At 62.7% G+C, this 56,145-nt stretch carries 57 protein-coding genes and 1 tRNA gene (2 of these 58 running past the window's edge); 36 read left to right on the top strand and 22 right to left on the bottom strand.

What is annotated here, in order from left to right:
• Both LB568_RS23140 and LB568_RS23135 read left to right on the top strand, forming a co-directional pair.
• Nucleotides 1-1,099, top strand: partial view of an NAD(P)/FAD-dependent oxidoreductase gene (locus LB568_RS23140; protein ID WP_224731325.1) — the 3' portion only. Its footprint begins 167 nt before the window's first position; 1,099 of the gene's 1,266 nt are visible here — the last part of the coding sequence; its start codon lies beyond the left edge, outside the window; the stop codon is at nucleotides 1,097-1,099.
• 143 nt (nucleotides 1,100-1,242) lie between these two features.
• Nucleotides 1,243-3,222, top strand: coding sequence for a bifunctional 2',3'-cyclic-nucleotide 2'-phosphodiesterase/3'-nucleotidase (locus LB568_RS23135; RefSeq protein WP_224731324.1), 1,980 nt, complete (start codon nucleotides 1,243-1,245; stop codon nucleotides 3,220-3,222).
• Between the two features lie 53 nt (nucleotides 3,223-3,275).
• Here LB568_RS23135 and LB568_RS23130 read toward each other — a convergent pair whose 3' ends face one another.
• From LB568_RS23130 to LB568_RS23115, 4 genes are all read right to left on the bottom strand, one after another.
• Nucleotides 3,276-4,262: a glycerophosphodiester phosphodiesterase family protein gene (locus tag LB568_RS23130; RefSeq protein ID WP_224731323.1), complete on the bottom strand. Its 987-nt coding sequence runs from the start codon at nucleotides 4,260-4,262 to the stop codon at nucleotides 3,276-3,278.
• 37 nt (nucleotides 4,263-4,299) lie between these two features.
• The gene (locus LB568_RS23125) at nucleotides 4,300-5,130 is read right to left on the bottom strand and encodes an NmrA family NAD(P)-binding protein (protein WP_224731322.1); all 831 of its coding nucleotides are present in this window, start codon (nucleotides 5,128-5,130) and stop codon (nucleotides 4,300-4,302) included.
• Nucleotides 5,131-5,453: 323 nt separating this feature from the next.
• Entirely contained in the window at nucleotides 5,454-6,710 is a 1,257-nt protein-coding gene (locus LB568_RS23120; protein ID WP_224731321.1) for an SAM-dependent methyltransferase, read from the bottom strand.
• 94 nt (nucleotides 6,711-6,804) lie between these two features.
• Nucleotides 6,805-6,990, bottom strand: a complete 186-nt coding sequence (locus LB568_RS23115; RefSeq protein WP_140576914.1) for a DUF1365 family protein — start codon at nucleotides 6,988-6,990, stop codon at nucleotides 6,805-6,807.
• 24 nt (nucleotides 6,991-7,014) lie between these two features.
• Here LB568_RS23115 and LB568_RS33555 point away from each other — a divergent pair, with 24 nt between their 5' ends.
• Both LB568_RS33555 and LB568_RS23110 read left to right on the top strand, forming a co-directional pair.
• A complete protein-coding gene (locus LB568_RS33555; RefSeq protein WP_013895655.1) occupies nucleotides 7,015-7,149 on the top strand; it encodes a hypothetical protein in 135 nt (44 codons plus the stop codon).
• A gap of 141 nt (nucleotides 7,150-7,290) precedes the next feature.
• Nucleotides 7,291-7,581, top strand: a complete 291-nt coding sequence (locus LB568_RS23110; protein ID WP_140576925.1) for a Dabb family protein — start codon at nucleotides 7,291-7,293, stop codon at nucleotides 7,579-7,581.
• Here the strand turns inward: LB568_RS23110 and LB568_RS23105 are convergent.
• The 4 genes from LB568_RS23105 to LB568_RS23090 are packed head-to-tail and all read right to left on the bottom strand — an operon-like array spanning nucleotide 7,551 to nucleotide 11,977.
• Nucleotides 7,551-8,519, bottom strand: a complete 969-nt coding sequence (locus LB568_RS23105) for a glycosyltransferase family 2 protein (RefSeq protein WP_224731320.1) — start codon at nucleotides 8,517-8,519, stop codon at nucleotides 7,551-7,553. The two genes, LB568_RS23110 and LB568_RS23105, sit on opposite strands and share 31 nt — an antisense overlap.
• On the bottom strand, nucleotides 8,516-9,517 hold the full coding sequence (locus LB568_RS33710; protein WP_224731319.1) for a GNAT family N-acetyltransferase: 1,002 nt from the start codon (nucleotides 9,515-9,517) through the stop codon (nucleotides 8,516-8,518). The genes LB568_RS23105 and LB568_RS33710 overlap by 4 nt, the downstream gene beginning before the upstream one ends.
• Nucleotides 9,510-10,487 carry a hypothetical protein gene (locus tag LB568_RS23095; RefSeq protein ID WP_224731318.1) on the bottom strand — a complete coding sequence of 326 codons (978 nt, stop codon included), beginning with the start codon at nucleotides 10,485-10,487 and terminating at the stop codon, nucleotides 9,510-9,512. Before LB568_RS23095 ends, LB568_RS33710 begins: the two co-directional genes overlap by 8 nt.
• Nucleotides 10,484-11,977 (bottom strand): glycosyltransferase family 4 protein, encoded by a 1,494-nt coding sequence (locus tag LB568_RS23090; RefSeq protein ID WP_224731317.1) that lies wholly within the window; start codon nucleotides 11,975-11,977, stop codon nucleotides 10,484-10,486. The genes LB568_RS23095 and LB568_RS23090 overlap by 4 nt, the downstream gene beginning before the upstream one ends.
• A 44-nt stretch (nucleotides 11,978-12,021) precedes the next feature.
• Here LB568_RS23090 and LB568_RS23085 point away from each other — a divergent pair, with 44 nt between their 5' ends.
• From LB568_RS23085 to LB568_RS23075, 3 genes are all read left to right on the top strand, one after another.
• The gene (locus tag LB568_RS23085; protein ID WP_224731316.1) at nucleotides 12,022-12,912 is read left to right on the top strand and encodes a VOC family protein; all 891 of its coding nucleotides are present in this window, start codon (nucleotides 12,022-12,024) and stop codon (nucleotides 12,910-12,912) included.
• On the top strand, nucleotides 12,909-13,769 hold the full coding sequence (gene kdsA, locus LB568_RS23080; protein ID WP_224731315.1) for a 3-deoxy-8-phosphooctulonate synthase: 861 nt from the start codon (nucleotides 12,909-12,911) through the stop codon (nucleotides 13,767-13,769). Before LB568_RS23085 ends, kdsA begins: the two co-directional genes overlap by 4 nt.
• Before the next feature lie 159 nt (nucleotides 13,770-13,928).
• A complete protein-coding gene (locus LB568_RS23075) occupies nucleotides 13,929-14,294 on the top strand; it encodes a PRC-barrel domain-containing protein (RefSeq protein WP_013895647.1) in 366 nt (121 codons plus the stop codon).
• 80 nt (nucleotides 14,295-14,374) lie between these two features.
• Here the strand turns inward: LB568_RS23075 and LB568_RS33545 are convergent, their stop codons facing one another.
• Nucleotides 14,375-14,500, bottom strand: coding sequence for a hypothetical protein (locus tag LB568_RS33545; protein WP_140569867.1), 126 nt, complete (start codon nucleotides 14,498-14,500; stop codon nucleotides 14,375-14,377).
• A gap of 198 nt (nucleotides 14,501-14,698) precedes the next feature.
• Between LB568_RS33545 and eno the strand changes: the two genes are divergently transcribed.
• From eno to LB568_RS23020, 11 genes are all read left to right on the top strand, one after another.
• Entirely contained in the window at nucleotides 14,699-15,973 is a 1,275-nt protein-coding gene (gene eno, locus LB568_RS23070; RefSeq protein ID WP_013895645.1) for a phosphopyruvate hydratase, read from the top strand.
• Between the two features lie 159 nt (nucleotides 15,974-16,132).
• Nucleotides 16,133-16,456 (top strand): FtsB family cell division protein, encoded by a 324-nt coding sequence (locus LB568_RS23065; RefSeq protein WP_023768858.1) that lies wholly within the window; start codon nucleotides 16,133-16,135, stop codon nucleotides 16,454-16,456.
• A 193-nt stretch (nucleotides 16,457-16,649) separates the two neighbouring features.
• Nucleotides 16,650-17,687 (top strand): pyruvate dehydrogenase (acetyl-transferring) E1 component subunit alpha, encoded by a 1,038-nt coding sequence (gene pdhA / locus LB568_RS23060; RefSeq protein ID WP_224731314.1) that lies wholly within the window; start codon nucleotides 16,650-16,652, stop codon nucleotides 17,685-17,687.
• A gap of 15 nt (nucleotides 17,688-17,702) precedes the next feature.
• Nucleotides 17,703-19,100 (top strand): pyruvate dehydrogenase complex E1 component subunit beta, encoded by a 1,398-nt coding sequence (locus LB568_RS23055; protein WP_224731313.1) that lies wholly within the window; start codon nucleotides 17,703-17,705, stop codon nucleotides 19,098-19,100.
• Between the two features lie 18 nt (nucleotides 19,101-19,118).
• A complete protein-coding gene (locus LB568_RS23050) occupies nucleotides 19,119-20,525 on the top strand; it encodes a pyruvate dehydrogenase complex dihydrolipoamide acetyltransferase (protein WP_224731312.1) in 1,407 nt (468 codons plus the stop codon).
• Between the two features lie 14 nt (nucleotides 20,526-20,539).
• Complete coding sequence (locus LB568_RS23045; protein WP_013895640.1) at nucleotides 20,540-20,953, top strand: hypothetical protein; 414 nt, start codon at nucleotides 20,540-20,542, stop codon at nucleotides 20,951-20,953.
• 3 nt (nucleotides 20,954-20,956) lie between these two features.
• On the top strand, nucleotides 20,957-21,592 hold the full coding sequence (locus tag LB568_RS23040) for an SGNH/GDSL hydrolase family protein (protein ID WP_140569854.1): 636 nt from the start codon (nucleotides 20,957-20,959) through the stop codon (nucleotides 21,590-21,592).
• A gap of 15 nt (nucleotides 21,593-21,607) precedes the next feature.
• Nucleotides 21,608-23,053, top strand: coding sequence for a dihydrolipoyl dehydrogenase (gene lpdA / locus LB568_RS23035; RefSeq protein ID WP_224731311.1), 1,446 nt, complete (start codon nucleotides 21,608-21,610; stop codon nucleotides 23,051-23,053).
• Between the two features lie 99 nt (nucleotides 23,054-23,152).
• Entirely contained in the window at nucleotides 23,153-23,410 is a 258-nt protein-coding gene (locus LB568_RS23030) for a GlsB/YeaQ/YmgE family stress response membrane protein (protein WP_013895637.1), read from the top strand.
• Nucleotides 23,411-23,546: 136 nt separating this feature from the next.
• The gene (gene lipA, locus LB568_RS23025) at nucleotides 23,547-24,512 is read left to right on the top strand and encodes a lipoyl synthase (RefSeq protein WP_013895636.1); all 966 of its coding nucleotides are present in this window, start codon (nucleotides 23,547-23,549) and stop codon (nucleotides 24,510-24,512) included.
• A gap of 8 nt (nucleotides 24,513-24,520) precedes the next feature.
• Nucleotides 24,521-24,979 (top strand): type II toxin-antitoxin system RatA family toxin, encoded by a 459-nt coding sequence (locus LB568_RS23020; protein ID WP_013895635.1) that lies wholly within the window; start codon nucleotides 24,521-24,523, stop codon nucleotides 24,977-24,979.
• Here the strand turns inward: LB568_RS23020 and LB568_RS23015 are convergent.
• Both LB568_RS23015 and LB568_RS23010 read right to left on the bottom strand, forming a co-directional pair.
• Nucleotides 24,976-25,464: a CinA family protein gene (locus tag LB568_RS23015; RefSeq protein WP_140569848.1), complete on the bottom strand. Its 489-nt coding sequence runs from the start codon at nucleotides 25,462-25,464 to the stop codon at nucleotides 24,976-24,978. The two genes, LB568_RS23020 and LB568_RS23015, sit on opposite strands and share 4 nt — an antisense overlap.
• Nucleotides 25,461-26,684 carry a bifunctional 2-C-methyl-D-erythritol 4-phosphate cytidylyltransferase/2-C-methyl-D-erythritol 2,4-cyclodiphosphate synthase gene (locus LB568_RS23010; RefSeq protein ID WP_224731310.1) on the bottom strand — a complete coding sequence of 408 codons (1,224 nt, stop codon included), beginning with the start codon at nucleotides 26,682-26,684 and terminating at the stop codon, nucleotides 25,461-25,463. The genes LB568_RS23015 and LB568_RS23010 overlap by 4 nt, the downstream gene beginning before the upstream one ends.
• Nucleotides 26,685-26,927: 243 nt before the next feature.
• Here LB568_RS23010 and dusB point away from each other — a divergent pair, with 243 nt between their 5' ends.
• From dusB to hflX, 8 genes are all read left to right on the top strand, one after another.
• Nucleotides 26,928-27,950: a tRNA dihydrouridine synthase DusB gene (gene dusB / locus LB568_RS23005; protein WP_224731309.1), complete on the top strand. Its 1,023-nt coding sequence runs from the start codon at nucleotides 26,928-26,930 to the stop codon at nucleotides 27,948-27,950.
• A complete protein-coding gene (locus LB568_RS23000; protein ID WP_224731308.1) occupies nucleotides 27,947-29,089 on the top strand; it encodes a two-component system sensor histidine kinase NtrB in 1,143 nt (380 codons plus the stop codon). The genes dusB and LB568_RS23000 overlap by 4 nt, the downstream gene beginning before the upstream one ends.
• Nucleotides 29,086-30,546, top strand: coding sequence for a nitrogen regulation protein NR(I) (gene ntrC, locus LB568_RS22995; protein ID WP_013895630.1), 1,461 nt, complete (start codon nucleotides 29,086-29,088; stop codon nucleotides 30,544-30,546). The genes LB568_RS23000 and ntrC overlap by 4 nt, the downstream gene beginning before the upstream one ends.
• A gap of 127 nt (nucleotides 30,547-30,673) precedes the next feature.
• Complete coding sequence (locus tag LB568_RS22990) at nucleotides 30,674-32,959, top strand: sensor histidine kinase NtrY-like (RefSeq protein ID WP_224731307.1); 2,286 nt, start codon at nucleotides 30,674-30,676, stop codon at nucleotides 32,957-32,959.
• Nucleotides 32,949-34,310 carry a sigma-54-dependent transcriptional regulator gene (locus LB568_RS22985; protein ID WP_013895628.1) on the top strand — a complete coding sequence of 454 codons (1,362 nt, stop codon included), beginning with the start codon at nucleotides 32,949-32,951 and terminating at the stop codon, nucleotides 34,308-34,310. The genes LB568_RS22990 and LB568_RS22985 overlap by 11 nt, the downstream gene beginning before the upstream one ends.
• A 168-nt stretch (nucleotides 34,311-34,478) precedes the next feature.
• On the top strand, nucleotides 34,479-35,342 hold the full coding sequence (locus tag LB568_RS22980) for a D-amino-acid transaminase (RefSeq protein WP_224731306.1): 864 nt from the start codon (nucleotides 34,479-34,481) through the stop codon (nucleotides 35,340-35,342).
• Nucleotides 35,343-35,486: 144 nt separating this feature from the next.
• The gene (hfq, locus tag LB568_RS22975; protein ID WP_006202172.1) at nucleotides 35,487-35,732 is read left to right on the top strand and encodes an RNA chaperone Hfq; all 246 of its coding nucleotides are present in this window, start codon (nucleotides 35,487-35,489) and stop codon (nucleotides 35,730-35,732) included.
• Nucleotides 35,733-37,139: a GTPase HflX gene (gene hflX, locus LB568_RS22970; RefSeq protein WP_224731305.1), complete on the top strand. Its 1,407-nt coding sequence runs from the start codon at nucleotides 35,733-35,735 to the stop codon at nucleotides 37,137-37,139.
• A 60-nt stretch (nucleotides 37,140-37,199) separates the two neighbouring features.
• Here hflX and mazG read toward each other — a convergent pair whose 3' ends face one another.
• Nucleotides 37,200-38,024, bottom strand: coding sequence for a nucleoside triphosphate pyrophosphohydrolase (mazG, locus tag LB568_RS22965; RefSeq protein ID WP_224731304.1), 825 nt, complete (start codon nucleotides 38,022-38,024; stop codon nucleotides 37,200-37,202).
• Between the two features lie 182 nt (nucleotides 38,025-38,206).
• Entirely contained in the window at nucleotides 38,207-39,391 is a 1,185-nt protein-coding gene (locus LB568_RS22960) for an aromatic amino acid transaminase (protein ID WP_224731303.1), read from the bottom strand.
• Between the two features lie 255 nt (nucleotides 39,392-39,646).
• Between LB568_RS22960 and LB568_RS22955 the strand changes: the two genes are divergently transcribed.
• From LB568_RS22955 to LB568_RS22925, 7 genes are all read left to right on the top strand, one after another.
• On the top strand, nucleotides 39,647-40,180 hold the full coding sequence (locus LB568_RS22955; RefSeq protein ID WP_041164234.1) for a sigma-70 family RNA polymerase sigma factor: 534 nt from the start codon (nucleotides 39,647-39,649) through the stop codon (nucleotides 40,178-40,180).
• Nucleotides 40,177-40,953 carry an anti-sigma factor family protein gene (locus LB568_RS22950; protein ID WP_224731302.1) on the top strand — a complete coding sequence of 259 codons (777 nt, stop codon included), beginning with the start codon at nucleotides 40,177-40,179 and terminating at the stop codon, nucleotides 40,951-40,953. The genes LB568_RS22955 and LB568_RS22950 overlap by 4 nt, the downstream gene beginning before the upstream one ends.
• A gap of 23 nt (nucleotides 40,954-40,976) precedes the next feature.
• Nucleotides 40,977-41,693 carry a Bax inhibitor-1/YccA family protein gene (locus tag LB568_RS22945; RefSeq protein WP_013895621.1) on the top strand — a complete coding sequence of 239 codons (717 nt, stop codon included), beginning with the start codon at nucleotides 40,977-40,979 and terminating at the stop codon, nucleotides 41,691-41,693.
• A 156-nt stretch (nucleotides 41,694-41,849) separates the two neighbouring features.
• Nucleotides 41,850-42,731 carry an aldose 1-epimerase family protein gene (locus LB568_RS22940; RefSeq protein WP_224731301.1) on the top strand — a complete coding sequence of 294 codons (882 nt, stop codon included), beginning with the start codon at nucleotides 41,850-41,852 and terminating at the stop codon, nucleotides 42,729-42,731.
• Between the two features lie 43 nt (nucleotides 42,732-42,774).
• Nucleotides 42,775-43,548, top strand: a complete 774-nt coding sequence (locus LB568_RS22935) for a pyrroline-5-carboxylate reductase (RefSeq protein ID WP_224731300.1) — start codon at nucleotides 42,775-42,777, stop codon at nucleotides 43,546-43,548.
• Between the two features lie 172 nt (nucleotides 43,549-43,720).
• The gene (locus LB568_RS22930) at nucleotides 43,721-44,683 is read left to right on the top strand and encodes a PLP-dependent cysteine synthase family protein (RefSeq protein WP_224731299.1); all 963 of its coding nucleotides are present in this window, start codon (nucleotides 43,721-43,723) and stop codon (nucleotides 44,681-44,683) included.
• A gap of 208 nt (nucleotides 44,684-44,891) precedes the next feature.
• Nucleotides 44,892-45,653, top strand: a complete 762-nt coding sequence (locus LB568_RS22925; protein WP_224731298.1) for a GNAT family N-acetyltransferase — start codon at nucleotides 44,892-44,894, stop codon at nucleotides 45,651-45,653.
• 13 nt (nucleotides 45,654-45,666) lie between these two features.
• Here the strand turns inward: LB568_RS22925 and LB568_RS22920 are convergent, their stop codons facing one another.
• The 7 genes from LB568_RS22920 to LB568_RS22890 form a co-directional block, all read right to left on the bottom strand.
• A complete protein-coding gene (locus LB568_RS22920; RefSeq protein WP_224731297.1) occupies nucleotides 45,667-46,485 on the bottom strand; it encodes an MBL fold metallo-hydrolase in 819 nt (272 codons plus the stop codon).
• Nucleotides 46,486-46,488: 3 nt separating this feature from the next.
• Nucleotides 46,489-47,283 (bottom strand): TatD family hydrolase, encoded by a 795-nt coding sequence (locus tag LB568_RS22915; RefSeq protein WP_224731296.1) that lies wholly within the window; start codon nucleotides 47,281-47,283, stop codon nucleotides 46,489-46,491.
• Nucleotides 47,283-48,836 (bottom strand): methionine--tRNA ligase, encoded by a 1,554-nt coding sequence (gene metG, locus LB568_RS22910; protein ID WP_224731295.1) that lies wholly within the window; start codon nucleotides 48,834-48,836, stop codon nucleotides 47,283-47,285. Before metG ends, LB568_RS22915 begins: the two co-directional genes overlap by 1 nt.
• An 83-nt stretch (nucleotides 48,837-48,919) precedes the next feature.
• A complete protein-coding gene (locus LB568_RS22905; protein WP_013895613.1) occupies nucleotides 48,920-49,975 on the bottom strand; it encodes a DNA polymerase III subunit delta' in 1,056 nt (351 codons plus the stop codon).
• Nucleotides 49,972-50,646 (bottom strand): dTMP kinase, encoded by a 675-nt coding sequence (gene tmk / locus LB568_RS22900; RefSeq protein ID WP_224731294.1) that lies wholly within the window; start codon nucleotides 50,644-50,646, stop codon nucleotides 49,972-49,974. The genes LB568_RS22905 and tmk overlap by 4 nt, the downstream gene beginning before the upstream one ends.
• Before the next feature lie 82 nt (nucleotides 50,647-50,728).
• Nucleotides 50,729-51,892 (bottom strand): D-alanyl-D-alanine carboxypeptidase family protein, encoded by a 1,164-nt coding sequence (locus tag LB568_RS22895; RefSeq protein ID WP_224731293.1) that lies wholly within the window; start codon nucleotides 51,890-51,892, stop codon nucleotides 50,729-50,731.
• Nucleotides 51,893-52,021: 129 nt separating this feature from the next.
• Entirely contained in the window at nucleotides 52,022-53,248 is a 1,227-nt protein-coding gene (locus tag LB568_RS22890; RefSeq protein ID WP_224731292.1) for a septal ring lytic transglycosylase RlpA family protein, read from the bottom strand.
• 396 nt (nucleotides 53,249-53,644) lie between these two features.
• Between LB568_RS22890 and LB568_RS22885 the strand changes: the two genes are divergently transcribed.
• Nucleotides 53,645-54,145 carry a hypothetical protein gene (locus LB568_RS22885; protein WP_140569814.1) on the top strand — a complete coding sequence of 167 codons (501 nt, stop codon included), beginning with the start codon at nucleotides 53,645-53,647 and terminating at the stop codon, nucleotides 54,143-54,145.
• A 463-nt stretch (nucleotides 54,146-54,608) separates the two neighbouring features.
• Here LB568_RS22885 and LB568_RS22880 read toward each other — a convergent pair whose 3' ends face one another.
• Nucleotides 54,609-54,854, bottom strand: coding sequence for a hypothetical protein (locus LB568_RS22880; RefSeq protein ID WP_140569812.1), 246 nt, complete (start codon nucleotides 54,852-54,854; stop codon nucleotides 54,609-54,611).
• Between the two features lie 84 nt (nucleotides 54,855-54,938).
• The gene (locus LB568_RS22875; RefSeq protein ID WP_140569810.1) at nucleotides 54,939-55,199 is read right to left on the bottom strand and encodes a PilZ domain-containing protein; all 261 of its coding nucleotides are present in this window, start codon (nucleotides 55,197-55,199) and stop codon (nucleotides 54,939-54,941) included.
• A gap of 362 nt (nucleotides 55,200-55,561) precedes the next feature.
• Between LB568_RS22875 and LB568_RS22870 the strand changes: the two genes are divergently transcribed.
• Nucleotides 55,562-55,651 (top strand) — tRNA-Ser (locus LB568_RS22870).
• Nucleotides 55,652-55,825: 174 nt separating this feature from the next.
• Nucleotides 55,826-56,145 carry the 5' portion of a DnaJ domain-containing protein gene (locus tag LB568_RS22865; protein WP_140569793.1) on the top strand. It continues 220 nt past the right edge of the window, so the window shows 320 of its 540 coding nt (coding positions 1-320); its start codon is at nucleotides 55,826-55,828; its stop codon lies off the right edge, out of view.

Raw genomic sequence — 56,145 nt, 5'->3', positions numbered from 1 at the left:
CTCCGAGGTTGCCTGGCCGATCCGCCATCTCCTGCGCAAGCGCAAGGACGTGACGACGCTGCTCGCCAATGTCACTGGTGTCGACCGCGCCGGCAAGCGCGTGCTGCTCGATGACGGCAGCGCCATCGCCTACGAGACGCTGGTGCTCGCCACCGGTGCCCGCCACGCCTATTTCGGCCACGATGAATGGGAGCCGTTCGCTCCAGGCCTGAAGACGCTGGAGGACGCCACCACCATTCGGCGGCGCATTCTCCTGGCCTTCGAACAGGCCGAGCGGGAGACCGATCCCGCCAAACGCCAGGCGCTGCTGACCATCGCGATCGTTGGCGGTGGGCCGACCGGCGTGGAGCTGGCCGGCACCATCGTCGAATTGGCGCACGACACGCTGCGCGGCGAGTTCCGCAACATCGATACGCGGCAAACGCGCGTGGTGCTGATCGAGGCCGGTGACCGCATCCTGGCCAATTTCGCACCAAAACTCTCCGATTACGCCAGCAAGGCGCTCGAACGGCTTGGCGTGACCGTCGAGCTTGGCCGGGCCGTGACGCGCTGCGACGCCGAAGGTGTTGTGTTTGGCGACAAGCAACTGGCGGCCCGAACGATCCTATGGGCAGCCGGTGTTGCCGCCTCGCCAGCCGCCGAATGGCTGGGAGCGAAGGCGGACCGCGCGGGCAGGGTGCTCGTCGAGCCTGACCTCAGCGTGCCCGGCAGCCCGGAGATTTTCGTCATCGGCGATGCCGCCCTTGTGCTGCGGCCCAATGGGCGGCCGGTACCCGGCGTGGCGCCTTCCGCCAAGCAGGAGGGCCGACATGTTGCGGCCACCATCAAAGCCAGGCTCGATGGTGACACGACGGCGCGTCCTTTCCACTACAAGCATGCCGGCGATCTGGCGACGATCGGCAAACGCGCCGCCGCGATCGATTTCGGCTGGATCAAGCTCACGGGCTGGCTCGCCTGGTGGCTGTGGGGAATTGCGCACATCTATTTTCTGATCGGTTTCCGCAATCGGCTTGCGGTTTCCCTGAGCTGGCTATGGATCTACGCCACAGGCCAGCGCAGCGCCCGGCTGATCACCCAGGGCGACGACGACAAGACCTGATTTTCTTCACTGCTCCCTTCATCCGCGCGTCATCTGTTGCTGATTGGCTGGCGCTCCATTGCGCGCGACTTCTTGAATGGACTTGAGCCGATTTCGGCGCGAAGTTCGCTTCGGGGCAGGGCGTTGTCGATGAGGAGAAAAACATGTCGCAGCTGCTCCATCCCGTCTCTCGTCGTGGTCTTCTCGCGGGCGCCGCCGCCACAGGGGCGCTGATCATGCTTCATCCCTTCTCCGCCCGCGCTCAAGCCAACCAGGCGCATCTTAGGATCATGGAAACCACCGATATCCATGTGAATGTGCTGCCCTATGATTACTATGCCGACAAAGCAAACGACACGATGGGCCTGTCGCGCACGGCGTCGCTGATCGACGCGGTGCGCAAGGAAGCCGTCAATTCGATGCTGATCGACAATGGCGACCTGCTGCAGGGCAACCCGATGGGCGACTACATCGCCTATGAGAAGGGCCTGAAAGACGGCGATCTGCATCCGATCATGAAGGGAATGAACCTGCTCGGCTACGAGTGTTCGACGCTCGGCAACCACGAGTTCAACTATGGCCTGTCGTTCCTGGACAAGGTGCTGGCCGGCGCCAATTTTCCCTTCGTCTGCGCGAACCTGATCCGGGGCACCGAGCTTGCCGCGAACCCGCGCGACGACAAGCTCTACCTCAAGCCCTATGTGATCCTCGACAGGAAGATCAAGGACGGTTCGGGCGCTGAGCAGCCGATCAGGATAGGCATCATCGGTTTCGTGCCGCCGCAGATCATGGTCTGGGATCTCAAGAATCTCGAAGGCAACGTCAAGACCCGCGACATCGTCGAGGCGGCCAAGGCCTGGGTGCCGCAAATGATGGAGGAAGGCGCCGACATCGTCATCGCGCTCTCGCATTCCGGCATCGATGTGCAGCACGGCGACATGATGGAGAACGCCTCGTTCTTCGTCGCCGGCGTCGCCGGCATCGACGCGGTGTTCACCGGTCACCAGCACCTGGTGTTCCCCGGCAAGAAGGATTTCCAGTCGCTCGAAGGCGTCGACACGCAAAAAGGCACGCTGCAGGGCAAGCCCGCCGTCATGGGTGGTTTCTGGGGCTCGCATATGGGGCTGATCGATCTGATGCTGGAGCGTGACGGATCGAAATGGAAAGTTGTTTCGGCGACGTCCGAGGCGCGGCCGATCTTCGAGCGCGTCGACAACAAGAACAAGCCGACGGTGCCGGACGACAAGCGCGTCATCGCCGCACTCGAACAGGACCATCAGGCGACCTTAGCCTATGTGCGCCGTCCCGTCGGCAAGACGTCCGCTCCGCTCTATTCCTATTTCGCGCTGGTCGCCGACGATCCGTCGGTGCAGGTCGTCAGCCAGGCGCAGACTTGGTACCTCAAGGATATTCTCAAGAGCACGCAGTGGAAGGATGTGCCGCTGCTGTCGGCCGCCGCACCCTTCAAGGCCGGCGGGCGCAACGGCGCCGACTACTATACCGACGTGCCGGCCGGCGATATCGCCATCAAGAACGTCGCCGACCTCTATCTCTACCCCAACACCGTGCGGGCTGTCGAAATTACTGGCGCCGAGGTCAAGGAATGGCTGGAGATGTCGGCCGGCATCTTCAACAGGATCGAGCCGGGCAAGGCCGACCAGGCGCTCATCAACACCGACTTCCCATCCTACAATTTCGATGTCATCGACGGTGTCACCTACAAGATCGACCTGTCGCAGCCGCCGAAATACGACGCCAAGGGCGGCGTCGCGAATGCCGGTGCCAATCGCATCGCCGACTTGATGGTCGATGGAAAACCAGTTGATCTCAATCAAAAATTCGTCGTCGCCACCAACAACTACCGCGCCGGCGGCGGCGGCAATTTTCCCGATATCAACGCCTCGAAGATCATCTACGAGGCGCCGGACACCAATCGCGATGTCATCGTCCGCTATATCGTGAGCGAGGGAACGATCAACCCGTCGGCCGACGGCAACTGGTCGTTCGCGCCGCTGCCCGGAACCAGCGTCGTCTTCGAGACCGGCGTCAAGGCCAAGGATTTCATCGCCGATGTGAAATCGCTGAAGATCGAACCGGCTGGCGAGGGCGAAGCCGGATTTGCCAGATATCGAATCCTGCTCTGATACGGCCATTTGAGGCGTTCCAGGCCACGCCGCCATGTGCGGCGTGGAGCCTGTCACGGCCGCCCGAAGCGCGCTTTGATCACGGGCATGACGAGATCCAGCGCATCCGTGGAAATGCCGCCGGAATAGCCGTCCGGCAGCTGGTCGATCAGCTTCGGGTCGTCCAGTCCTTCCGAAAAGCCGCCGCCCGAATAAGGGCCGAGCAGGTAGACCTGTGTATCGACAGCCTGCATGCGGTCGAGGAACCGGTTGGGCCAGCCCCACATCCATTTGGCGATGTTGATCGGGATGAGCAATGTGCCGTGGCGGCAGGCATCCGGAACATAACCGCTCCAGCCCAACGCGGCGTATCGTGCGATGCACTGCGTGAGCGACGCGCGGCTCAGCGTATGCATATCCGGCAGCGCCGCCTTGACCGCGGCAATCGGCTTGTCGCCGCCATAGACCGAGAGATAGCCGCGTTCGGCAGGCGTCAGCCTGGAGAGCCAGGCAGCCAGCGCCTCGCCTTCGCGGGGATCGTTGCTCTTGACGTTGATGTTGAAGCGGCGGGCGGGGAAGTGCGCCAGCACCTCGTCGAGGGATGGCATCATGCCGATCCCCTTGCCGCGAAAGGGGAAGGTCTTGCCGCCATCCGCCGTGTAGCCGTAGCCGATGTCGAGCGTTTTCAACTGAGCCATGGAATGGCCGCGGGTCTCTCCCTTGCCTTCGGTCCGGCAGTCCACCGTCCAGTCGTGGAAGACTGCGAATTTGCCATCCGTCGTCGGGTGGACATCGAGTTCGAGGGCGTCCGCGCCGAACGCGAAAGCGGCGTCCATCGAGGCAATGGTATTTTCAAGATAGGCATGGCGCGGCGGCAGCATGCGGCTGGCCGTGCACGTATCGGAACCAAGATTTGTGCGGTCGAAATCCTGGGCAAGACCGCGATGGGCAAGCACGACCGGGCCGCCGGCAGGACGGCCGGACAGCAAGGAGCTGTTGTTGAGCCAGATGCCTGCCGCGACGACAATGACGCCCGCAGAGAAGATTGTCCGTTTGCGCATGATTTCGATTCGCTTGTCCCGGGCCTCGCGTCGGGCGTTATCGAGCACCCGCAGCGAGTTCCTCGAAAAAGACCTTTAGCGAACGCGGTTCACGCCCAAGTATCGCGCGTAGAGTCAGCGGATTACCGAGCAGGTTGTAATGGTCGTAATGCTCGAACATAGTCCTTTGTCCTGGCCCAACTTCGCCGAGCACACCTGGATCGCGGCGCTCCCTGATCTCTCGCCCGAGCACCTCACCCAACAGAGTGACCACATCGTGACGATTGTGCCACCCGGGCGCGCATAGCTCGAATGTGCCGTAAAGCAGACGATCCTCGGTTAGGGCAATGGCGGCGACCTCCGCGATGTCACGATAGTCTACAAGAGAGAATCGGGTCTCGGCCGACCAGGGCTCGGCCAGCACGCCGGTTTCGATGACCTTCGGCCAGAATGCCTCATAATTCTGATAAAAGCGGGATGGGTGAAGGAAGGTGTATTCCAGCTTCGAAGTCAGAATCGCTTCCTCGACCGGGGCTTTCGCTATGTGGTTGCCCAGCACGGAAAGTACCGGATGGATGACAGACGAGAATACAAGCCGACGGACACCTGCGCGGATCGCGGCGTTGACCAAGCCTTTGCCGACTTCGGCTTCCTCGGCCATGAACGCAGGCGCGATGTAGAACACAGCTTCGATATCTTGCAGAGCTGCGTCCAAGCTGGCCCGGTCCCGAAGGTCGCCGACAACCGTTTCCGCGGCACCATGCTCTCGTACTTGAGCAATTTCTTCCGGCTTTCGCACAAGGCCGCGCACACGGGCGTTACGCTGGGCGAGAGCCGGGATGACATTGCCGGCAAATCGGCCGGCAGCGCCAACAGCAAGAATCGTCATCGTTATCTCCTGTGTTTTTTCTCGTCTCCTGAGGTTTCGCGTTCCCTGGTCCAGGGTCACCTGCTCCAATAGATTGTTGTGCATCCCAAGCGGTCAAGACGATCGCTGCCGCAGCAGATCGAGCACGGTGGGTCGAGAGCTTAGCGTGGTCGCAAGTGACCCATCGCAACAGCTTTTGCGGGCCTCGGATGGGGCGTGGCGGCTTTTGGAGCCCAGCGACGGAAGTTTCAAAGCGCTTCGCCGGAAAAGCGCATGGCGCTTTTCCTTGGGAATTACGTAAAACAAAGAGATAGGTCTCCGTTTCCGTGAAACGGTGAAATGCTCTAAGCCTTGTAGACCACCTGGCGCACGTCGATGTAGCTGGCACGAAAGCCGGCTTCGCAATAATGCAGGTAGAACTCCCATAGTTTCTTGAAGCGATCGTCGAAGCCGAGCGGCACGATCTTCTCCCACGATACCCAGAAGCGCTGCCGCCATTCGGCGAGCGTGCGTGCATAGTCATCGGGAAACACGCGTTCGCGCAGATGCGCAAGGCCATGATCCTTGCCGAGCGCTTTCAGGATCGACGGCGTCGGCAGCATGCCGCCCGGAAACACATAGCGCTGGATGAAATCCGGCCTGGCACGATAGGTGTCGTAGGCGGATTCGTTGATGGTGATGATCTGCAGCCCCGCAGTACCGCCGGGCTTCAGGCAGGCCTTCATCTTGCCGAAGAACACCGGCCAATATTTCTCGCCGACCGCCTCGAACATCTCGATGGACGCAATGCGATCGTAAGTGCCTGTTTCGTCGCGGTAATCCTGCAATTTGATGTCGACCTTGTCGGCAAGTCCAGCTTTGGCGATCCGCGCCTTGGCGAAGTCGTGCTGCTCGCGGCTGATGGTCAGCCCGGTAACCCGGCAACCGATCTCGCGCGCGGCGAATTCGGCAAAGCCGCCCCAGCCGCAGCCGATCTCCAGCACGTGATCCTTGCGGCCGATGCCGATATCCTTGGCCAGCGCCCGATATTTGGCGGCCTGCGCGCTCTCCAGGTCGTTGGCGCCGTTGGCATAGAGCCCCGAGGAATAGGTCATGCTCGGGTCGAGCCACTCCTTATAGAAGGCGTTGCCGAGGTCGTAATGCGCCGAGATATTGCGTTTCGAACCGGTGCGTGTGTTCTCATTGAACCAGTGGCGGATGCGCTGGATCGTATTGATCAGCCAGCTCGCGCCGCCGGCGACCTTCTCGCCAAGGGCCGAGTTGACCACGAACAGTTCGAGGAAACTGGTCACATCAGGGCTTTCCCAGTCGCCGTCCATGTAGGATTCGGCAACGCCGATCGTGCCGCCGGAAAAGGCGCGGCCCGGCAGGCGCCAGTTCTTGAGCACCAGTTCGGCGTCGGGACCTGGTCCCTTGCCTCCGACCAGGACGGAGCGCCCATCCGGCATCCTGACTTTCAGCGAACCGCGCGGCAGGTTCATCGCCGCCGACAGCACCACGCGCGCCTTGGCCGGCAGGCCCTTGACGATCTCGGCGAAATTGAACTCGTCGAGCCTGACCGCTTCGGCAGGCATCGTGCCAGACTGTTCCTTGTGACCCATGTCCCGCCCCTGGACTTCCGCGATGCCGGCTGACAGTCGCCGGTTCCGTTTCTTGCGGTTCATCGCCGGGTTCGGACGTTGCCTGATCCCCGGATCAGCCACGTACGGATCCGAACAAAAGCGCATCCCTCGACCAGAGCTTCAGCGCTTCCCAGTGAATCCCTGCGACAATCTTCCACGTCATCGCCGGGAACTTCAAGAGGCAAGCCGCGAGCTGGGCTGTGCCACGTGCGCACTCGTCTGGTGGAGTCGAACATATCAAAACGCCTATGGCCCCCACCGCGCTTGTGCGATAGCTTTAGCCATGCGTTATGTAATCGTCATTGCCGCCATCGCATTCTTCCTGATCTGGGACGGCCTGTACAATCAGGGCCGCTACCTCGACCTGTCGGTCAGGGAGCTCAATCATGCCGTCCGCTATGTCACCGGCAAGGCCTGATACCTTCTAGAGGCAGCAGCCCGCGCTTGTGCGCGGTGTGCGACGGTCGAGGCGCGTCGCATGGACGCGTGGCGCCATGAACGGTTGACGCGAAGAGACCGCCGTCACAAAAGACCCCGCATTCAGATCGAGGAGGCGGGATTGATCCGGCATATCGTTTTCTTCAGCGCGCGGCGCAAAGAGGATGTGGAGGCGGTGCGTACCGGGCTGCTGGCGCTGAGCAACATTCCCCATTCCAGTCTCTTCGAGGTAACCCTGAACACCAAGGTCGACCCGCTGTCCGACGAGATCGATGTCGTCGTCTATGCGGAGTTCGCCGACGACGCGGCGCTGGCCGCCTACAAGGCGCACCCGCTCTACGCGCAGACCACCAGCAAGGTCAGACCCTTGCGCGAATTGCGCTATTCCGCCGACGTCGTGGCCGGGAGCTGATCCAGGGCCTGTTCCAGCCGGTGCCTTTTTCGACGCCCCATGAAATAACCGGGCAACACATGAAGGCCGCCGGGCAGATTGTCGGCTTTCCGCCAGGCCTGCAGTTCGGCCAGCATGACGCTGAAATGGCCTTGCATGGCTGCTTTCAGCGCGCCGCGCACCGTCAGATAGCTGAGGATCGACCCATAGCCGCTTGATCGGTAATCGGGACAGCGGCCGACGAAATCGTCCAACCCCTTGATATAACCGGCATGGGTGCGCGAGATCGAATTCGTCGACCGGTATTTGAGGACGTCGGTGGCCGTGCCGAAAGCGATGCGGTGTTGTCTCGCCAGCCGCAGCAGCAACTCCCGGTCCTGATGGCGGCGCAGGTCCGGATCGTAGCCCCCGACCGCGTCGAAAGCCGCGCGGCGAACCGTGACGGTCGAGTTGGTCAGCGGAATGCAATGGCAGAGCAGAAGCTGCCGCAGTGTCTCGCTATCGGGGGTAAGGCGGGGCAATCGGTGTATTCGTTCGCCGCGGTCCGAAATGTCGCTGAAGCCGTCGATGGTGCAGGCGATGTCCGGGTTCTCGTCGAAGAATGTGATCAGCCTGTCCACACGCCCGGGGCGGAAGGCGTCATCCGAATCGAGAAAAGCGATGAGCGGTGCGCTGGACAATGCCGCGCCCTGGTTGCGAGCTTCGTTGGCGCCGGCCGCCAACGTTATGCGGTGCCATTTCAGGCGCACATCGTCGAGCGAGGCCAGATAGCTTTCGGTGCTGTCCGTCGATCCGTCATCTATCACCACCAGTTCGATATCGGTTCGCGCTGTGCAAAGTACGGATGCCAGCGTGCGCGGCAGGCTTTCACGGCGATTGCGGGCAGGCACGACCACGGCAAGACGAGGCGTGGCGACAAGGCCCGCTTCCATCGGAAGAATGGTCGGCAGGACTGTCATGGCCGGAACTCGTGCATGGTCGTACGGGTGCAGCCGAAGTCCGCCTTGAAGGGTTCGTCGCCGATGGTGAAATCGAAGGCTTTGCCGCCCTCGGCGGCCCAGGCGGCCATGACCTGGTCGAGCGCCACGCGACCCGGAGAATGGCGCGCATGGGCGCCATAGTCGCAGGCCAGCAGGATGTAGCGGAAAAAATCGCCGTCGATTAGGCCGAAGACAAAAGCAACCGGACCATCCTTCGAAGCGAGGCGATAGGTTCGTGCAAGGCCGGAGCGCGCGCCGTTCGTAGCGACATCGATGTAGAATTCGAGGCCGTACGGCGTTTGCATCGGATCATCCGGGAAGCGCCCGGCGCGGAAGCCGCGCGCCGCAACCAGGGCCTGACGCACATTGTCGGGCCCGACCAGCTCCAGCTTCAGCCCGCCAGCTTCGGCAAGCCTGCGCGCCTTGTGGTCGAGACTCCCGGCGCCTCGACGGCCAAGGTTGGTCCTGCGCCATTCGGCATAGGGAAAGCCGTAGCGCACGGCATGCGCGCCGAAATCGAGCGCGGACGGCTCGGATCCCAGCAACTGGCGCCATTCCTGCAGATGGCTGTGATGAACAGGTCCAATTCTCAGATCCGCATGGTGCCCAAGGACCTCGCGAAAATGCCGCCTGGTTTGTGCACTGAATGTCACGCCCCTGGCCACGATCGGACAGGCATAATCGGTGACGCCCAGGAAGGCATATTCGATCGCCCCATCGCCGCGCCGCACCAGCGGAACCACCAGTTGAAGTTCGCCGTCGCTGCCACGGCCGGTGATCACCAGCGGCTCGGCGCCATGCGCCGGAGCGATGTTGCGATAGAAAGCCGTGAGCCAGTCGGGATGCTGGAAAGCCGATGCCGATGCGCCGGAAAACAGCCGCCGGTATTCAACCGAGCCGAAATCGAAGCTGTCGGCCGCCTCGATCACGATCGGCCGAGCGGAGATCGGATGTCCTGGCGCGGCGCGGTCAAGCACGCTTCAGCCCCGTGAAAAGTCTCCTGAACGCCTGTTGCGGGAGAAGGGCGGGGTCGTCGAGGCCGATGCGGCCGCCGGCCGGCAGGTCCACGGCCCGCAAGGCGGCGTACAGCCTGTCTTCCGAAAGCTTCTGGGTTTCCACGCGCCCGGGGTGCGTTTCCCGATAGATCGTGCCGTGGGAGCCGTGCGCCGGATTGGTGTTGATCTCGAAGATTTGCGGACACCCGTCGACCAGCGAGAAGTCGGCGCGCCCATAATCGATGCCGGCGAGGTCGAATGCCCTGCGCAGCACGTCTTCATACAGATTGCCGACCACAAACCGGCGCTCGTTTTCGAGGAATGTCGCCAACATGGGATGGGCAAGCAGGCGCTGCTTGTCCTGCACGTCCTTGGCCGCCCAGCGGAAATCGACGACATTGTGATGGGCGATCAGCCGATCGCCGACGCGATAGGTGGCAAAGCGCTGCCAGACGCCGGGGCTGATCTCCTGGCCGGCATACTCGATTACCAGCTTGCCGGCCAGCGGTATGCCGTTCGCTTTCATCCGGCTCAGCGTCGCATCGAGCGCTGGCTGGTCCGCAATCAGCTCGAAGTCCGCGGAAAGGTGGTCGAATTCGTTGCGGATGAAGACCGGAAAAGCGTTCGGACGCGGCTGGCTTTCGCAACGCCAGGCCGAGAAGCAGTTGATGCCGGCCGCGTGCAGGGCTTTCAGCAGATCATGACGGCCAAGCACATGGGCGGGATGATTGAGAATGCGTGCCCCGCCACGCTCGAGCCGATTGGCGACCCCGGCGGCCAACGCGATCTCGAAGTGCGAAAGCCGCTCGTGATCCGTGAAGACCCAGGTGCCGGAGCGCAGCTCCTTCTGCCGAAAGAGGCGCTCGTAGCTCCAATGGCGCGCGTTGCCCAACTGGCGGATCAGATGGCGAACGGTATAGCCGTGGCTGCGCGTGGTGACGAAGTTGATCAAGCGCTATCCGGCGAGCCGCCGTCCTCCTGCAAGGTGAGAACGCCCGCCGGCTGCCGTGATCCGTTCACCGAGCCTGCGAGGACCGAAGCATAAAGGGCAAGGTTGAGCGCCACCGCCGAATCCAGCGAGAAATCCCGCACACGCCGGCGCCCTCGAGCGATCAGGGTGTTCCTTTCCTCGCTATCGGCAAGCAACCGAAGCGTCCGGTCGGCAAGCGCTTCCCGCCGTCCTTCCGGCACCAGCGCCAACGCCTCTGGACGACCGGCGACGTCGCTCACGCCTCCGACGGCATAGGCGACCACCGGTACTTCCGCCGCCATCGCTTCGAGCAGGACGCTGCCGAATACTTCGCGCCGGGAGGGTAGGATCATGACGTCGGAGATCTTGAGTGCCTTCTTGACCTCGGCTGGCGAGACGAATCCGGTGATCGCCCACCAGCCTGGCCTGGAAACCGCGGCGAGCGCCGCTTCAAGCTTGTGGCGGTCGGGGCCGTCTCCGCAGATCAGCAGGAACACATTTTCCCCTGACAGGCGCTCGACGAGCGCGGGCAGATCCTGCCAGCCTTTTTCACCGCTGATGCGGCCGATAAAGCTGACGATCGTCCGATCGTCCGGGATGTCGTGCTCACGGCGAAAGGCCCGAAGCAACCCAGCTGCGACTGGACGGCGGAACGCTTCGACATCGACCGCATCGGGGATCACCTCGATGCGCGAGGCATCGAGCCCCAGCTCCGAGGCCGCGCTCCTGCCATATGTATCGGTGAGCACGACGACCCGATCGGCCGACCTCAAAGCCAGGCGCTCGAGCCACCGGGTGACGTCATAAGATTTGCCCTTGAGCCGAAGCGCGCTCTGAAGCCCGGACCAGAGCGGCGTGTTCATAGAAACGACAAGCGGTATCTTCAGCTTGCGGACAATAACGGCGATGATCCTGCACCAGACCGAGTGGTTGAAATGGATGTGGACGAGATCGTAGCGGTGTCGGGCCCGAAGAAGCTCCGGGATCGCGCCCAGAAACCAGCTGAAGCAGAGCATCGGCCCGGCCAGGAACTCGGGCAGCCGGAAGCCCGTGCATGTCACCCGCATGGTCGCGGATATCCGCACATGCCTTGGGCTGCCTGGAATGTAGCTGGTCAGAACCGTCTGGGTCGCGCCGGCCTTGTCCATGGCTTGCGCGATCGTCCATGTCTGGTTCTGCAGACCGCCGACAGGATCGAACGCGATCGGCCAGTTGCCTGGCCGATAGAAGTGCGGTGTGATCCGCAAGATCCTGAGCATGCCGTTGCCCGCCATCCGTCGTTCCAGCCATGCACGCAGGGCAATGGGCGCCATTCGACGTCGAATCGCGACGCGGTGACAATCGTCCAAGACCGAATTCGCAGCATCCCCCATGCGGGGGATATCCTTACGTGAAATACTTTCGCTGCAGAAGAGAAAAGCGGGCGGCCATTTCTGGTGTTTTTTGCCATGCCCTGGCGCCAGGGCGTGCAATCACGTCTTGAACGGTTATACGGAATGATGCACATCGCGCCTGCATGACCCGTTCCACAGCCGCCGGAATTCATCCGCTCGATCATCTGGTGCTGCCGACGCAGACCCTCGACGTGGCGCGCGCCCGGCTGATAGCGCTGGGCTTCGTCGTCGCACCCACCGGCAGCCATCCCTTTGGAACGGAGAACTGCTGCGTTTTCCTCGCCGACGGCACCTATCTGGAGCCGCTCGCGATCGGCAGCGAACAAATAGCATTTGACGCGGCCGCCGAGGGCAATGCCTTCGTCATCCGCGACCGCATCTATCGCGGCAGCCGCGGCGATGAGGGATTTTCCGCGGTGGTTCTGGGCACCGACAATGCCGATGCCGACCACGCGCGCTATGTGGAAGCCGGCCTGTCGGCGGGCGACACGCTGAGCTTTTCGCGCGCTTTCACCGACACGACGGGCAAAAGCGATACCGCGTCATTCAAGCTCGCCTTTGCTTCGAACAGCCGCGCAACGGATGCTTTTCTTTTTGCCTGCCAGCGGATCAACACACCGAAAGTGGACCGCGCGGCGTTGCAGGCCCACCCCAACGGTGCCACCGGCATTGTGGAAGTGGTGGCGGTCAGCGACCGACCTGACGAGCAGCGTCGCCTGATCTCCGTGGCGGTGGGCGATCCCGCCGCCATTGGGCAGGGCGGTGCGTTCCGCCTGCCGAATGCGGTTTTGAGCATCCTCGATCCCGCGTCTTTCGCCGCCCGCTTCGGCATTCCGGCCGGCTTGCCTACCGAACTTCGGTTCGCCGCGGTCGTCTTTGCGGTCCGCGATGCCGATGCCGTTTCAAGGCTGCTTGCAGCCAACGCCATCCCGCACGATATAGCGGGCAATGACATTGTCGTGCAGCCGGCATCAGGGCAGGGCGCGGCTTTCATCTTCCGGGAGATCCCATGAACAAGCCCCAAGCGGCCAATTCGATGGCGCCCAATTCGGCGGTAGCCGTCGGCAACGTCGTTTTCGATAACAAGGCGGCCTTGGCGCTGATCGCCGGACCGTGCCAGTTCGAATCGCGTCAGCATGCTTTCGACATGGCCGGTGCGCTCAAGGAATTGACCGGCAAGCTCGGCATAGGCCTCGTCTACAAGACCAGCTACGACAAGGCCAACCGCACATCGCTGTCGGCGACGCGCGGCGCCGGCATGGAGGCAGCACTCCCTGTCTTCGACGAACTGCGCAAGGAATTCTCGCTTCCCGTGCTGACCGATGTCCACACCGAGGAGCAGTGCGCCATCGTCGCGCCGCATGTCGATGTGCTGCAGATTCCGGCCTTCCTGTCGCGCCAGACCGACATGCTGGTCGCCGCCGCAAGGACCGGCAAGGTGATCAACGTCAAGAAGGGGCAGTTCCTCGCGCCCTGGGACATGAAGAACGTGGTCGCCAAGATCACCGGTTCCGGCAACCCCAATGTCTTGACCACCGAGCGCGGCGCCTCGTTCGGCTACAACACGCTGGTGTCCGACATGCGTGCTCTGCCCATCATGGCCGAGATCGGCGCGCCGGTGATCTTCGATGCCACGCATTCGGTGCAGCAGCCGGGCGGGCAGGGCGGGTCTTCGGGTGGCGAGCGGCGTTTCGTCGAGACGCTCTCCCGTGCGGCTGTCGCCGTCGGCGTTGCCGGCGTCTTCATCGAGACCCACCAGGATCCGGACAACTCGACCTCTTCCGATGGTCCGAACATGGTGCCGCTGAAGGACATGCCGGCACTCCTGGAGCGGTTGATGGCGTTCGACCGCATCGCCAAGGGGCGCTGAGCCGACGGTTCTCGCGGTGGCAAGATTGCTGCCTATCGCGTCAACATGAAGGTGATCTTCATTCTCGCGGAGTGATCGGCCGACACCGTAAAAAGCCGGGAACTTTCGCCCCTCTCCCACATTGTCGAAGCAGAGTTTGACGACAATGAGGAGCACATCATGACAACTCAAACAGGCCACACCCAAGCCATTGCCGCTTCGCGGGTCATCGGCACAACAGTTTACAATACCGCGGGCGACAGCATCGGCAGTATCGAGGACGTCATGCTCGACAAAACCTCGAACGGCATCATGTTCGCGGTCATCGGTTTTGGCGGTTTTCTCGGCATGGGCGAGAAGTATCATGCCATTCCTTGGGCAAGTCTCGATTATGATCAGGACAAGGGCGGCTATGTCGTGCCCTTCTCCAAGGAACAGCTGAAAGCAGCGCCCGCCTATTCGATCAATGAATTGACCGGCGAGGATGGCGAGCGCGCGCGCGACGCATCCTACGAGTATTACAACGTCAAGCCATACTGGCACTGATGTGACAAAAAAGGGCCTCGGTTCGGCGGGGCCCTTTCTTGATTCAACGCAATGCCCGATGGCTTTGCGGGCCTTCGGGGCTATTGGTTGATGCTTAAGGCCGGCAAAGGCGCGATTGCCTTTGGCGGTGATTGCTGATTGTCGCACGACGTCAGGAACGCCGCCGCGATCAGGAACAAACTCACGATACCGCTGAACTCGGACATGGCGAAACTCCTCCTGTTTCGCCCCGCGCTTCGAAACCATATCTCGAAACGCGCGTCTGGCAGCATGACTTATGATGACAGAAATTTGCGCTTCGTGAATCAGGCGGGCCGCACTATTTGGCCATGGCCCGATTGCCTTTTGCGGCGCTTTGGCTAAGACGGGCGCGACATTTCTTCAGATCAATCGGGGACATCGCAATGACCGCCATCATCGACATTGTCGGGCGTGAAATCCTGGACAGCCGTGGAAATCCGACCGTCGAGGTCGATGTCGTGCTCGAAGACGGTTCGATGGGCCGCGCCGCGGTGCCGTCGGGCGCATCGACCGGCGCCCATGAGGCCGTCGAACTGCGCGACGGCGGCGCCCGTTATCTCGGCAAGGGCGTGCTCAAGGCCGTGGAAGCGGTCAATGGCGAGCTGTTCGAGGCGATCGGCGGCATGGAAGCCGAGAACCAGATCCATATCGACCAGACGATGATCGAACTCGACGGAACGCCCAACAAGAGCCGGCTCGGCGCCAATGCCATCCTCGGTGTCTCGCTGGCGGTGGCCAAGGCCGCGGCCGACGCCGCCGGCCTGCCGCTCTACCGTTATGTCGGCGGCACCAAGGCCCATATCCTGCCGGTGCCGATGATGAATATCATCAACGGCGGCGCGCATGCCGACAACCCGATCGACTTCCAGGAGTTCATGATCCTGCCGATCGGCGCGCCGACGCTGCGCGAAGGCGTGCGCTGGGGCTCGGAAATCTTCCACACGCTCAGGAAGAAGCTGAAGGACGCCGGCCACAATACCAATGTCGGCGACGAGGGCGGCTTTGCCCCGAACCTGAAGAGCGCGCCGGTGGCACTCGATTTCATCATGGAATCGATCGAGAAAGCCGGCTTCAAGCCGGGCGAGGAGATCGCGCTCGGCCTCGACTGCGCCGCGACCGAGTTCTTCAAGGACGGCAATTACGTCTATGAGGGCGAGAAGAAGACGCGCGATCCCAAGGCACAGGCCAAGTATCTCGCCAAGCTCGCCGCCGACTATCCGATCATCTCGATCGAGGACGGCCTTGCCGAGGACGACTGGGAAGGCTGGAAGTACCTGACGGACCTGATCGGCAAGAAGACGCAGCTGGTTGGCGACGACCTGTTCGTTACCAACACCGCGCGCCTGCGCGACGGCATCCGCATGGGCGTCGCCAATTCGATCCTGGTCAAGGTCAACCAGATCGGCTCGCTGACGGAAACGCTCGACGCCGTCGAGACCGCGCACAAAGCTGGATATACGGCCGTCATGTCGCACCGTTCGGGCGAAACCGAGGATTCGACCATTGCCGATCTCGCCGTCGCCACCAACTGCGGACAGATCAAGACCGGCTCGCTATCGCGCTCCGATCGCATGGCCAAGTACAACCAACTGATCCGCATTGAGGAAGAACTCGGCAAGCAGGCGCGCTACGCCGGCAAGTCGGTGATCAAGAGCTGATCCGACAAATCGTTTCCGAACAGTGGAAAAGGGCGGGGTCATTCCCGTCCTTTTTCATTTCACGGTCGCTCAAGCCAGCCGTCCGTAACCGTCCGTTAAGCACAATCGGGCGAAAAAGGTCGTGAGCCGCCTGAGTTCGCGGCCGCGAGGGAATGGGCGATGTGGACGCGTCAGCACAAGCAGAGAAACACCGGCCGGCTGATCATCCCTTCGCTTTGCGTGGTATTCTTGGCCTATTTCGGCTTCCACGCCTATCACGGTGAATTCGGCATCAATTCGAAATATCAGCTCGAGGCCCAGACGGTCGCGCTGCAGGCGCAGCTCGATGCCGTCAAGGCGCGCCGGATGGAGCTTGAACGGCGCGTTCGGCTCATGCATGACGGCACGCTGGAGAAGGACATGCTCGACGAGCAGGCGCGCAAAGCGCTCAACCTGTCCCAGCCTGACGAAATCACCATCATGTTGCCGGCCTCGTCAAAGTAACTGAATTTCAGTTAATCGCCAATATTTTCAATGATTTTAATCGCTTAGGCGCATGCCAGCTATGCAAATTCGTCATGGCGCAACGCTGTAACGCGTGTTAGCCTCCCATAAATCGGTGGGGAGGCTGATCTCCCCGGGAGCAGATTTCCTCTAGCTCCAATGTCCGCAAAGAGACGCCAACAGGGAGTGATGCATGGCCACCGCAGCCAGAAAAGCGCCTGCCAAATCGAAATCCGACGGCAAATCGGTGCTTTCAGCACCCAAGCCTGCTGAATTCACCAAGGACGAAGAGCTTGCCGCCTACCGGCACATGCTGCTCATCCGCCGCTTCGAGGAAAAGGCCGGCCAGCTCTATGGCATGGGCTTCATCGGCGGCTTCTGCCATCTCTACATCGGCCAGGAAGCCGTCGTCACCGGCATGAAGATGGCGCTGATCGATGGCGACCAGATGATCACCGCCTATCGCGATCACGGCCACATGCTGGCGATGGAGCTTTCGCCGCGTGGTGTCATGGCCGAGCTGACCGGGCGCCGCGGCGGCCTGTCCAGGGGCAAGGGCGGCTCCATGCACATGTTTTCCAAGGAGAAGCATTTCTACGGCGGCCACGGCATTGTCGGCGCCCAGGTGTCTCTGGGCACGGGCCTCGCCTTCGCCAACCGCTATCGCGAAAACAACAATGTCTCGCTGACTTATTTCGGTGATGGCGCCGCCAACCAGGGCCAGGTCTATGAAAGCTTCAACATGGCCTCGCTGTGGAAGTTGCCGGTGATCTACATCATCGAGAACAACCGTTACGCCATGGGCACCTCGGTCTCGCGCTCGTCGGCGGAAACCAATTTTTCGCATCGCGGCGCTTCGTTCAAGATTCCGGGCATCCAGGTCGACGGCATGGATGTGCGGGCGGTCAAATCCGCCGGCGACCAGGCCACCGAATGGTGCCGTGCCGGCAACGGGCCGATCATTCTCGAAATGCAGACCTATCGCTATCGCGGTCACTCGATGTCCGACCCGGCGAAATACCGCTCCAAGGAAGAGGTCCAGAAGATGCGCTCGGACCATGACCCGATCGAGCAGGTCAAGGCGCGGTTGACACAGAAGAAGTGGGCGACCGAGGACGAATTGAAGGCCATCGACAAGGAGGTGCGCGACGTCGTCGCCGACGCCGCCGAGTTTGCCCAGAACGATGCAGAGCCGGATCCGTCCGAGCTCTGGACCAATATCGTACTGTAAGGGAGCGCGAGGAACATGCCGATCGAAATTCTCATGCCCGCTCTCTCGCCGACCATGGAAGAGGGCAATCTTTCCAAATGGTTGAAGAACGAGGGCGACAAGGTCGTCGCCGGCGACGTCATCGCCGAGATCGAAACCGACAAGGCGACGATGGAAGTCGAAGCCGTCGATGAGGGCACGATTGGAAAGCTCCTGATCGCCGCCGGCACCGAAGGCGTCAAGGTCAACACACCGATCGCGGTTTTGCTGCAGGACGGCGAAAGCGCCGCCGATGTCGGCAAGTCCGCGGCTCCCGCCAAGGGGGAAGCACCGGCGAAGCCGGAGGCTCCGGCCGAGGACAAGGCGGAGGCCGCAAAGCCGGCCGCGACACCAGTCGCAGCCGCACCGAAAGCGGAAATCGCCGCCGATCCCGACATTCCGGCCGGCACGGAGATGGTGTCGACCACGGTGCGCGAAGCCTTGCGCGACGCGATGGCCGAGGAAATGCGCCGCGACGGCGATGTCTTCGTCATGGGCGAGGAGGTCGCCGAATACCAGGGCGCCTACAAGATCACCCAAGGCCTGCTGCAGGAATTCGGGCCACGCCGCGTCGTCGACACGCCGATCACCGAGCATGGCTTTGCCGGCGTCGGCGTCGGTGCGGCGATGGCCGGGCTGAAGCCGATCGTCGAGTTCATGACCTTCAATTTCGCCATGCAGGCGATCGACCAGATCATCAACTCGGCCGCCAAGACGCTTTATATGTCGGGCGGCCAGATGGGCGCGCCGATCGTGTTCCGTGGCCCGAATGGTGCTGCGGCCCGCGTCGCCGCACAGCATTCGCAGTGCTACGCCGCCTGGTACAGCCACATTCCCGGCCTGAAAGTGGTGATGCCCTATACGGCCGCCGACGCCAAGGGCTTGCTGAAGGCCGCGATCCGCGATCCGAACCCGATCATCTTCCTCGAGAACGAAATCCTCTACGGCCAGTCCTTCGACGTGCCGAAGCTGGATGATTTCGTGCTGCCGATCGGCAAGGCGCGTATCCACAAGACGGGCAAGGACGTCACCATCGTCTCGTTCGGCATCGGCATGACCTACGCGGTCAAGGCGGAAGCGGAACTGCGCGGAATGGGCATCGACGCCGAGATCATCGACCTGCGCACGATCCGCCCGCTTGACCTCGACACCATCATCGCCTCGGTCAAGAAGACCAACCGGCTGGTGGTGGTAGAGGAAGGCTATCCGCAGAACTCGGTCGGCGACCATATCGCCAACCAGGTCTCGCAGCGCGCCTTCGATTTCCTCGACGCGCCGGTCATCACCATTGCCGGCAAGGATGTGCCGATGCCCTATGCGGCCAACCTCGAGAAACTGGCCTTGCCGAATGTCGGCGAGGTCATCGAGGCGGTCAAAGCCGTCGCGTATCGCTGAACCGGGCGGGAGGACAAAATGCCAATCAACATCACCATGCCGGCGCTCTCGCCCACGATGGAAGAGGGCAATCTGTCAAAGTGGCTCGTGAAGGAAGGCGACAAGGTTTCGCCCGGCGACGTCATCGCCGAGATCGAGACCGACAAGGCGACGATGGAAGTCGAAGCCGTCGATGAGGGTACGGTTGCAAAGCTCGTCGTTCCAGCCGGCACCGAAGGCGTCAAGGTCAACGCGCTGATCGCCGTGCTCGCAGCCGAGGGCGAGGATGCGGGGGCGGCGGCGAAAAGCGGTGGTGCTGCGGCGCCCAAGGCGGAAGCCAAGCAAGACGAGGCGCCAATCTCCCCACCCGTGGGGGAGATGTCTGCGAAGCCGACAGAGGGGGGCGCTGTCCCGCCGTCCTCTCAGCGCGAGGCGCCCCCCTCTGGCCTGCCGGCCATCTCCCCCACGGGGGGGGAGATCAGCCAGTCGCCGGAAGGCCGTACCTTCGCCTCGCCGCTCGCACGTCGCATTGCCAAGGAGGCCGGCGTCGATGTCTCGGCGGTGACCGGCACGGGCCCGCATGGCCGGGTGGTGAAAGCCGATGTCGATGCCGCGATTGCCGGCGGCGGTGCCAAGACGGCACCGGCGGCCAAGGCCCCGGCTGGCGCGCCGGCCGCTGCTCCGGCGGTGAAGGCGATGTCGGACGAACAGGTGCTAAAACTGTTCGAGGAAGGCTCCTACGAGCTCGTCCCGCACGACAACATGCGCAAGACCATCGCGCGGCGCCTGGTCGAGGCCAAGACCACCATCCCGCATTTCTACCTGACGCTCGACTGCGAGCTCGATGCGCTCTTGGCATTGCGTACGCAGATCAATGCGGCGGCGCCGGTGAAGAAGACCGACAAGGGCGAGGCTCCGGCCTACAAGCTGTCGGTCAACGACATGGTGATCAAGGCGATGGCGCTGGCGCTGAAGGCGGTGCCTGATGCCAACGCCTCATGGACCGAAAGCGCCATGGTCAAGCACAAGCATGCCGATGTCGGCGTTGCCGTCTCGATCCCCGGCGGCCTGATCACGCCGATCATCCGCAAAGCGGACGAAAAGACGCTGTCCACCATCTCCAATGAGATGAAGGACCTGGCAAGCCGGGCCCGCAGCCGCAAGCTGAAGCCGGAAGAGTATCAGGGCGGCACGACGGCGGTGTCGAACCTCGGCATGTTCGGCATCAAGGACTTTGCCGCCGTCATCAACCCGCCGCATGCGACGATCCTGGCTGTGGGTGCCGGCGAGGAGCGGGCGGTGGTCAAGAACGGCGAGATCAAAATCGCGACCGTGATGTCGGTGACGCTGTCGACCGATCATCGCGCCGTTGACGGAGCGCTGGGCGCCGAACTGCTGGTCGCCTTCAAGCGGCTGATCGAAAATCCGATGGGCATGCTGGTCTAAGAAGGAAAAGGGCGGTGCGGAAATTCTTCACCAGCCTTTTCGCCTTCATTCTATCCGGCCTGGCTGGCGGCCTGGTCGCGCAGGAACTGGCCGTCGTCACCGACGCGCAGGAAGAATACATCCTCGTCTTCATGGCGTCGGTTCTGGTGACGATCATCGTAACCTTCGTCTTCTTCGTGGCGCAGTTGATGAGCGATCCGCCGGCAACCGTCGGCAAGACGGGAATGTGGTTGCTGATTGTCTTTGTGGCGCTGCTTGTCCTGCTGATTGCCGCGATCCTTTATACCGACGGCAGCATGACGGCAGTGAAGGGCGACATTCCCATCGTGCTCGGACTTGGCCTGCCGGGCCTTGTGATCATACTGGTGCAATGGCTGTTCGTGCGCTGGCGGTTGAAGCGTGGCATGGCCAACATGAAGGCGGGTTGATCGATGAAGACGGTGCTTTGCTACGGCGACTCGCTGACCTGGGGCTACAATGCCGAAGGCGGCCGCCACGCCTTTGAGGATCGCTGGCCCAGCGTGCTGCAGGCTGGGCTCGGCGGCGGCGTTCAGGTCATCGCCGATGGTCTCAATGGCCGCACCACCGCCTTCGACGATCATCTGGCCGGCGCCGATCGCAATGGCGCACGGCTGCTGCCGACGGTGCTGACGACGCATGCGCCGATCGACCTGATCGTCATCATGCTCGGCGCCAACGACATGAAGCCGTGGATCCACGGCAATCCGGTTGCCGCCAAGCAAGGCATCCAGCGGCTGATCGACATCGTACGCGGCCACGACTACCCATTCGACTGGCCGGTGCCGCAGATCCTGATTGTTTCGCCGCCTCTCGTCAGCCGCACCGAAAATGCCGACTTCAAGGAAATGTTTGCCGGCGGCGACGACGCCTCGAAGCTGTTGGCGCCGCAATATGCCGGGCTCGCCGACGAAGCCGGCTGCGGCTTCTTCGATGCCGGCACGGTCGCGCAAACCACCCCTCTCGACGGCGTCCACCTCGACGCCGAAAACACGCGGAACATCGGCAAGGCCCTGACGCCCGTCGTGCGCGTCATGCTGGAACTGTGAATAAGGAGAAAAATCGTGGCTGAGAACTACGACGTCATCATCATCGGCTCCGGCCCCGGCGGCTATGTCACGGCGGTGCGTTCCGCCCAGCTCGGCTTCAAGACGGCGATCGTCGAGCGCGAGCACCTCGGCGGCATCTGCCTCAACTGGGGCTGCATCCCGACCAAGGCGCTGCTGCGCTCAGCCGAGATCATGCACTATTCCGATCATTTGAAGGACTATGGGCTGAAGCTCGACGGCAAGGTCAGCGTCGACACATCGGCCGTCGTCGACCGCTCCCGCAAGGTTTCGCTGCGGCTCAATGGCGGCGTCGGCTTCCTGATGAAGAAGAACAAGGTCGACGTCATCTGGGGCGAGGCCAAGCTGTCGAAACCGGGCGAGATCGTCGTCTCCAAGACGGGCAAGAAGCCGATGGAACCGCAGCCGCCGGTGCCGAAAGGCATCAAGGGCGAGGGCACCTACGCCGCCAAGCACATCATCCTGGCGACCGGCGCCCGGCCGCGCGCGCTGCCCGGCATCGAGCCGGACGGCAAGCTGATCTGGACCTATTTCGAGGCCATGGTGCCGAAGGAGATGCCGAAGTCGCTGCTGGTGATGGGCTCGGGCGCCATCGGCATCGAATTCGCCTCCTTCTATCGCACCATGGGCGCCGAGGTGACCGTGGTCGAGCTTCTGCCCGCGGTGATGCCGGTCGAGGATGCTGAAGTCTCGAAATTCGCGCAGAAGCAGTTCGAGAAGCAAGGCATGAAGATCATTCTCGAAGCCAAGGTGACCAAGGTCGAGAAGGCTGCCAACTCGGTCACCGCGCATGTCGAGATGAAGGACGGCAAGGTCGAGAAGATCACCGCCGACCGCATGATCTCGGCCGTCGGCGTGCAAGGCAACATCGAGAACCTCGGCCTGGAGACGCTTGGCGTGAAGACCGAGCGCGGCTGCGTCGTCATCGACGGCTACGGCAAGACCAATGTGCCCGGCATCTATGCCATCGGCGATGTCGCCGGCCCGCCGATGCTTGCCCATAAGGCCGAGCATGAAGGCGTGGTTTGCATCGAGAAGATCGCCAATTTCCCTGGCGTGCATGCCACCGACAAGCTCAAGATCCCGGGCTGCACCTACTGCAATCCGCAGGTTGCCTCCGTCGGCCTGACGGAAGCGAAAGCCAAGGCCGAAGGCAAGGATATCCGCGTCGGCCGCTTCCAGTTCGCCGCCAATGGCAAGGCCATCGCGCTCGGCGAGGACCAGGGCTTCATCAAGACCATCTTCGACAAGAAGACCGGCCAGTTGCTCGGCGCCCACATGGTCGGCGCCGAAGTGACCGAACTGATCCAGGGTTTCGTTGTGGCGATGAACCTCGAAACCACCGAGGAAGAGCTGATGCACACCATCTTCCCGCATCCGACGCTGTCGGAGATGATGAAGGAGAGCGTGCTCGACGCCTATGGCCGCGCGCTGAACGCATGATAGATTCGCCGCAAGAGACTCAGCCCCGAAGGCTGCGGGATCTCGGCGGCAAGGCAGTTCGTTTCCGGATGCATTTTTACGCTCGCAAGGAGAAGGCATATGCACTTGAACGGCGTGGGCTGGATCGCAGCCATCATAATCGGCGGCCTGGCAGGCTGGTTGGCCGAAATGTTCATGAAGAGCAACACCGGCATTTTCATGAACATTATCATGGGCATCGTTGGCGCGGTGGTGCTGAACGCGATCTTGCAGGCGCTCAATTTCGGCCCATTCGGCGTCGGCTGGATCGCCTATCTGATCACCGGCTTCATCGGCGCCTGCCTGCTGATCTGGGTCGGTCGCCTGGTGCGCCGCTAGTCGATATGGTTCCGGCTATGCGAAAACGGTCGTAGCGGCATGCGCCGCTGCAGCCTTTTTCTTTGTGCCGAAAAGTCCTAGATGACGTAAAGCTGACGACCGCCGACGGGCGGTCGCAAGAAAAGCCAGGGTTCAGATGGTCACTGTCCTCGACACGATCGCCAACGCGCCGCGGCTGCGGCATCCCGAGAAGGCGCACAAGCCCGACCAGGAAGTGCTGCGCAAACCCGACTGGATCCGCGTCAAGGCGCCGGTCTCCAAGGGTTACGCCGAGACACGCGAGATCGTGAAATCCCACAAGCTGGTGACGGTCTGCGAAGAGGCCGGCTGCCCCAACATCGGCGAGTGCTGGGAAAAGAAGCACGCCACCTTCATGATCATGGGCGAGATCTGCACGCGCGCCTGCGCGTTCTGCAACGTCGCCACCGGCATTCCAACGGCGCTCGACCCCGATGAGCCGGCCCGCGTCGCCCACGCCGTCAAGCAGATGGGCCTCAGCCACGTCGTCATCACCTCGGTCGATCGCGACGATCTTGCCGATGGCGGCGCACAGCATTTCGCCGAAGTCATTCGCGCCATCCGCGCGGCAACGCCTTCGACCACGATCGAAATCCTGACGCCCGATTTCCTGCGCAAGGATGGCGCCCTGGAGATCGTCGTGGCGGCCAAGCCCGACGTCTTCAACCACAATCTCGAAACCGTGCCGTCGAATTATCTGAAGGTTCGGCCGGGCGCCCGCTATTTCCACTCGATCCGGCTGCTGCAGCGGGTCAAGGAACTCGACCCGTCGATCTTCACCAAGTCAGGCATCATGGTGGGTCTGGGTGAGGAGCGGAATGAAATCCTGCAGCTGATGGACGATCTGCGTTCGGCCAATGTCGACTTCATGACCATCGGCCAGTACCTGCAGCCGTCGAAGAAGCACCATCCGGTGATCCGCTTCGTCACCCCGGAAGAGTTCAAGTCCTTCGAGACGATCGGCCGGACCAAGGGTTTCCTGCTGGTGGCATCGAGCCCGCTGACGCGCTCGTCGCACCATGCCGGCGACGATTTCGCCCGGCTGCGCGCAGCGCGGGAAGCGCAACTCCAGAAGTCGCTCTAGCCGGTCTTATGCCGAAATTCGAAGCCACCCGCCGCGTCGCTCACACGCCGCAGCAAATGTTCGCGCTGGTCGCCGATGTCGAGGCCTATCCGCAGTTCCTGCCGCTGTGCGAAGCGCTGACCGTGCGCTCGCGCAAGGAGCGTGACGGACGCACCGTTCTCCTTGCCGACATGAGCATCGGCTACAAGGCGATCCGCGAAACCTTCACGACGCAGGTGCTTTTGAAGCCCGACGAGAACGCCATCGACGTGAAATACATCGATGGCCCGTTCAAATATCTGAGCAATGTCTGGCGTTTCGAACCCGATGGCGCCGGCTGCGCCGTGCGCTTCTTCATCGACTATGAGTTCAAGAGCCGCATCCTGGGCGCGCTGATGGGCACCATGTTCGACCGCGCCTTTCGCATGTTCGCCGAGGCTTTCGAAAAACGCGCCGACGTCATCTACGGTGTCGCGCGGCAGGCCTAATTCTGACTGAGCGCTTGCAGGCCCAGCTTCAGGGCGTGTCTCACCGTCTCGTGGCGGATGAATTCGCGGCCCTTGTGGCCAAACAGCTGGCGCTCGGCGACAACCGGGTGGCCAGCCAGGGCTAGCCCGAACCAGACGAGACCGACCGGCTTGTCGGCCGAACCTCCGCCAGGACCGGCAATGCCGGTGACGGCAAGAGAAAGGCTTGCGCGTGAATGCGCCAGCGCGCCGGCCGCCATTTCCAGCACCGTTTCGCGCGACACAGCTCCATGCGCGTCGAGCGTTTCGGCGGAAACGCCGAGCATCTCCATCTTGGCTTCGTTGGAATAGGTGATGAAGCCGCGGTCGACCACAGCGGAGGAGCCGGCAATGTCGGTGAGCGCCGCGATGATCAGGCCGCCGGTGCAGCTTTCCGCCGTCGCCAGCATGATGCCACGTTGCTGGCAGGCCAGCAGCAGAGAGTTTGCGAGCTCGGCGTTACTCATTCCGGCACCTCGCCGGGAAACACCACGCTGGCGGTGGCGATCGCCGCAATGCCTTCCTCACGGCCGACGAAGCCGAGCTTCTCGTTGGTTGTCGCCTTGATCGAGATGCGGTCGGCGGAAATGCCCAGCATCTGGGAAAGGGCCGACGTCATCGCCTCGCGGTGCGGGCCGACGCGCGGCGCCTCGCAGATCAACGTGATGTCGGCATTGGCGATGCGGCCGCCGCGCTCGCGCACCAGTCTTGCCGCATGTTCGACGAATATCCGGGATGCGGCACCCTTCCACTGCGGATCGGACGGTGGAAAATGCGTGCCGATGTCGCCTGCGCCGCAGGTCGCCAACAGCGCGTCGGTCAGGGCGTGCAGGCCGACATCGGCGTCCGAATGGCCGGATAATTTCTTTTCATGCGGAATGGCGATGCCGCACAGGGTGACATGGTTGCCCGGCTCGAAGGCGTGGACGTCGTAGCCGTTGCCGGTGCGGATGTCCGGAAAGTGTATCCGTTCGCTGGAAAGCCGCTGGTGTGCCATGGCGATGTCCCGTGCCCAGGTGAGTTTGATATTGTCCGGCGAGCCCGGAACGATCTTGACCGGAATATGCGCCCATTCGGCGATGGCCGCGTCGTCGGTGAAATCCAGCCTGCCCAGCTGATGCGCCCTGTCATGCGCGGCAAGGATCGGCCCGTAGGGAAAACCTTGCGGCGTTTGCGCCGCGTGCAGCCCGCTGCGGGAAACCGTCTCTGCGACCACGCCGGAGGCCGATTCGCGCTTCAGTGTGTCGGCGACGGGCAGGGCGGGCAACGCCCCCTCATGTTCGCCGATGGCGGCGATGGTGCGGTCGATCAGTTCCGCGTCGACGAATGGACGCACGGCGTCGTGAATGAGAACCTGGGCCGGTTCGTGGCCTTTCAACGCAACCAAGCCGAGCCGGACGGACTCCTGCCTGGTCGCGCCGCCGATGACGGCGGTGACGCGCTGGACGTGGGTGCCCGCCGCTTGCCGGAACAGCTCATGATCGTCGGCATGGATGGCGACGACGATCTGGCCGGTTCGCGGATGGGCCAGGAACATCTCCAGCGTATGGGCAATGACGGCACGGCCGCCGATGCTCTGGTACTGCTTGGGCCCGTTGGCCTGCCCGGCACGAGCGCCGCGGCCGGCGGCGACGATCACCACGGCAACCCCGCCTTGCGCGCTCGCGTTTTCACTTCCCTCAGTCATGCCGATTGGCTTAGCGCACGATCCCGAAAAGTGTAATCGGTTTTCGGAAAAGATCGTGCGCCAAATATGAACATCCAAAGCGCCTTTGCGGGTCCCGGGGGATGCGCGGCGCTCTCGTCGCGGCAAAAATCCGGCGGCCGGTATTTTCCCAATTGCGCCTTAATGTGGCGTCATTCCGCGTTGCACATTGCGGCGGTTCTGGCTAGAGAATGTGCAACGAATGGACATGCTTGGTTTTTGTGCATGGTTAATGTGACCAAATTGGCCGCGCCGCTCGACGTCGGCGGGGTGAGAATCCGCAATCGCGTGTTCCTCGCGCCGATGTCCGGGATTACGGACCAACCGTTCCGGCAGCGCGCCCATGCGCATGGCGCGGGCCTTGTCGTGTCCGAAATGGTGGCCAGCGGCGAACTCGCCAAGGGCCGGGCCGGCTTCGACCTGCGCATACGTCATTCCGGCCTGCCCGTCCATATGGTGCAGCTTGCCGGCCGCGAGGCGATCCATATGGCCGAAGGCGCGCGTATAGCCGCGGGCGAGGGCGCCGATATCATCGACATCAACATGGGCTGCCCGGCCAAGAAGGTCACCGGCGGTTATGCCGGCTCGGCATTGATGCTGGACCTCGACCATGCGCTCTCGCTGATCGAAGCCGTGGTCGGCGCGGTCAAGGTGCCGGTTACGGTCAAGATGCGGCTCGGCTGGGACGAGGGCGCGCTCAACGCGCCGACGCTCGCGCGCCGTGCCGAGCAGGCGGGCGTCAGCATGGTCACCGTGCATGGCCGCACGCGCTGCCAGTTCTATCAGGGCAAGGCCGACTGGCGCGCGATTGCCCGCGTCAAGGAAGCCGTCTCAATCCCGGTGGTCGCCAATGGCGATGTCTGTTCCCCGGCCGAGGCCGCCGCGATCCTCGAACAGTCCGGCGCCGATGCGGTGATGGTCGGCCGCGCGCATTACGGCGCGCCCTGGATCGCCGGCGGCATCGCAGCCGCGGCCGCGGGCGAAACGATGGCCAATGTGCCGCGGGATCCCGCTGCGCTGGCCGACTATGTCGTCTCCCACTACGAGGACATGCTGGCGCTTTACGGCGTGGAGAGCGGCTTGCGACAGGCGCGCAAGCATCTGGGCTGGTATCTCGATCGCCATGCCGTCGCCGACGATAGCCGCAAAGCGATATTGACCGCGTTCGAACCGCCCCGCGTCATTGCCTTGCTGCGGGATGTGTTTTCGCGCGATCCGCAACCCTTGAACCTGCGGAGCGCGGCATGAACGCCACCGCTGGCCAGGGCGCTGAAATGGCCGATGCCGCCCAGATCGTGCTCAACACCATCCGCCGCCCGGTGATCATGATCAGCGAGGAAGGGTTCATCACCTTCGCCAACGCCGATGCCGAGGACTTCTTCCGCTCCAGCGCCACCATGCTGGCGCGCAACACCCTGTCCAAGCTCATCCCGTTCGGCAGCCCGCTGCTGACACTGGTCGACCAGGTGCGCGAGCGCCGGGCTCCGGTCAACGAGTACCGGGTCGACGTTTCGTCGCCACGCCTCGGCATCGAGAAGGTCGTCGATCTCTATGTCGCGCCGGTGCCGGAATTTCCCGGCTCCGTCGTGGTGATGTTCCAGGAGCGGTCGATGGCCGACAAGATCGACCGGCAGATGACGCATCGCGGGGCAGCGCGCTCGGTGACCGGCCTGGCGGCGATGCTTGCCCATGAGATCAAGAACCCGCTCTCGGGCATAAGGGGCGCGGCCCAGCTGCTCGAACTGTCCGCGTCCGACGAGGATCGTGCGCTGACGCGGCTGATCACCGACGAGACGGACCGCATCGTCTCGCTGGTCGACCGCATGGAGGTGTTTTCCGACGAGCGGCCGATCGATCGTTACCCCGTCAACATCCATGTCGTGCTCGACCATGTGAAGGCTATCGCCAAGAACGGTTTTGCGAAAAGAATCAAGATATTGGAGGATTATGATCCATCATTGCCTCCGGTCTTCGCCAACCGCGACCAGCTGATCCAGGTGTTCCTCAACCTGGTCAAGAATGCCGCCGAGGCGATCGGCAGCGACCCGCAGGGCGAGATCGTGCTTTCGACGGCGTTCCGGCCCGGTATTCGCGTTTCGGTTCCGGGCACGCAGGACCGCGTGTCGCTGCCGCTGGAGTTTTGCGTGCGCGACAATGGCTCCGGCGTCTCGGAAGATATCCTGCCGATCCTGTTCGACCCCTTCATCACCACCAAGCCGAACGGCTCGGGGCTGGGGCTTGCACTGGTCGCCAAGATCGTCGGCGAGCATGGCGGCATCATCGAATGCGAATCGACGCCGCGTGCCACCACGTTTCGCATTTTGATGCCCGCCTGGAAGGAAACCCAGTTCGGTGCCGATGAAGACGGCGAAGGAGACCGCAAATGACCGTTCGCGGCAATATTCTCGTCGCCGACGACGATGCGGCGATCCGCACCGTGCTCAACCAGGCACTCTCCCGCGTCGGCCACGAGGTGCGCGTCACCTCCAACGCCTCGACTTTGTGGCGCTGGGTGGCGGCGGGCGAGGGCGATCTGGTGATCACCGACGTGGTCATGCCGGACGAGAACGCCTTCGACATGCTGCCGCGAATCAAGAAGGCGCGGCCGGAACTTCCCGTCATCGTCATGAGCGCCCAGAACACCTTCATGACGGCGATCCGCGCGTCCGAAACCGGCGCTTACGAATATCTGCCAAAACCCTTCGACCTGACCGAACTCCTCAACATCGTCAACCGCGCCCTGTCGGAGCCGCGGCGGCCGAAGATCGATGCGCGGCCGGAAGAACAGCCCGACGCGATGCCGCTGGTCGGCCGTTCGGCGGCCATGCAGGACATCTACCGCATGCTGGCGCGCATGATGCAGACCGACCTGACGGTAATGATCTCCGGCGAATCGGGCACCGGCAAGGAACTGGTGGCGCGCGCGCTGCATGAATATGGCCGTCGTCGCGGCGGCCCGTTCGTTGCCATCAACATGGCGGCGATCCCGCGCGACCTGATCGAATCGGAACTGTTCGGGCACGAGAAGGGTGCTTTCACCGGCGCCCAGAACCGCTCCACCGGCCGCTTCGAGCAGGCCGAGGGCGGCACACTGTTTCTCGACGAGATCGGCGACATGCCGATGGAGGCGCAGACGCGCCTGCTGCGTGTCCTCCAGCAGGGCGAGTACACGACCGTTGGCGGCCGCACGCCGATCAAGACCGATGTGCGCATCGTCGCCGCCACCAACAAGGATCTGCGTACGCTGATCAATCAGGGACTGTTCCGCGAGGATCTGTTCTACCGCCTCAACGTCGTGCCGCTCAGGCTGCCGGCGTTGCGCGAGCGCTCGGAGGATGTGCCCGATCTCGTGCGCCATTTCTTCAAGCTCGGCGAGATGGAAGGGCTGCAGACCAAGCGCATCTCGTCCGGCGGCATCGAGCTGATGAAGCGCTATCCCTGGCCGGGCAATGTGCGCGAACTGGAGAACCTCGTTCGCAGGCTCGCCGCGCTCTATTCGCAGGACGAGATTTCGGCCGAGATCATCGAGGCGGAGCTCAAGACCGGCGAGCGCCCCGTGGTGCCTGATGGCGGCAACCTCATTCCCGACGATCTGTCGATCGGCCAGGCCGTGGAGCACTTCCTGCAGCGCTATTTCGCCTCGTTTGCCGGTGAATTGCCGCCCGCTGGCCTTTACCAGCGCATTCTGTCCGAAGTCGAATATCCGCTGGTCCTGGCCTCGATGACGGCAACGCGCGGCAACCAGATCAAGGCGGCGGAACTGCTGGGGCTCAACCGCAACACGCTGCGCAAGAAGATTCGCGAACTGGGCGTCAACGTCTACAAATCGTCGCGGCCGGGCTGAGCGCTGATCTGACGCGGTCTTTTCAGGGGACGGAACGGCGAAAGATTCCCGTCGTTGTCACACTTGTTGCATAATCGCCACAATGCGTTGCATAGATCGGACGCAATCATTGGCTCCATACGGCGACATGACTCCGCAGGCACCGAACCTCAACAAGCCACTTTTCAGCGAACGTGGCACGCGCGACGGACGTCGCTTGCTGGCGCTGCCCGGCGTGGTGGCGGTCATCGGCGCGCTGATCATGGCGGCCATCTCCTTCACCATCCTGGTCGGCGCGACGCCGATCGCACCCGACGCCAGGACGACCTGGGCGCTGATCGCGCTCAACGCGGTCTTCGTGCTCTTCCTCATCGCGTTGGTTGCACGCGAGGTGCATCGCATCGTCATGGCGCGCCGGCATGGCAAGGCGGCCTCGCGGCTGCATGTGCGTATCGTCGCCATGTTCGCGCTCGTCGCCGCCATTCCGGCCATCATGGTGGCGATCATCGCCTCGATCACGCTCGATATCGGCCTTGATCGCTGGTTCGAGATCCGCACCAAGACCATCGTCAATTCCTCGCTGTCGATCGCCGATGCCTATGTCCAGGAGAATGCCCGCAATCTGCAGGGCACGACACTGTCGATGGCCTATGACCTCGATGCGTCGCGTACGCTCTACGGCCTTGATCGCACGGGCTTTCTCGACCTCATGAGCAAGGAGGCCGTGGGCCGCTCGCTGGCGCATGCGGCGCTGATCAGGTCCGACGGCTCGTTCGTCATGAGCGCCAAGACCGATGCCGATTTCGCCATGCCGGAACCGCCCGAAGGCTCCGTCAGCGGCGCCACCGACGGCAGGCCGGTGCTGATCGAGCCGCGCACCCGCAACATCATGGGCGCCATCGTCAAGCTGCGTGAGATCGAGGGCATGTACCTCTACACCATCCGCTTGGTCGACCCCGAGGTGATCAAGGCTAGGCAGATCGTCAGGTCCAATACGGACGAGTATCGCAATCTCGAGGACAACAGGCGCACCTCGCAGGTGGCTTTCGCGCTGCCTTACCTGTCGCTGACGCTGATCATCATCCTGTCCGCGATCTGGACCGGTATTGCCGTCGCCGACCGTCTGGTGCGCCCCATCCGCCAGCTCATCGGTGCCGCCGACGAGGTGGCGACCGGCAATCTCGACGTCGCGGTTGCCGTCAGGCCCTCGGATGGCGATGTCGCCTCACTTGGCGACACCTTCAACAAGATGCTGCTGGAATTGAAATCGCAGCGCAACGAGATCCTGTCGGCAAAGGACCTGATCGACGAGCGGAGGCGCTTTTCGGAAGCGGTGCTGGCCGGCGTCACCGCCGGGGTCATCGGCGTCGATCCCTTCGGCATCGTCACCATCGTCAACCGTTCGGCCGAATCGATGCTGGCCATCTCCGCCAGCGCCGCACTGGGACAAAACCTCTCCGCCATTCTGCCGCATGTCGGCCGCGTCTTCGAGATCGGCCGCCAGTCGGGCAAGCCGGTCTATCGCGAACAGGTGACATTCTTCCGCGCCGGCACCGAGCGCACCTTCAACGTGCAGATCACCGTCGAGGCTGGCGATGACGGCTCGGAGGAGAAGTCCTACGTCGTGACGGTCGACGACATCACCGACCTGGTGCAGGCGCAGCGTTCTTCCGCCTGGGCCGACGTGGCGCGGCGCATCGCCCACGAGATCAAGAACCCGCTGACACCCATCCAGCTTTCCGCCGAGCGCATCAAGCGCCGCTACGGCAAGGTCATCACCGAGGACCGCGAGGTTTTCGACCAGTGCACCGACACCATCATCCGGCAAGTCGAGGACATCGGCCGCATGGTCGACGAATTCTCGGCTTTCGCGCGCATGCCCAAGCCCGAGATGAAGGCCATCGATTTGCGCGAATCACTGCGCGAGGCCTCGTTCCTGGTCGAAGTCAGCCGCGCCGACATCACCTTCGAGCGGATCTTCGGCAATGAGCCGCTCAAGGGCACTTTCGACAGCCGGCTGATGGCGCAGGCTTTCGGCAATGTGATCAAGAATGCCGCCGAGGCGATCGACGGATCGGAACAAACGGACGGTTCGCACGGCATAATCCGGATTCAAGCCGGGCGTCAGAATGGCGCGATCAGAATCGACGTCATCGACAATGGCAAAGGCCTGCCGCGCGAGAATCGCCAACGACTGCTCGAGCCCTATATGACCACACGCGAGAAGGGCACCGGGCTTGGTCTCGCTATCGTCAAGAAGATCGTGGAGGACCATGGCGGCAAGCTGGAGCTCCATGATGCCCCTGCGGATTTCCATGGCGGGCGCGGCGCGATGATCAGCATCATCCTGCCGCCCGCCGCGGCCGCGCCATCGCGTGGTGAAGCCAGGACGGAACACGAAAGAGAAACTGAAAAGGTCGGTAATGGCGTCTGATATTCTCATCGTCGATGACGAGGAAGACATCCGCGAGCTCGTCGCAGGCATCCTGAGCGACGAAGGTCACGAAACCCGTACGGCATTCGATGCCGACAGCGCGCTGGCTGCCATAGCTGATCGCGCGCCGAGGCTGATTTTCCTCGACATCTGGCTGCAGGGCTCGCGTCTGGACGGGCTGGCGCTGCTCGACGAGATCAAGACCATGCATCCCACCTTGCCGGTGGTGATGATCTCCGGCCACGGCAACATCGAAACGGCGGTCTCCGCCATCCGCCGCGGCGCCTATGACTTCATCGAAAAGCCGTTCAAGGCCGACAGGCTGATCCTCATTGCCGAGCGTGCACTCGAGACCTCGAAATTGCGGCGCGAGGTTTCGGACCTCAAGCTGCGCAGCGGCGAAACCTTCGACCTGATCGGCATGTCGTCGGCGATGAGCCAGCTGCGCCAGACCATAGAGCGCGTCGCGCCGACCAACAGCCGCGTCATGATCATCGGCCCCTCGGGCTCGGGCAAGGAACTGGCCGCGCGCGCCATCCACACCCTGTCGGCGCGCAAGGGCGCGCCGTTCGTGACGCTGAGCGCCGCCAACATCACGCCCGAACGCATGGAGATCGAGCTGTTCGGCACCGAATCGAACGGTGTCGAACGCAAGGTCGGCGCGCTCGAGGAGGCCCATCGCGGCATCCTCTACATCGACGAAGTGGCCGACATGCCGCGCGAGACGCAGAACAAGATCCTGCGCGTGCTGGTCGAGCAGCAGTTCGAGCGGGTAGGGGGCACCAAGCGGGTCAAGGTCGATGTGCGCATCATTTCCTCGACCTCGCAGAACCTCGAGGCGATGATCGCCGATGGCCGCTTCCGCGAGGATCTCTATCATCGCCTGGCGGTGGTTCCGGTCATGGTGCCGGGGCTGGCCGAAAGGCGCGAGGATATTCCCTATCTGGTCGACAATTTCATGAAGCAGATCGCACGCCAGGCCGGCATCAAGCCGCGCCGCATCGGCGACGACGCGCTTGCCGTGCTGCAGGCGCACAACTGGCCGGGCAACGTCCGGCAGCTGCGCAACAATGTCGAGCGTTTGATGATCCTGGCGCGCGGCGACAATATCGATGCGCCGATCACCGCTGACCTTTTGCCCGCCGAGATCGGCGATGTCATGCCGCGCACGCCGAATCAGTCCGACCAGCACATCATGGCGCTGCCGCTGCGCGAGGCGCGCGAACAGTTCGAGAAGGACTATCTGATCGCGCAGATCAACCGCTTTGGCGGCAACATCTCGAAGACCGCCGAATTCATCGGCATGGAGCGCTCCGCCTTGCACCGCAAGCTGAAATCGCTGGGCGTCTGACGAACGACGTCCATTCAGTCGCGCCTGGGCCAAGCATTTGCCGGTTACGGCGACGCCGGAATCGCATAAGAAACCGTTTCGAAATTCGCTCTGGCGCCGTCAGATGGCCGCCGGAGTAGAATTTCCAAACGGTTTCGAGAAGCCCAAGAGTTATCCCAGGGGTCCCCAATGCCGCGCATTGCCTATGTCAACGGGCGCTACGTCGCCCACGCGGACGCTTCCGTGCATATCGAGGACCGTGGCTATCAATTCGCCGACGGTGTCTACGAGGTCTGCGAGGTGGCGCGCGGCTTCATCGTCGACATGCCGCGCCACCTTGCCCGGCTCAACCGCTCGCTGACCGAGCTGTCGATCGCCTGGCCGGTCACGCGCAACGTGCTGCCGCTGATCCTGCGCGAGGTGGTCAACCGCAATCATGTCGTCAACGGCTTGGTCTATGTCCAGGTGACGCGCGGCGTCGCCAGCCGCGATTTTGTCTTTCCTTCGGCGGACACCAAGCCGGCTTTGGTGGTGACCGCCAAGAAGGCGGACCCGGCCGCCGGCGCAAAACGGGCCGACAGCGGTATCGCCGTCATCACCGTGCCGGAGAATCGCTGGGACCGCGTCGACATCAAGAGCGTCGGGCTGTTGCCCAACGTGCTGGCCAAGCAGAAGGCCAAGGAGGCCGGTGCGCAGGAAGCCTGGTTCGTGGATGCCGACGGCAACGTCAAGGAAGGCGGCTCGTCGAACGCCTGGATCGTCACCAGGGACGGCGTCCTGGTCACCAGGCCGGCCGACCACGGCATCCTGCGCGGCATCACCCGCACCACCATGTTCGAAGTGGCGGCAAAGCTCGGTTTGAAGATCGAGGAGCGCGGCTTTTCCATCGCCGAGGCCAAGGCGGCACGCGAGGCGTTCATCAGCTCCGCGACGACGATTGCCATGCCTGTCGTGGCCATTGACGGCGATCCGATCGCCAACGGCCACCCCGGCTCAATAACACTTTCGTTGCGGCAGGCCTTTTTTGACGTTGCGGAAAAAAGTCCAGCCTGATAACCGCTCAGGTGGAATGAACATCAATATATCTCGTTCTGCTTGTCGTTACTGACGGCAAGACGGTGTTTGCGTGCTTGACATGTGCCGGCTAATTTGGCGCATTGGCTGCAAACCGAAGGGGATCGGCGAAAGACAAGAACAATGGCGGAACGATCGCAAAACCTTCAGGACCTGTTCCTGAATTCAGTTCGCAAGAGCAAGAACCCGCTCACCATCTTCCTCATCAACGGCGTGAAGCTGACCGGCGTGGTCACTTCGTTCGACAATTTTTGTGTGTTGCTGCGCCGTGACGGTCACTCCCAGCTCGTCTACAAACACGCCATTTCCACGATCATGCCGAGCCAGCCGGTTCAAATGTTCGATGGCGAGGAAAGCCAGGGCGCCTGATTGGCACGTGAGAAGGACGCGGACGCCACCGTTCGCGGAAAACCAACCCATCATCCCGGGACGGAAGCCGACGGTCCGACCCGGGCCGTCGTCATTGTGCCGGTGCTTACCCGCCAGCCTCGCGGCGACGACGAGACCAATCGTCCGCGGCTGACGCGTTCGGCCGATGCGCGCCATGACGAGGCGGTCGGCCTCGCCCGCGCCATCGACCTCGATCCGGTCCATACGGCGGTCGTGACCGTCAACGACCCGCGGCCGGCGACCTTGCTCGGCAGCGGCAAGGTCGAGGAGTTCGCCGAAATCGTCAAGGAGCGCCACGCGGAGCTGGTCATCGTCGACCACCCGCTGACGCCGGTGCAGCAGCGCAACCTCGAGAAAGAGCTGAACGCCAAGGTGCTGGATCGCACCGGGCTGATCCTCGAAATCTTCGGCGAGCGTGCCCGCACCAAGGAAGGCACGCTGCAGGTCGAACTTGCCCATCTCAACTACCAGAAGGGTCGCCTCGTTCGCAGCTGGACCCACCTTGAGCGCCAGCGCGGCGGCGCCGGCTTCCTCGGCGGTCCCGGCGAAACCCAGATCGAATCCGACCGGCGGCAGTTGCAGGAAAAGATCATCAAGCTCAAGCACGAGCTGGAGACCGTGCGCCGCACGCGCGACCTGCACCGCGCCAAGCGCAAGAAGGTGCCGTTCCCGGTGGTGGCGATCGTCGGCTACACCAATGCTGGCAAGTCGACGCTGTTCAACAGGCTGACCGGAGCGGACGTGCTGGCACAGGACATGCTGTTCGCCACGCTCGACCCGACACTTCGCCGCGTGCGCCTGCCGCATGGCACTCCGATCATCCTCTCGGACACGGTCGGCTTTATTTCGGACCTGCCGACGCATCTGATCGCGGCTTTCCGCGCCACGCTGGAAGAGGTGGTCGAGGCCGATCTCGTCGTCCATCTGCGCGATATTTCCGACCCCGACACGGCGGCGCAGGCCGAGGACGTCGAGCGCATCCTGGCCGACCTCGGTGTCGATGCCGGTGATGCAAAGCGCGTCATCGAGGTCTGGAACAAGATCGACCAGCTCGACGAAGGCAACAGGAGCCGGCTGCTTGCCCCCGATATGGCAAAGGGCGGCGCTGCCGGCAGCAAGGGCCCGCCGATCGCCGTATCGGCCGTGACCGGCGAGGGTATCGATGCGCTGAAGGCGATCATCGAGACCCGGATGGCAGGCGAGCTGGAGGACCTGACGGTGACGATCGAGCCGGCGCAGTTCGGTCTTGTCGACTGGCTCTACCGCAATGGCGATATCGTCTCGCGAACCGACAATGAAGACGGCAGCGCCACCATCTCGCTCAAGGCCACGCACAGCGCCCGCGAAGAGATCGAAAGCCGATTGCGCCGCAAAAACAACGGCTAGCCCCCAGTAATTCTAGGAAAAGTGTAGAACGGTTTTCCGTCTGGAATTACCTCTATAGGCTCATTTCACGCTTTTTGCTTCCTGCCAGAGCGCTTCCATCTCGGGCAGGGTCGCCTTCTCCAGCGTGCTGCCGGATTTCTCCAGGGCCTGCTCCACATAGTGGAAGCGCGACCGGAATTTTTCGTTGGTGCCGCTGAGCGCGGCTTCCGAATCCAGTTTAAGGTGACGGCCGAGATTGACGACCGCGAACAGCATGTCGCCGAACTCGTCCTTGATCGACGCCGTGTCGCCCTTGGCCAGCGCTTCGCGCAGCTCGCCGATCTCTTCCTCGATCTTGTCGAGGATGGGCGCCGCCTCGCTCCAGTCGAAGCCGACACGGGCAGCCTTCTCCTGAAGCTTCAGCGCCCGCGTCAGCGCGGGCAGGGCGACCGGAACGCCGTCCAGGAACCCCCTGCCATTGTCTTCCGGGTCGAGGCCGCGCGCCAGGCGGGCGTCTCGTTTCTCGGCCTTCTCCTGCGCCTTGATCTTCTCCCACATGCCCTTTGCCATGCCGGCGCTGCGGGCCTTCTCGTCGCCGAAGACATGCGGATGGCGGCGGATCATCTTGGTTGTGATCGCCTGGACCACATCCGGAAAGGCGAACGCGCCGGCCTCCTCGGCCATCTGTGCGTGATAGACGACCTGCAGCAGGAGATCGCCGAGCTCGTCGCGCAGATCGTCGAGGTCGCCTCGCGCGATGGCATCCGCCACCTCATAGGCTTCCTCGATCGTGTAGGGGGCGATGGTCGCGAAATCCTGCTCGATGTCCCACGGACAGCCGGTCTTCGGCGCGCGCAGCGCCGCCATGATCTCGATCAGTCGTGAAATGTCTTTCGATGGGGTCATCTAGAGCTATTCCAGGAAAAGTGTGAAACGATTTTCCGTCCGGAATTGCGTCAAAACGGAGAGCTAGAATGGTTCTGTGTTTCCGTGAAACGCGGGACCATTCTATTGGATGCTAACCTGCCGCCGGTCGCCCGGCCAACGCCGTCAGCCGGCGAGGGCGCCTTGTCCACAGCTGAGCCGCATCAGTCGAGGACGGAGACGATCGCCTTGGCGAGGTCGTCCATGCCGTCCTCCGGAAGGCCGGCGACATTGATACGGCTGTCGCCGACCATGTAAATGCCATGCTCGGCACGCAGCCGCTCGACCTGCGCTTCCGTGAGGCCAAGCCGCGAGAACATGCCGCGATGGCTGGCAACGAAATCGAAGCGGTCGGAGTTGGACTGCCGGCGCAGCGCCTCGGCGAACTGGACACGCAGCCTAAGCATGCGCAGGCGCATCTCTTCGAGCTCGGCTTCCCAGTCGGCGCGCAAATCGGCGTCTTCCAGCACGATGCGCACCGCCGCGGCTCCGTGGTCCGGCGGCATCGAATACATGGCGCGCGCTGCCGACAGCATCTGGCTCATCGCCACATCGGCCTGGGCGCCGTCCTTGGCCAGGATCATCGCCGCGCCGACGCGGTCGCGGTAAACGGCAAAGTTCTTCGAGCAACTCGACGCGACGACCATTTCCGGAACCTTAGCGGCCAGCAGCCGAAAGCCCAGCGCGTCGGCCTCGAGGCCATCGCCAAAGCCCTGATAGGCAATGTCGACGAACGGCAGCAGGCCGCGCTCGACGACCAGGCCGGTGACGGCCTCCCATTGGGCCGCGTCCAGATTGGCGCCGGTCGGGTTGTGGCAGCAGCCATGCAGCAGCACCACATCGCCGCCTTTGGCCGTCCGCAGCGCCGCCAGCATGTCGTCGAAGCGCACAGTGCCTGTCCCGGCATCGAAATAGGGGTATTCACGGATCTGCAGGCCGGCGGCGCGCATCACCGGCATATGGTTTGGCCAGGTCGGATCCGACAGCCAGACCGTTGCATCCGAACGCGTCCGCTTGAGCAATTCCGCCACCAGCCGCAGCGCACCTGAGCCGCCCGGCGCCTGCGCCGCGCGAATGCGCGTCATGTCCGCGCCCGGGCCGAAGGCGAGCTTGGCCATCACCGTGTTGAAGCCGGTATCTCCGGCAAGGCCGAGATAGGTCTTGGTGTCCTGGCTGTTCAGGAGGCGCTTTTCCGCCTCACGCACAGCACGCATCACCGGCGTTTTGCCGTCGCGGTCCTTGTAGACGCCAACACCGAGGTCGACCTTGTTGGGACGCGGATCGGCGCGATAGAGGCCGATCAGGGCAAGGATCTTGTCGGCGGGAGCGGGCTGCAGGTCTTCGAACATCGTTATGGTTCCGTTGGCGCGGCGGAGTGATACTGAAATCGAGCCCGCTTCACCAGCGGTTTCGGTTAAAACAAAGGCAAAAGCGACATTTGGCGATGCCACTTGTTGCGCCGCGAGATCGGCATCGGACAAACAGGACGGTTGCCCGGTTTTGCCGGTGAGGCGAGGGCCGCCGAGAACGATACCCCCAGGCGGACCCAGCGAAAAAATTGGCAGGGACCGGATTAAAATCCCCACATGCTCCGTAAACAGGGCATGAAACGGTCGATGCCACGCTTTGACATCATAGGACAGCTCGGCTCGCTGCGGCGCTACGCCCGTTCGCTGACGCGCGACGGCGCGGACGCCGAGGATCTGGTGCATGACGCGCTGGTGCGCGCCTATGAGCGGCGCGGCACGTTCCGCTCCGGCGGCAATTTGCGCGCCTGGCTGCTGTCGATCGTCCACAACACGTTCATCGACCGCATGCGCTCGCGTCGCTCGGAAGCCGCGCGCATCGAACAGGCAGGATATCTGGCCGACGGCAGCACGCCGGCGCCGCAGGAGCATTCGGTGCGCCTGGCGCAAGTGCGCGACGCTTTTTTCAGTTTGCCGGAAGAGCAGCGTTCGGCGCTGCATCTGGTCGCCATCGAGGGCCTTTCCTATCAACAGGCGGCCGATGCCATCGGCGTGCCGCTGGGAACGCTGATGTCGCGTATCGGCAGGGCCCGGGCAGCACTTCGTCAGATGGAAGACGCAGCCCCGGCGCGCGGCAAAAATCATCTCAGGATCGTGGGAGGCGAGTCATGACGACCGCTGCAGTCGACCCCGTCACCGACATCGATCTCGACGCTTATGTCGACGACCAGATCGACGTCACGCGCCGCATCGAGGTCGAGGCTTTTCTGTCGGCCCGTCCGGAAGCGGCGGCGCGCGTGATGTCTGATCTGCGGACCCGCGACGAGCTGCGCGTGGCGCTTGCCGGCTCCAAGGGCATGGCGCGGCCGGCGACCGCTGACGCCGCGCGGCGGCTGGAGAGGGGGCTTGCCCGAGGGCGCACCTTCGGCGTGCTGCAGCGTGCGGCGGCGGTGGCTGCCTTCGTCGCCGCCGGCTGGCTGGCAAACGGCATTGTCGGCCCGATGTCGGTGACCAAGGTCGTCGCTTCGCCGCAGCCGCCGGCCTATGTCGAAGAGGCGGTGCGGGCGCACAGGACGACGCTGGTGCGCGAAACCATGCCCTCGCAGCCCGAGGCGCCCAATTACGACGCCGGCGAGATCCGCGCCGCGACCGCCATTGTCATGCCGTCGCTGCCCAAGGACTGGAAAGTGCGCGACGTGCAGATCTATCCGTCGCGCTTCGGTCCAAGTGTCGAGATGGCTGTCGATACCGGCGATATGGGACTGGTGTCGCTGTTCGCCATCCGGCCGGGAACCTTCGATGTCGTCAAGCCGACCGTCGCGCCCTCGGGCGACATTGCCTCGGCCTATTTCCAGATCGGCGAGGTCGCTTACGCGGTGGTCGCGAAAAGCGACGTCCACGACCTCGACCGTGCCGCCGAGATGCTCGCCAGAACGCTTTACTGACCGATCCACAAAGGAGAACTCAAATGAATACGCCCAATCTGGGATATCGCGTCGGTACCGGCGCCCAAACCGGAGCCGCCTTCGACGAGGGCCTGCGCCAGCATATGCTGCGCGTCTACAACTATATGGGCCTTGGCCTCGTGGTCACTGGCCTCGTCGCCTTCATGGTGTCGTCGACGCCGGCGCTCTACGTGCCGATCTTCTCCAGCCCGCTGAAATGGGTGGTGATGCTGGCGCCGCTGGCCTTCGTGATGCTGTTTTCGTTCAAGATGCAGACCATGTCGGCGGCAAGCGCGCAGATGATGTTCTGGGCCTTCTGCGCGGTGATGGGCCTGTCGCTGGCCTCCGTGTTCCTGGTCTTCACCGGCACCAGCATCGCGCGCACCTTCTTCATCGCCGCCACCATGTTCGGCGCCACCAGCCTCTACGGCTACACGACCAGGCGTGACCTGACGCAGTTCTCGTCCTTCCTGATCATGGGCCTGATCGGCGTGGTGATCGCCAGCATCGTCAACATCTTCCTCGGCTCGACCGCGCTGCAGTTCGCCATCTCGGTCATCGGCATCGCCGTCTTCATCGGCCTGACCGCCTGGGACACGCAGACGATCAAGGAGCAGTATTCCGAGAATTTCGACGGAGAATCGCGCCAGAAGCTCGCCGTCTTCGGCGCCTTCTCGCTCTACCTGAACTTCATCAACATCTTCCAGCTGTTGCTGAATTTCACCGGCGAGCGCGAATAACCACCGTCCGCTATGGGCAAGGGCGAGGATCATCGCCCTTAATGCAGGGTGGCCGGAGGGAAACCTCCGGCCACAATTCGTTTGCGTCCCAGGAGCTTGAGTCCCCGGGAGCTTTTGCTAGTCTGACCGCCGGCCTTCAACACCGTGCGAGGACATGTGGCAGACAGCCAAACGCTTCATAGCGACGGCATCTCGGCTGTTATAGTCGGGCAGGGCGCCGAACTGGTTTCACTGCGGGACGAGCGGGGATTTGAGTTCCTGTGGCAGGCCGGACCGGAGTGGCGGCGCCATTCACCGGTGCTGTTTCCGATCGTCGGCCGGCTGAAGGGCGACCAATTGCGCCATCGTGGCCGGACGTATCCGATGACCCAGCATGGCTTCGCGCGCGACAAGCCGTTCGCATGGGCGCAGCGGAACTCCCGGTCCTGCACGCTGGTGCTCACCGACGATGCCGACACCCGTGCCCGCTATCCCTTCGCCTTTCGCCTTGATGTGACCTACACGCTGGATAGCCGCCAGCTTGGCGTGACCTTCGAGATCAGCAACACCGGTGACGAGCCGTTGCCGGCATCGATCGGGGCGCATCCGGCCTTCAATTGGCCGCTGCTGCCGGACCTGGCCAAGACGGACTACCGGCTGACCTTTGCCGAAGACGAGCCGGCGCCGGTACGCCGCCTGAAGAATGGCCTTCTGATCGCAGCGCCGCAGCCGACGCCCATCGAGGGCAGGACGCTTGCACTGTCCGAACGGCTGTTCGATGACGACGCCGTCATCCTGGATCGGCCCGCGAGCGCCAGCGTACGCTACGCTGCCGACCACGGTCCGGCGATCGAAATGTCATGGCAAGGAATGGAAGAGCTCGGCATCTGGTCCAAGCCAGGCGGCGCGCCGTTCCTGTGCATCGAACCCTGGCACGGTATGGCAAGCCCGGCCGATTTCGACGGCGAATTCGCAGACAAGCCCGGCCTGATGCTGATCGAACCGGGCGCGAAGCGTTCGCTGGGCTACCGGATCAGACTGGAGCAGGGGCGGCCGTGACCAGCGGACGGCCAGCTGGAGAACCAACGCCGTGGGGCATCAAATGAAACTTGGCTTCCTTGGCACAGGTGCGCTCACGGCAGCTATTGTCACCGGGCTCAAATCCGGCGCCGACAATCCGGTTTCGGTCGTGTTGTCGCCGCGCAACGAAGAGATTGCCGCGAACCTCGCTTCCCGCTTTCCGAATGTCCGTGTCGCGGCCGACAATCAGGCGGTCCTCGATGCGTGCGACACCGTAATGCTGGCGGTCCGCCCGCAGATTGCCCATCAACTGTTGCCCGAATTGCGGTTTCGGCGCGACCATCATCTCATCAGCCTGATAGCCACGCTGTCGCGTGAGGAAATAATCGGCCTGACTGCACCCGTGAGCCGCGTGACGAAAGCGTTGCCCATGCCGATGATCGCTCATCGGTTGGGGGCGACGATCATTTACCCGCCTGATCCGGGCGTGAGGGCATTGCTGGGCGGACTGGGGAATGTGATCGAGGTCGACAGCTCGAGCGAGTTCGACGCGTTGAGCGTGGTCACCGCGACCTATGCCACATACTTTAAATACCTCGACACGATCCATCGCTGGCTGGAGGCGCATGGTGTTCCAGACACAAAGGGCCGCGACTATCTATATCGCGGCGCTCTTCAAGGCGCTGGGACACGCTCCGGAGACGCCGACTTCACGCATCTGGCGCAGGACTATGCGACCCGTGGCGGCATCAATGAGCAGGTTCTGGGCGACCTCACGGCCCGCAATGTCTTCGACGCGCTCACGGAAAGCCTGGATAGTGTGCATCGGCACATTTCGGCGGCTGGGGCCACCTGACGGAACCGGACGAGAAGCGTTTGTTGAAGTGCCGGCCCAGGCTGGAGCAGGGGTCTCGGGTGGAGGTTTCTCCGGAGCCAAAGACCATGTCCGGCGCGAAGCCCGGGCGCTGTCAAAAAACAATCCACCTATTGGCGACGTATTGGATGCGTCGAGCAGGAGAGAGATGGGTATGGCCGAGACTCTGAATTCAGTCGTTGACGCGATCGGAGGAACTCCGTTGGTTCGACTTGACAGGTTGACAGAACAGGCAGGCGTAAAGGGCACAATCCTTGCCAAGCTGGAGTACCTGAATCCAGGCTTCTCAAAAAAGGATCGTGCGGCACTGGGAGTAATCGAGGAGGCCGAAGCCTCAGGCGTTCTCAAGCCAGGACAAACAGTCGTCGAGCTCACATCCGGAAACATGGGCACGGGCCTTGCCATCGTCTGCGCGATCAAGGGCTACCCATTCGTCGCGGTGATGTCGAAAGGCAACTCGCAAGAGCGTGCCCGAATGATGCGCGCGCTCGGTGCGGACGTGATCCTGGTCGATCAGTTGCCGGGGTCAGTGCCGGGGCAGGTCTCGGGCGGCGACCTGGCACTCGTTGAACAGACTGCCAAGAATGTATCGGCGGAGCGCGGCGCGTTCCGTGCGGACCAATTCAATCGAGACGGGAACTGGCTCGCGCACTACCATAAGACCGGGCCGGAAATTTGGGATGCCAGCCACGGAGGTGTCGATGCATTCGTGGACTTCATCGGCTCGGGCGGAACTTATGTGGGAGTGACGAAGGCACTTAAGGAGCGCAACCCTTCGATCAAGTGCTTTGTCGTGGAGCCCGAAGGTGCCGCCGCCGCCGCGGGTGAGAAGATCACACAGGCCGAGCATCCGATCCAGGGCGGTGGCTATTCAATGCCTGACCTGGCTTTCCTGAAGAACGCACCGGTCGATGGCTACATTCAAATATCCGGTGGCGAGGCGCGCCAGACCGCTCGTTTGCTGGCGCGCTGTGAGGGCATTTTCGGCGGGTTCTCATCCGGTGCCAATGTTGCCGCTGCACTTCGCCTCCTTTCCGGGAAAGAATCAGGGAAGCACATAGCCGTCGTGATTTGTGATTCAGGGCTGAAATATCTGTCGACCGATCTCTGGGGTTGAAAAGCGCTGGTTGGGTTGGCGCTGCAGAGGCGAGGACTGTCCACATCTCCAATTGCTCAAGCGCCGCGTCGCTACGGACAAAAGTCGCATAAGATAGATTATGGAACTAGCGCATTGGCGAGCAGCTGGAAATTGCTGCTGATTTTCATGGGCTTGAGACCATTGATGCGTGTTGCCTTGCGTGAATGGCCAACGCTACGCTGTGCGGATGACGACAGCAAAGCGTGAGATGGATTCGGCGATCGAGGTGTTCGTACATGGATACAGCACCGACAAAAGCCGCACCTTTCCTTATGAGGCCAGCCGTGTTGGGCCATTGTGGCTGATGCGCGATGCCGAGCGCAAGAATCCTCGCGAGTACCGCAGCGAGGAATGGGTCGTCCATGACGTTGCCGCCCAGCAGGCCGATACGATCGTGCGGCAGCATGCGCGGCCGGGTTTCACCATGTCCGTCGTGATCGCGAACGACGAACCGGACGGGCCGACGCGAACCGCTTACAAGGCTCTCGGCTACCGGCTGCTACGGACGGAAGGCTTCTTCGTCCAGCCATTGCGCCAGATTCCAAGCCCGCCGGCAGTCGTCTCGATCGAACGCGTGCGAACGGCCGAACGGGCAGCGCAGTTGGCAAAGATCGTGCGCAGGCGGCCGATCCCGGACGAATTGCTCGGCGACGGCGCGCCGTTCCGCCAATATGTGGCGGTCGATGGCGACGACATCGTTGGACGCGTGCGCAGCATAGACGCCGTGGGCGCCACGTGGTGCGCGGCCATGTATGTCGAGCCTTCGCACCGGCGTCGCGGCATTGGCCAGGCGCTGTTGTCGAAAATGCTGTTCGACGACCGGGCCCATGGGTCGACATGCTCGGTGCTGGCTGCGACCCACGCCGGAGCGCTGCTATACAATCGCATGGGTTATGAGCGGATCGGCACGCTGCTGATATTCCAACCGAAGAAGCAAGCGGCCAAATGAGAAAGCGTGCTTATCACGCTGTTTCATAAGGGATTTCGATCACCATGCCATCGTAGGCGGGCTCGATCTCATCGGGTGTTTCAGCCATCACCGTGGCGTAGTCGAGCGGCACATGCATATGCGTCAGGATCGAGTGTCTGGGTGCCAGCCGTTCGATCCACTCCAGCGCCTGGCCAAGCGACAGGTGGCTCGGGTGTGTCCTGTACTGCAGCGCGTCGATGATCAGCACGTCGAGGTCGCGCAGCCGCTCGACGGTGGCGTCCGGAAAATCGCTGATATCAGGGCAATAGGCGAGCGCGCCGATGCGGAAGCCGAGCGAGATGATGTCGCCATGGATCTGTGGCAATGGCTCGAGGGTGAGGGTGCCCCCCTCGCCTTCGATCACGACAGGCTTTGCGTGATCGATGATATGGGCGTCGACGATCGGCGGATAGGAACTGCCTGGTGGCGTCTCGAAGCAATAGCCGAACGCCTGGCGCAGCCGCAGCATTGTCGGCTGGTCGGCATGGACATCGATCCGGTGCCGCTGGTCGAGGACGAAGCCGCGCAGATCGTCGATGCCGTGGATATGGTCGGCATGCGGGTGCGTGTAGACGGCGGCATCGATGCGCTTGACCGACGCCAGCAGCATCTGCTGGCGGAAATCCGGTCCGGTGTCGATGACGACGGTGGTGCGGTTGCCATTGGCCTTGATCCGTTCGACCAGGACAGCGGTGCGCATGCGCCGGTTTCTCGGATTGTCCGGGTCGCAATTGCCCCAGTCGCCGGTGATGCGCGGTGTACCCGGCGACGAGCCGCAGCCGAGAATGGTGAGGCGCAGCAGGTCAGTCATCGTTCAGGCGCTTTGTTCGACAGGTCGCGGCATCTTGCCGAACAGACGGAAGAAATTGTTGGTCGTCGACGTGGCGATTTCAGCCTCGCTGACGCCGATCGTTTCAGCCAACACCTTGGCGGTCTGCGCGACATAGGCCGGCTCGTTGCGCTTGCCGCGAAACGGCACCGGCGCCAGGTATGGCGCGTCGGTTTCGACGAGCAGGCGGTCATGCGGGACATTGGCGGCGATGGCGCGCAATTCGACTGAATTCTTGAAGGTCAGGATGCCCGAGAACGACACATAGCCGCCGAGCGCGACGCCGACCTCGGCCAGCCGGCGCCCCGAGGAAAAGCAATGCAAGATGAAGGGGAAGGCGCCCTTCCCGGTTTCGTCTTCGAGTATGGCCGCCATGTCGTCGTCCGCATCACGCGAATGGATGACCAGGGGCAGCCCGGTCTCGCGCGCGGCGGCAATGTGAGCGCGAAATCCCTGCGCCTGCGCATCGCGTGGCGCCTTGTCGTAAAAGTAATCGAGCCCGGCCTCGCCGATCGCCACCACCTTGGGATGAGCCGACAGGCGGACAAGATCGGCGGTGGTGACGTCGAGTTCTTCGGCGGCGTTGTGCGGATGGGTGCCGACCGAACAGTAGACCTCGTCGAAAGATTCCGCGATTTCAAGGATTTGCTGAAACCGTTTCACGCGGGTCGAGATTGTCACCATGCGGCCGATTCCGGCCGCTTTGGCGCGGGCGACAATGGCCGCCCGCTCCTCGGCGAAATCTGGAAAATCCAGATGGCAGTGGCTGTCGACAAGCATCAGGCGTTCACGCCCGGCTGTTCGACATAGCGTGGAAAGACGCCCTCCGGCACGGGCAATGCCGTGCCGGGCACAAGCGCATGGTCGGCATGGACATGCTCGAAATCACGCTTGTCCGCCGGCACCGCCAGCAGATCGAGCAGCTTCGCGGCCGATCCCGGGACAAAGGGCTGGCACAGCACCGTCACGCGCCGGACCACTTCGGCGGTCGTCCACAGCACCGTTTCCATGCGCTCCGGATCGGTCTTTTTCAGCGCCCATGGTGCCTGTCCGGCGAAATATCGATCGGCTTCCGCCACCACATCGAAGATCGCCGCCAGTGCCAGATGAATGGCCTGCCCGGCCATGGCCTTGCGGGCAGTGGCAAGGGCCGCCACCGCCTGATCCAGGATCGCGCTGTCGGCCCCCGTCAGGTCGCCGCGCTTCGGCACCGCGCCGCCGCAGTTCTTGGCGATCATCGACAGCGAACGTTGCGCCAGGTTGCCGAGCCCGTTGGCGAGATCGGCGTTGGTGCGGTTGACGATCGCTTCATGGCTGTAGCTGCCGTCCTGGCCGAACGGCACTTCGCGCAGGAAGAAGTAGCGCACCTGGTCGAGACCGTAGTGTTCGACCATGGTGAACGGGTCGATGACGTTGCCGACCGATTTCGACATCTTCTCGCCGCGGTTGAACAGGAAGCCGTGGCCGAAGACGCGCTTCGGCAGCGGGATGCCCGCCGACATCAGGAACGCCGGCCAATAGACCGCGTGGAAGCGCACGATATCCTTGCCGATGATGTGGGCATCCGCCGGCCAGAACCGCCATTTCTCATCTTTTTCATCGGGATAACCGACGCCGGTGATGTAGTTTGTCAGCGCGTCGACCCAGACATACATAACGTGCTTTTCGTCGCCAGGCACCGGCACGCCCCAATCGAAAGTGGTGCGCGAGATCGACAGGTCCTTCAGCCCCGATTTGACGAAGCTCATCACCTCGTTGCGGCGCTCGGCCGGCCCGATGAAGTCGGGCTGGCTTTCATAAAGCGCGATCAGCTTGTCCTGATAGGCCGACAGCCGGAAGAAATAGCTCTCTTCCTCGACCCATTCGACCGGCGTTCCCTGCGGTCCGTAGCGGACGTTGTCGGGACGGACCTCCGTCTCCTCCTCGCCGTAATAGGCTTCGTCGCGCACCGAGTACCAGCCGGCATAGCCGCCCTTGTAGATGTCGCCATTGGCGTCCATCGCCTTCCAGATCGCCTGCGATGAGGCGTAGTGCCGTTCTTCCGTGGTGCGGATGAAATCGTCGTTGGAGGCGTTGAGGGCGGCCGCCATGCGCTTGAAATCGGCCGAATTGCGGTCGGCCAGTTCGCGCGCCGAAATGCCTTCGCGCTTGGCCGTCTGCAGCATCTTGATGCCGTGCTCGTCAGTGCCCGTCAGGAAGAAGACCTGCTTGCCGTCGAGGCGCTGGAAGCGCGCCAGCGCGTCGGTGGCGATCACCTCATAGGCATGGCCGATATGCGGCTTGCCGTTCGGATAGGAAATCGCGGTCGTGATGTAGAATGTGTCGCGTGACATGAATGAACCGTCATGAATGTCTGAATGGAAGCTGTGGCGGTGGATATCGCATCGGAATGGCGATTGCCATCCCGGTGGGTCCGTCACATTCGCATCGCAGAGTTCAGGCGGTCGATCATGGTCAAGGCGTGCTGCTTCTTGTCGAGATTGTAAGTGTCGGTCTCAGATATAGCGTCCAGCGCCTCATGCCAAGTGTCCGACAGGTTTTTGGCCCGCGTGAGATCGCCAGACAGCGCTGCCTGGCTCGCCGCGTCTGACAACAGATCAAGCGCACGGCGATTGAAGATGTCGAACTGGATCGCCTGGTCGCGTCCGGCGACGGCCTCGGCAAGGCGATACGCGCCGCCGACATCGCTCTTTCCTGCCGCCACCAGCCCATCGAGGGTCCGGGCGATCTCCAGCCCGCCATACTGCGTGAGAAGGATGGCATTGCGGGCGCTGCCCCCTGCCCGTTCGACAAGCGCCGCCCGCGCGGCCGGATCGTCTGGCGGCGGCGGCTCGGCGGTTTCCAACACGGCCAGCAACTCGTCGGCATCGAGCGGCGTCAGGCGCACCACCTGGCAGCGCGAGCGGATCGTCGGCAGCAGGCTGCCTGGCGCGTGGACGATGAGAACGAACAGCGTTCGTGCCGGCGGCTCCTCAAGATTCTTCAGCAACGCATTGGCGGCATTGGCGTTCATGTCGTCGGCCGGGTCGACGATGACGACCCGGTAGCTGCCGTCATGCGAGGTCAGCGACAGGAAGCGGCTGACCTTGCGGATCTCGTCGACGGTGACGACGGTCTTGAAGCTTTTGGTCTTGTCGTTCAGCGGACGGGTCAGATGCAGCACGCCCGGGTGCGCCCCGGTGGCGATCTGGCGGAACAGCGGCGAGGCCGGATCGGGAACGGCAAGGCTTTCCGGCGCCTGCCCGAATGCCGGGTGCTTCAGCAAATGATGTGCGAGATGGAAGGCCAGCGTCGCCTTGCCGATGCCGACCGGCCCGGCGAAGATCAGCGCATGCGGCAGCTTTCCCGATCGATAGGCGGCGGCGAGCATGTCCGCGGCCTGCCGATGCCCGACCAGACGAGGCGTTTCGGACGGTTCGGGCACGCCGTCCAGCGTGTCGTGCTGTTCCGGCGCGATGCGTTCGAAGATCATACCGGTGCGGCCTGCCTGTTGCGCGTGGACGCCCTCGCCTCTAGCGCCGCGAACACGGCGGCGGTGACGACGTCCTCCACCGTGTCGGGCTTGGCGGACGCATCGACGACGATGCAGCGCTCCGGCTCGGCCGCGGCGATCGCCAGAAAGGCCGCGCGGCGCGCCTGGTGGATGGCCAGCGTTTCCTTTTCGAAGCGGTCGGCGCCGTCATCGCTGCCGCGCCGCAGCGTCGCGCGCCTGAGACCCTCTGCCGGGTCTATATCGAAGATCAGCGTCATGTCGGGCATCATGCCGTTGATAGCGACCTGCTCCAGCGTCGCCATGAACGCCGGGTCGATGCCGCCGGTAACCCCCTGGTAGACGCGCGAGGAATCCAGGAAACGATCGCAAAGCACGATGGAACCGTGCTCGACCGCCGGCCGGATGACCTGCTCGACATGGTCCGAACGCGCCGCGGCGAAGAGCAGCGCCTCCATCTTCGGTCCGAAGGGTTCCGCTGCACCTGAAAGCAGGACATGCCTGACCGCTTCGGCGCCCGGCGAACCGCCAGGTTCGCGCGTCAGCAGCACATCATACTTCTTGGCGCGCATCTTTCTCGCCAGCCGCTCGATCTGCGTCGACTTGCCTGCGCCCTCGCCGCCTTCGAAGGTGATGAAAAATCCGCGCGCCAATCGAAAGGGCCTTTGTCCATGTTGGAGTGGATTGTTGCGCTCTAGATAGTCCGCGTTCGGGGAAACGTCCATGCTGTCGGTGCTATCGCAGCCAGCCGATCGCCAGTTCCTTGACGGCATCGAGCGCGCGCTGCGGCAAGGTGCCGACGCTGATCGACTCGGCGGCGAAAAGCGGCGTCTCCTGGCTCAGCGTGTCGCCGATCCAGACGCGCAGCGCGCCGACCGGCTGGCCCTCCTCCACAGGTGCGGCGACCGGGCCGTTATAGACGATCTTGGCCGTCAGCTTGTCGCGGTTGGTGATCGGCAGGAAGATGGCGATCGGTCCTTTCGCCTTCAGCGTCACGCCGGATTTCGCCCCGCCGAAAACCTGGGCCTCGCCGACCACCTCGTCCTTGGCGAAGATTTCGGTTTTCTCGAAGGAGCGAACGCCCCAGTCGAGCAGCTTGCGCGCCTCTTCGGCGCGTTCCTTGTCGTTGGCCAGCCCGCTCAGCGCCGCGATCACCCGCGTGCCGTTGTGGCTGACCGAGCCCACGATGCCGAAGCCCGACGCCTCGCTCGCGCCAACGGCCAGGCCATCGGCGCCGATATCCATCGCCAGCAGCGGGTTGCGGTTCCTCTGCGAGATCTTGTTCCAGGTGAAATCCTTCAGGCTGTAGTAGCGATAGAAATCCGGGTAGTCGCGCCACAGATGCAGGGCGAGCTGCGTCAGCTCGCGCACGCTTGTCTGCTGGCCATCGGCCGGCAGCCCGGTCGAATTGACGAAAGTCGATGTCTTGAGACCGATCTGGCGGGCGCGTTCTGTCATCTGCGCGGCAAAATTGTCCTCGGACCCGGCCATGCCTTCGGCGATGACGATGCAGCCGTCATTCGCGGCCTGCACGGTCACCCCCTGGATCAAATCCTCCAGGCGGACGGACGATTTGAGCTTGGCAAACATCGTCGATGTCCCCGACGGGGCGCCGCCCTTGCGCCAGGCGTTCTCGCTCACCACGAAGGTGTCGTCGAGCTTGAGGCGTCCGGATTTGATGGCGTTGAAAACCACTTCCATCGTCATCAGCTTGGCCATCGAGGCCGGCTGGATCGGCTTGTCGGCATCCTTCGAGAACAGCACCGTGCCGGTGTCGGCATCGATCATGAAGGCCTGTGCGGCCTTGGTCTCGAAAAGCTGTGCGTGGGCCGGAGCGAGTGAAAGCAGGAGGCCGAGAAGAAAAAACCCGGCAAAAGGCTGAAGCAAGCGAAACTGCATGAAATTCGACCCGTTGGCCGGTCTCTCCCGGCAAGCCCGTGAAACTATGGGGCTTTTTCCAATGCGGATCAACTGTGACGGATCAAACTGCGGCGGATCAACGGTTCAGCGGAAAACCGGCTCTCGAAATCAGTCGCGCACGGCCAGCGCGTCGGGCGCGCCATGCGACCATGCCGCCTGCAGCATCTCGTCCAGCCCGCCATGGCCATTCGGATAGAGATTGACCGCATACCAGTCGTTGCCGTCGAGATCGGAACGCTGGATCTCCGTTCGGCCAAAGGGCTGAAGTGCCGCCGCCACGCGTTTGGCTTCAGCGGCATCGTCGAAGGTGCCGGCGGCGACATAATCGGAACTGGACGGCGACGCCAGCGGATTGGATTTCTTCCACGACCGCAGGATGTCGGCCGGCGACATGCCGCTGTCGTCAAGCGCGGCGAAGACATCGGCCCGCTGCACGCGTTCATTCGCATAGGACAGCGAGGCCACGGCAAACGGCGATTGCGGCGGCAGGCTGATCTCCGGGCGCTCGGGCACGATCGGTCCGAAGTCGGGCAGCACCACGTCGCCGAAAGCGGTCGCTTGCGCCGCCAAGCCCGGCTGCGCCGCGAACGCCTCTCCGGAATTCGTCAGCTGGCCCGGGAACGGTGCGGCGGCACCCACCGGCAGGCTCGGCGACGGTCCGTTCATGGCCACCATGACACCGGTTGGCAAGCCATCCGACGGATCCGGTATCCTGTTGCCTGGATGGTAGGATGCCATCAGATACTGGTCGTCGTCGCCATCGAGCGGAGCCCGACCGACATATTCGACCTTCACCTTCGCGGTGCCGACCTTGGCGTAGTCGAGCATCTGTGCCGCGCGCTCCGAGACATCGATGATGCGCCCCTCATGATACGGCCCCCGGTCATTGACGCGCACGATGACCGAGCTGCCGGTTTCGATGTTGGTGACACGGGCATAGCTCGGCAGCGGCATGGTCGGATGCGCAGCGGTCAGATGCGTCATGTCGTAGACTTCGCCATTGGCGGTCAGCCGACCATGAAAGGCGTCGCCATACCACGAGGCCAGGCCGACCTTGGCGTAGCGCTTGTCTTCCTTGGGATAATACCACTTGCCGCGCACCTGGTAGGGCTTGCCGAGCTGGTCGCGGCCGCCGCCGCGCCGCATGACGGCGGCACGCGGGCTTGCCTTCACGCCATATTCGGTTTCGGCGAAATATTCCTTGGAGCGATGCCTGGGATTGATCATCCCCTTCGGCTCGGGCTGCGACGCGCAAGCCGCCAGCAAGGCAGCCGACGCGGCAAGCAGCGCAAGCGTGGAAGCGCGACGAAGACGCTGATGCGTCGTAGCCTGCATTTTTCCTGAAATCCCCTACAGTCTCACTCAAAACGCCGTGGTTTGAACATCGGAGGAGCCAAAGCACTCACTCGACAACACCAACGACGCCTTGAAACCCCGATCCTTTGTGCGCAGGAATTGTTTATCACGGTATTAACCGATTGTGGCCGGAACCGGGCAAGATTGTGGCCCTCCCATTGCTGTGCCGACGGCCAGCCCTGGACCGATCGTTCGGTAGGTTCGTGGTGGTGCATGCCAAAGCTCGGGAATTGTAATAACCCTGTATATATCTACTCTCGGAAATCATATGTGCCCCGATAGTGCACCTTTCAGGGTTTGCCGGAACGATTGTCTGCCCTTGCGCTGACATAAGCTTTGAGGGAGGATCATTCAGCCTTGGGAGGGGCTGGGGGAATGAAAATAAAATCGTTGATGGCACTTGGTGCCACTGTCGCAATTTGTGGCTGCCAGACTAGCAATCAAGATGACTACATGCAGATAGGATATGGGCCTAGCTTTGAGGTCGCGCATGCTCAATGTGAGATGCGGAAAGGATCGGTAGACCAAGGTTATCTTGCGATCGGATCACCGGCTTTTGTTGCCGGTGCTGGCCTGGGCAACGCTCTCGACAATGCGATCGCCGAGGATCAATACATGAAGAACTGTCTGATCATCAGCGGTTGGAAGCTCGCACCTCGCGGGAAAGGCGCCGCCGCGGCAACAGCCGCCGCGACCGGCGCGCCACCAACACCTTATGGCGTGGCACGCGCGCCTGGCAGTTGGATAAACACTGCCCTGCTGGATTGGTCCGCCGCCAACAACAAATGCGTTGCCGGTGACAAAGCCGCCTGTGCCACTCGGACCAAGCTCGGCGCCCAGTTGAGGGCTGCCGGGGTCAATCCGACGCCGGTGTGAGAGTTGACGGGTCTCCGGAGATCCATCTAGGGATGGAAGCGTTACGTCAGCACCTGACGGGAGGCCACCAGGCAACATCTTTGCCGGCGTATTTTAGCATCTGCTTGAATTTCGTCTGAAGCAGGATCATGATGCAATGGGTCCAGAGGGGTAAGGCGTCATGGAATTCGCAAGCTGTTATGAGCAGAGCGCAAGCATTTTTGCGTCGTCTGCCTTCCTGAACATGACGGCTATTTTCGTAATTTTAGCCGCGTTTGCCGCTGCACGGTTGATAACACTGTCAGGCACGGGATCTGTCGACCAGCTTCAGACCGCGTAAAGCCCGGCGCATATGCCCGGGAAAAGGTGACCGCATGGGGCATGATGCTCTGGGCGGCCTGAACAACGATGCGGCGGCGGCACGCCTTGCTGCCTGACGTGGTAAAATCCGATATCGTTGATCGAGAAGCCGATGGCAGCCGCCCTACTCCAAAGGCGGCTCTTCGCTCGGGGGCGTCAAAACGGTGATATCCATTCTGGCGATCATCGATGCGGCGCGCCCCTGGGCCCCAGGATCAGTATCGCCTGTTTCGGCGACCATGGCCTTGGCGCGATGTCCTACGCTATCTGTGCTTTTGCCCGGCGCAAATCCTTCGCCTGTTTCTGTCTTTGCGGGTTTCAGTAGGGTTTCCGGTGTTTGCCGATGCTGACTTCCAATCGCCGAGACCATGGATACCTCCGCTGTGAGGCCCCTATTGTAGCTGGGTAAGCTGTCGCGAGCCTGACCAGAGGGATGGCGCCGGCAAGGGCCGGTTCAATAGATCTGCACGCCCAGGCGATCGTTTCGTCTCCATCGGAGCGCTGCACGGTATCGGGCATCATCCGCAGGCACGAGGAGGATGAAGCGTTCGGGAACAATGGCGCTCGGGTCGACCCTCAGCTCCGCGCCGTGAGCATGCTGGTTTCTGATCGAGCATTTTATGGTCGAACTCTCGGTGACTATCGTCCCTTCCTTCAGAACGGTCTGCCGAGCATGAAAGCGGCGCTCTTTCTGGGGTTGATCGGGATCGGTCATCTCGCTGCCACGACGAACTTCACACGCATGTACAGAACTCTCACAAGAACCGCGTTTCAATCAGCATGTGCTAAAATAGTTCCGGAACACTTTATTCGATGTGGAAGCCGCCAGATCTCTCGCCCCCCGCTGTTCAGCCGCGAGGCTGCGCCGGACACGCGAACCGGCGCGTCCCGCTGAACATTTATGCGCACCAACTGCCGGGACGGCAGGAAGGCACCGCAGCGGTGGTTGACGCGGCCCTCAATGCAGCTTTACAGGAATGAACAGCGCCCGGTCGGGAATGCCTTCGGTGCCAATCCGGTGCCACCAGGCGAAAACCTGTCGGAAGCGCACTATCCAAGTGATTGAAAAATCACGACGGAGGGATGGCCGAGCGGTTTAAGGCACCGGTCTTGAAAACCGGCGTGGGCGCAAGTTCACCGTGGGTTCGAATCCCACTCCCTCCGCCATTGAGTGCCAAGGTCCGTTTCCTCACTAGGCATTAGCCGGCTATCGACGCCGGACCAAAGTCTTGACAGCCGCAAGCAAAGGTCTGACGTAACCGCTTTGGTTCCGCACTTGTCCATTGGACGTTCTTTATTTTAGCCAATATGAATATATGATTGCGTTGAGGGAGCGCCGCTATGTTCATTGACTACTACGAAGTTCTCGAAGTCAGCCCAAACGCCAACTCCGAAACGTTGGAACGGGTGTTTCGTTATTTTGCCATGCGTTACCACCCCGACAATCAGGCCACCGGCAATGAGGCGCGCTTCAGCGAAATCGTAGAGGCTCACAACACGCTGAAGGATCCTGTCAAACGTGCGCAGTACGACATCCAGTACAAGGACCATGCGGGGCTCAGCCGGGAGTTGTCCGAGGAAGCCGGAAACACCAAAGGCATGGAACGTGACGTCGTCATTCAAGCCAGACTGCTCGCGCTCCTTTATGTAAAGCGCAGACA

Source organism: Mesorhizobium sp. B263B2A, from assembly GCF_020165775.1.
GTDB lineage: Bacteria > Pseudomonadota > Alphaproteobacteria > Rhizobiales > Rhizobiaceae > Mesorhizobium > Mesorhizobium opportunistum.
This window is presented reverse-complemented; position numbering and strand designations above follow the sequence as displayed.

Bases quoted from the DNA above. Each gene is read 5' to 3' on its own strand.
- LB568_RS23135 (WP_224731324.1), top strand. From the start codon at position 1,243: ATGTCGCAGCTGCTCCATCCCGTCTCTCGTCGTGGTCTTCTCGCGGGC.
- LB568_RS23130 (WP_224731323.1), bottom strand. From the start codon at position 4,262: ATGCGCAAACGGACAATCTTCTCTGCGGGCGTCATTGTCGTCGCGGCA.
- LB568_RS23125 (WP_224731322.1), bottom strand. From the start codon at position 5,130: ATGACGATTCTTGCTGTTGGCGCTGCCGGCCGATTTGCCGGCAATGTC.
- LB568_RS23120 (WP_224731321.1), bottom strand. From the start codon at position 6,710: ATGGGTCACAAGGAACAGTCTGGCACGATGCCTGCCGAAGCGGTCAGG.
- LB568_RS33555 (WP_013895655.1), top strand. From the start codon at position 7,015: ATGCGTTATGTAATCGTCATTGCCGCCATCGCATTCTTCCTGATCTGG.
- LB568_RS23105 (WP_224731320.1), bottom strand. From the start codon at position 8,519: ATGACAGTCCTGCCGACCATTCTTCCGATGGAAGCGGGCCTTGTCGCC.
- LB568_RS23085 (WP_224731316.1), top strand. From the start codon at position 12,022: ATGACCCGTTCCACAGCCGCCGGAATTCATCCGCTCGATCATCTGGTG.
- kdsA (WP_224731315.1), top strand. From the start codon at position 12,909: ATGAACAAGCCCCAAGCGGCCAATTCGATGGCGCCCAATTCGGCGGTA.
- LB568_RS23075 (WP_013895647.1), top strand. From the start codon at position 13,929: ATGACAACTCAAACAGGCCACACCCAAGCCATTGCCGCTTCGCGGGTC.
- LB568_RS33545 (WP_140569867.1), bottom strand. From the start codon at position 14,500: ATGTCCGAGTTCAGCGGTATCGTGAGTTTGTTCCTGATCGCGGCGGCG.
- eno (WP_013895645.1), top strand. From the start codon at position 14,699: ATGACCGCCATCATCGACATTGTCGGGCGTGAAATCCTGGACAGCCGT.
- LB568_RS23065 (WP_023768858.1), top strand. From the start codon at position 16,133: ATGTGGACGCGTCAGCACAAGCAGAGAAACACCGGCCGGCTGATCATC.
- pdhA (WP_224731314.1), top strand. From the start codon at position 16,650: ATGGCCACCGCAGCCAGAAAAGCGCCTGCCAAATCGAAATCCGACGGC.
- LB568_RS23055 (WP_224731313.1), top strand. From the start codon at position 17,703: ATGCCGATCGAAATTCTCATGCCCGCTCTCTCGCCGACCATGGAAGAG.
- LB568_RS23050 (WP_224731312.1), top strand. From the start codon at position 19,119: ATGCCAATCAACATCACCATGCCGGCGCTCTCGCCCACGATGGAAGAG.
- LB568_RS23040 (WP_140569854.1), top strand. From the start codon at position 20,957: ATGAAGACGGTGCTTTGCTACGGCGACTCGCTGACCTGGGGCTACAAT.
- LB568_RS23030 (WP_013895637.1), top strand. From the start codon at position 23,153: ATGCACTTGAACGGCGTGGGCTGGATCGCAGCCATCATAATCGGCGGC.
- lipA (WP_013895636.1), top strand. From the start codon at position 23,547: ATGGTCACTGTCCTCGACACGATCGCCAACGCGCCGCGGCTGCGGCAT.
- LB568_RS23020 (WP_013895635.1), top strand. From the start codon at position 24,521: ATGCCGAAATTCGAAGCCACCCGCCGCGTCGCTCACACGCCGCAGCAA.
- LB568_RS23015 (WP_140569848.1), bottom strand. From the start codon at position 25,464: ATGAGTAACGCCGAGCTCGCAAACTCTCTGCTGCTGGCCTGCCAGCAA.
- LB568_RS23010 (WP_224731310.1), bottom strand. From the start codon at position 26,684: ATGACTGAGGGAAGTGAAAACGCGAGCGCGCAAGGCGGGGTTGCCGTG.
- dusB (WP_224731309.1), top strand. From the start codon at position 26,928: ATGGTTAATGTGACCAAATTGGCCGCGCCGCTCGACGTCGGCGGGGTG.
- LB568_RS23000 (WP_224731308.1), top strand. From the start codon at position 27,947: ATGAACGCCACCGCTGGCCAGGGCGCTGAAATGGCCGATGCCGCCCAG.
- ntrC (WP_013895630.1), top strand. From the start codon at position 29,086: ATGACCGTTCGCGGCAATATTCTCGTCGCCGACGACGATGCGGCGATC.
- LB568_RS22990 (WP_224731307.1), top strand. From the start codon at position 30,674: ATGACTCCGCAGGCACCGAACCTCAACAAGCCACTTTTCAGCGAACGT.
- LB568_RS22985 (WP_013895628.1), top strand. From the start codon at position 32,949: ATGGCGTCTGATATTCTCATCGTCGATGACGAGGAAGACATCCGCGAG.
- LB568_RS22980 (WP_224731306.1), top strand. From the start codon at position 34,479: ATGCCGCGCATTGCCTATGTCAACGGGCGCTACGTCGCCCACGCGGAC.
- hfq (WP_006202172.1), top strand. From the start codon at position 35,487: ATGGCGGAACGATCGCAAAACCTTCAGGACCTGTTCCTGAATTCAGTT.
- mazG (WP_224731304.1), bottom strand. From the start codon at position 38,024: ATGACCCCATCGAAAGACATTTCACGACTGATCGAGATCATGGCGGCG.
- LB568_RS22960 (WP_224731303.1), bottom strand. From the start codon at position 39,391: ATGTTCGAAGACCTGCAGCCCGCTCCCGCCGACAAGATCCTTGCCCTG.
- LB568_RS22955 (WP_041164234.1), top strand. From the start codon at position 39,647: ATGAAACGGTCGATGCCACGCTTTGACATCATAGGACAGCTCGGCTCG.
- LB568_RS22950 (WP_224731302.1), top strand. From the start codon at position 40,177: ATGACGACCGCTGCAGTCGACCCCGTCACCGACATCGATCTCGACGCT.
- LB568_RS22945 (WP_013895621.1), top strand. From the start codon at position 40,977: ATGAATACGCCCAATCTGGGATATCGCGTCGGTACCGGCGCCCAAACC.
- LB568_RS22935 (WP_224731300.1), top strand. From the start codon at position 42,775: ATGAAACTTGGCTTCCTTGGCACAGGTGCGCTCACGGCAGCTATTGTC.
- LB568_RS22930 (WP_224731299.1), top strand. From the start codon at position 43,721: ATGGCCGAGACTCTGAATTCAGTCGTTGACGCGATCGGAGGAACTCCG.
- LB568_RS22925 (WP_224731298.1), top strand. From the start codon at position 44,892: ATGACGACAGCAAAGCGTGAGATGGATTCGGCGATCGAGGTGTTCGTA.
- LB568_RS22920 (WP_224731297.1), bottom strand. From the start codon at position 46,485: ATGACTGACCTGCTGCGCCTCACCATTCTCGGCTGCGGCTCGTCGCCG.
- LB568_RS22915 (WP_224731296.1), bottom strand. From the start codon at position 47,283: ATGCTTGTCGACAGCCACTGCCATCTGGATTTTCCAGATTTCGCCGAG.
- metG (WP_224731295.1), bottom strand. From the start codon at position 48,836: ATGTCACGCGACACATTCTACATCACGACCGCGATTTCCTATCCGAAC.
- LB568_RS22905 (WP_013895613.1), bottom strand. From the start codon at position 49,975: ATGATCTTCGAACGCATCGCGCCGGAACAGCACGACACGCTGGACGGC.
- LB568_RS22895 (WP_224731293.1), bottom strand. From the start codon at position 51,892: ATGCAGTTTCGCTTGCTTCAGCCTTTTGCCGGGTTTTTTCTTCTCGGC.
- LB568_RS22890 (WP_224731292.1), bottom strand. From the start codon at position 53,248: ATGCAGGCTACGACGCATCAGCGTCTTCGTCGCGCTTCCACGCTTGCG.
- LB568_RS22885 (WP_140569814.1), top strand. From the start codon at position 53,645: ATGAAAATAAAATCGTTGATGGCACTTGGTGCCACTGTCGCAATTTGT.
- LB568_RS22880 (WP_140569812.1), bottom strand. From the start codon at position 54,854: ATGGTCTCGGCGATTGGAAGTCAGCATCGGCAAACACCGGAAACCCTA.
- LB568_RS22875 (WP_140569810.1), bottom strand. From the start codon at position 55,199: ATGACCGATCCCGATCAACCCCAGAAAGAGCGCCGCTTTCATGCTCGG.